Raw genomic sequence first — 57,122 nt, forward strand, 5'->3', positions numbered from 1 at the left:
GATGTTCTCGGGGCTGTAGATCGCCTGGCTCTGCGACCGCAGCACCATCTCGTTGACCATTGTCTCGAAGGGTTTTCCCTCGGCCTTGGCGAGAATGCCGTTGAAATGGTTCGAGCGCATGTTGCCGCCCTTGACGAGCGAGATGTCGAGCGTCGCCAGGAACTCGCGCAGGCTTTCCTGCTTGGCGAGCGACGGCTGGTCGTGCACGCGATAGATCAGCACTTGGCGCTTCTGCTCCAGCGTCTCGGCGGCCGCGACGTTTGCCTGGATCATCATCTCTTCGATCAGCTTGTGGGCGTCGAGGCGTTCCGGCACGAAAACGCGATCGACCGTGCCATCAGGCTTCAGGATGATCTTGCGCTCGGGCATGTTGAGTTCGAGCGGCTGGCGCCGGTCGCGCCCGCGCGTGAGGATCCGATAGGCTTCCCAGAGCGGCTTCAGGATCGCGTCGAGGATCGGCCCGGTCTTGTCATCCGGATTGCCGTCGATCGCCGCCTGTGCCTGCTGGTAGGAGAGCTTGGCAGCACTCTTCATCATGATGCGGTGGAAGGTGTGGCCGGCCTTGCGGCCTTCCTTGGAGAAGCGCATGCGCACGGCAAGCGCCGGACGATCGACGCCTTCCTTCAGCGAGCAGAGGTCGTTCGAAATCCGTTCGGGCAGCATCGGTACCACCCGGTCGGGGAAATAGACCGAGTTGCCGCGCTTCAGCGCTTCCAGGTCCAGCGCCGATTTCGGACGTACGTAATAGGAGACGTCGGCGATTGCGACCGTGACGATGACGCCGCCGGGATTGTCCTCGGACGGGTCGGGTTCGGCATAAACCGCATCGTCGTGATCCTTGGCATCGGCCGGGTCGATGGTGATCAGCGGCAGCGTGCGCCAATCCTCGCGATGCGCCATGGTGGCGGGACCGGCGGCGTTCGCCTCTTCGATCACACGCTCCGGGAAGATGTGGGGGATGCCATGCGCGTGAATGGCAATCATCGAGATTGCCTTCTCCGAGGCCACGGAGCCGATGACGTTTTGGACCTGGGCGCGCGGCAGACCATAGCGGCCGAGACGCGAGAGCTGCACTTCGACCAGATCGCCATCCTGCGCGTTGCCGGTGAACTCCGGATCGACCAGCACTTCTTCGCCGCGCTTTTCGATCGGCATCAGCCGGCCACCGCCACCAGGTGTGGCGCGGAAGACGCCGAGCACGGCGTCCTTGCGCTTGTCGAGAACCTTGATGATGCGCGCCGTATAGGCAGGTCCGCCACGCTCCTTTGCGGGGAAGATCTTGGCGAGCACCCGATCGCCGAGGCCGCCGACCGGTACCTTGCCCTTGGCCTTGCCGACTGCCGACTGCTTGATCAGCACCGCCGGCGCGACGCCGTCATCGTCCAGCCACTCGGCGGGCCGGCCGATCAGTTCGCCATCGACATCACGGATGGTGATGTCGAGCACGGTCACCGGGGGCAGGGCGCCGGGACGCACCAGCGACTTGCGCTTCTTTTCGACGAGGCCGTCCACTTCCAGCGACTTCAGCAGCGCCTTGAGCTCGACACGGGTATCGCCCTTGAGGCCGAAGGCCTTGGCGATCTCGCGCTTGGAGGCGCGGTCCGGGTTTTCGGCAATGAAACGCATCAGCACGTCACGCGGCGGAACCGCACCGTGGATGATGGGCTCACTTGCCGGGGCCGGTCCTCCCTTGGCCGCGCGAGCAGGCTTCTTGCCCATGGCTCTTCTGCCGGACTGTTCGGTCGGATCGCGCGGTATTCTGGTCAAGATCAGCCCTTCTTGGCCTTGGCGGCCGTCTTCGTTTTGCTCTTGGCAGGTGCCTTGGCCTTGGTCGGCTTGGCTGCGCCGTCCTCGGACTTTGCCGCCGTCTTGGTCGTCTTGGCCTTCACGGGCTTGCCCTTGGTCGTTCCACCCTTGGCGGCACGCTCCGAAATCAGCACGAGTGCCTCCTCGACCGTTACCGACTGCGGATCCTTGCCCTTGGGTAGGGTAGCGTTGACCTTGCCCCAGTTTACATAGGGACCGTAGCGTCCGTCACGAACGGTGATGGAGCCGCCGTCCGGGTGGTCGCCAAGTTCCTTGAGCGAGGCGGCGGCGGTACGGCCGCGGCCGGAACCGGCCTTCGATTGCTTGTCTGCAAGCACGGAGACGGCACGGTTGAGGCCGATCGAGAAGACGTCTTCGATCGATTCGAGATTGGCATAGGTTCCGTCGTGCAGCACGAACGGTCCATAGCGACCGAGGCCCGTAGAGATCATCTTGCCGCTTTCGGGATGGGCGCCAATATCGCGCGGCAGCGACAGCAGCGCGACCGCCTTCTCATGGTCGATCGTTGATGGCGTCCAGCCCTTCGGCAGGCTCGAGCGCTTCGCTTCCTTGCCGTCACCGCGCTGGACATAGGGTCCGAAACGGCCGCTGCGCAGGGTGATTTCCTCGCCGGTGTGCGGGTCCTTGCCAAGCGCCTGCGGTTCGTTGGAGACCGCCGCTTCCTGGTCGCCGTTGCTGTCGGAGGAAAGCTGGCGGGTGAAGTTGCACTCCGGATAGTTCGAGCAGCCGACGAAGGCGCCATATTTGCCAAGCTTCAGCGACAGCTTGCCGGTGCCGCAGACCTGGCAGATGCGTGGATCACCGCCGTCGTCGCGCTTCGGGAAGACCAGCGGCGCCAGTTCTTCGTTCAGCGCATCGAGCACGTTGGTAACGCGCAGCTCCTTTGTTTCCTCGATCTGTGCGAAGAAATCCTTCCAGAAGTCGCGAAGAACATCCTTCCAATTGACCTCGCCGGCCGAGACCTGGTCGAGCTTTTCTTCGAGCGACGCCGTGAAGTCGTAGCCGACATAGCGGGTGAAGAAGCTTTCCAGGAACGCCGTCACCAGACGGCCCTTGGCCTGGGGTATGAGCTTGCGCTTGTCGTTGGTGATGTAGTCGCGGTCAAGCAGGGTCGTGACCGTCGCGGCATAGGTCGACGGTCGGCCGATGCCGAGCTCTTCCATCTTCTTGATCAGGCTCGCTTCCGAATAGCGCGGTGGCGGCTCGGTAAAGTGCTGCGAGGCGTTGATCTTCTGCTTGGCGAGGTTCTCGCGCGCGTTGATCTCCGGCAGGCGGCCATCCTCCTCGCCATCATCCGTCTGCTCGCCGTCTTCCTTGGCGTCCGTATAGGCGGCGATGAAGCCGTCGAAGCGGATGACGGAGCCGGTGGCGCGCAGGCCCGCCTTCTGGCCGCCGTTGTCGGCAGTGATCTCCGCGGTCGTGCGTTCGATCTCCGCCGATGCCATCTGGCTGGCGATGCCGCGCTTCCAGACGAGATCGTAGAGGCGCAGCATGTCACCGTCGAGGAAGCGGCGTACCTGGTCCGGCGTCCGGTTGAAATCGGTCGGGCGGATGGCTTCGTGCGCTTCCTGGGCGTTCTTCGCCTTGGTCGAATAGAAACGCGGCTTTTCCGGCAGGTAGCGGTCGCCGAACTGGCTGGCGATCGCCTTGCGCGAGGCCTCGACCGCTTCCGGCGCCATCTGCACGCCGTCGGTACGCATATAGGTGATCAGACCGACTGTCTCTCCACCGATATCGACGCCTTCGTAGAGCTTCTGCGCGACCTGCATGGTGCGCGAAGCGGAGAAGCCGAGCTTGGAGGACGCAGCCTGCTGCAGCGTCGAGGTGGTGAAGGGCGGCGAGGGGTTACGCTTGACCGGCTTTGCCTCGATGCTGTCGACGACATAGGCGGCACCGTCGAGCAAGGTCTTCAGCCGGTTGGCCTCTTCGCCGTTGCCGACAGCCCTCGGCGCGAGGCGCTTGCCATCGGCCGAGACGAGGCGGGCCTCGAACTCGTCGCCGCGCGGGGTCTTCAGCAGCGCGGAGATGTTCCAGTATTCCTCGGAGATGAAGCGCTCGATCTCGGATTCGCGGTCGCAGACAAGGCGCAGCGTGACGGACTGCACACGGCCGGCCGAGCGGGCGCCCGGAAGCTTGCGCCAGAGGACCGGCGACAGGTTGAAGCCGACGAGATAGTCGAGCGCGCGGCGCGCCAGATAGGCGTCGACCAGCGAGATGTCGATGTCGCGCGGATGGGCGATCGCCTCGAGCACCGCCTTCTTGGTGATGGCGTTGAAGGCGACGCGCTTCACCGGCTTGTCGCCGAGCACCTTCTTTTTCTTCAAGAGGTCGAGCACGTGCCAGGAAATGGCTTCGCCTTCGCGATCCGGGTCGGTTGCGAGAATGAGGCCGTCAGCGGACTTTACCGCGTCGGCAATGTCCTTCATGCGCTTGGCCGAGGCGCCATCGACCTCCCAGGACATTTCGAAGTCTTCATCCGGACGGACCGAACCGTCCTTCGCCGGCAGATCGCGCACATGGCCAAACGAAGCCAGCACCTTGTAGTTAGGCCCGAGGTACTTGTTGATCGTCTTTGCCTTGGAAGGCGACTCCACCACTACAACATTCATCGTCATTTTCTGAGACAACCGGTTCTGGTTCGGGCGTCAGCGCTGTCAGCGCCGTGTGTCGCCTAGTATCGATGCCCCGAAATGGACAGGGATTCGTGCGGGGTCAAGAGGGTTCACCCAAAATAACGATGAGAGGAGGTGATGCAACTCATGCAAGATTGCATCGCATCTGCAATCTGGAATGGGTGCCTGCTCGCTTCCTCACGGCCGCGGGGTCGCCATCGCCGGTGCTCATTCGCTTGCCGTGAGAGACACGAGTCCTCCGGCGTGGCGATCGAGCCGCCCAGCGAGATCGAGCTCCAAGAGAAGAAGGTAGACCTGTGCCGGCGAAAGCCCGGTGTGCCTGACGATGTCGTCGGTTTCGACCGGCGTCGGACCAAGCGCATTGATGATGGCCGCACGGTCGCTGTCATTGGTCGCGGCAGGGGTGCTCGGTTGCGCATGCCCCTCCGGTTCCCTGACACTTGGCAAGCGTAGCTCGAACTGGCTGAGCGGCGCCAATGCTTCAAGGACATCGTCCGATGACGTCGTGACGATCGCGCCCTGCTTCAAAAGGTCGTTCGTGCCATGGCACCGGGGATCGAGTGGGGATCCCGGAACGGCAAAGACCAGCCGGCCGAAATCGGCGGCATAACGCGCGGTGATCAACGAGCCGGAGCGATTGGCCGCCTCGACGACGGTCACGCCGAGGCTGACGCCGGCAATCAGCCGGTTGCGCCGCGGGAAATCGCGTGCACGTGGCTCCCAGCCAAAGGGCATTTCGCTGATCGCCAGACCCCGGCCAGCGGTGATCTCATCCAGCAAGCCGATGTTTTCGGGTGGGTACGGCCGATCCAGGCCGCCGGCAAGCGCGGCGATCGTGCCGGTTTCGAGGCTTGCGCGATGGGCGGCGGTATCGATACCGCGCGCGAGACCCGACGTGACGACATAGCCTGCGCGACCGGCATCGCGGGCGATCATCGCCGCGAACTTGGCGCCGCTGACCGACGCGTTGCGCGAGCCGACAATGCCGAGCGACGGGCGGGTTGCTGCTTTGAGATCGCCCTTCATCGCGAGGAGAGGGGGAGCGCCGTCGATCTGCCGAAGCGCTGAGGGATAACCTGGCTCGCCGATGCCGACAAACACCGCGCCGCAGCGTCGCGCCGCTTCCAGCTCCCGTTCGGCCTCGCTTACCGTTGCCACACGATAGGCCTGTTTGGTCCCTCCGCGCCGGGATAGTTCTGGAAGCGCGTCGAGCGCGTTTTCCGCCGTGCCGAAGTGGTTGATCAGGTCCCTGAAGGCGATGGGGCCGACATTGTCGCTGCGGATCAGCCGCAGCCAGGATAATTTCTGTCGTTGGGTCAGCGCCACTCCGGTTCGTCCTGCGCTGCCTTCAGACATTATCCCTTGTCCCCGATCTTGCTTTCCGTGCCGGCGAGCAACCGCTGGATATTGGCGCGATGCTTCACCCAGCTAATGATGGTCATTGCCGCGAAGAGGAGAGCGACCTTTTCGTTCCCTACCGCGTAAAGTAGAACCGGGATGATAGCCGTTGCAACCAGTGCGGACAATGAGGAGTAACGGCTGATTTTCGCCATGGCGAGCCAGATCACCGCAAAGGCGAGCACCATCGGTGGGGCGAGGCCAAGGAGGACGCCGATATAGGTGGCGACACCCTTGCCGCCCTTGAAGCCGAGCCAGACGGGATAGAGATGGCCGATGAAGGCGGCGAAGCCTGCGGCGATCCCCGCTTCGACGCCCCAATGAGATGCAATGGCGGCTGCCGCGGTGCCCTTGAGCGCGTCGAGCAGCAGGGTCGCTGCGGCAAGCTTCTTGTTGCCGGTGCGCAGCACATTGGTCGCGCCGATATTGCCCGAGCCGATCTTTCTGACGTCGCCCAGCCCGGCCATGCGGGTCAGGATCAGTCCGAATGGGATCGAGCCGAGCAGATAGCCGAAGCCCAGGCTTAACAACGTCAAGGGCAGCCCAAGCTGCCAGGAAAATAGATCCACCGGTTCCCCTCCCGCGCGACCGCTTTGGGCTTATGCGGAATGCACAAGCTTGCCGGCAACATAGGTTTGCACAACCCGGCCGGTAAAGCGTGCATTTTCAAACGGCGTGTTCTTGGAGCGCGAGACGATCGCTTCCTTGTAGAGCACCCACGGCTCGTCGAGGTCGAGGACCGCGATATCGGCCTTGGCGCCCGGCTTCAGCGTGCCTGCGTCGAGACCGAAGATCGCCGCCGGGCGGGTCGACATGGCATCGATCAGGCGCATCAGTGGAACCTGGCCGCTGTGGTACAGCCGAAGAGCGGCCGCTGCCAGCGTTTCAAGGCCGATCGCACCGTCGGCAGCGTCGGCAAACGGCAGGCGTTTGGTGTCGACGTCCTGCGGGTCATGCGAGGAGACGATGATGTCGATCGTGCCGTCGGCCAGCGCCTCGGCCATGGCCACCCGGTCGTCTTCGCTGCGAAGGGGCGGCGAAAGCTTGAAGAAGGTGCGGTACTCGCCGATGTCGTTTTCGTTGAGCGCCAGATTGTTGATCGAGATGCCGCACGTGACGTTGGCGCCGCGCTGGCGTGCTGCACGAATGGCCTCAGCCGATTCGGGAACCGAGATTTGGGCGGCGTGGTAGGCGGCCTTCGTCAGGCCGGCGATGCGCAGGTCGCGCTCAAGCGGGATGATCTCGGATTCGCGCGGGATCCCGGCAAGGCCGAGCCAGCTTGCGAGCAGGCCCTCGTGCATGACGCCGTTGGCGCCGAGATACTTGTCGCGGGTCTCAAGAGAGATGACGGCGCCGAATTCGCGCGCGTAGGTCATGGCCCGGCGCAGAACCAGCGTGTCGTGGATCGACCGTCGGCCATTGGTGAAGCAGACGGCGCCGGCTTCGCGCAGCAGGCCGAATTCGGTCATCTCTTCCCCGGCCAGTCCCTTGGTCAGGGCCGCGGCAGGATGGACATTGACGAGGGCCTTGTCGCGCGCCGTCTTCTTTACGTACTCGACCAGCGCGATATCGTCGATCACAGGATCCGTGTCGGGCATCGCAATGAAGGTGGTGACGCCACCGACCGCTGCTGCGCGCGACGCGGATTCGAAGGTTTCGCGATGTTCGCTGCCCGGTTCGCCGACGAACACGCGGGCATCGACGAGGCCGGGAACGGCGGTCAGGCCATCGCAGTCCTTGACGAAGGCGCCATCGGGCGCGCCCTGGTTCTGTGCATCCGCGCCGGCGGCCAGGATGCGGCCGTCGTTTCCGACGATGACAGTGCCGACCTCGTCAAGGCTGCGCGAGGGATCGACGATGCGGAGGTTCTTCAGAACGAGTGGTCTGGTCATAGGCGCGGCCCCTGGTTCTGCGAGAGAAGCAGCGTTTCCATCACCGCCATGCGTACGGCAACGCCCATCTCGACCTGCTGTTCGATCACGCTCTGCGGGCCGTCGGCGATTTCCGAGGCGATCTCGACGCCGCGGTTCATCGGCCCGGGGTGCATGACGAGCGCATCGTCCTTGGCCGCCTTCAGCTTCTGCGCATCGAGCCCGTAGTAGTGGAAGTATTCGCGCACCGAAGGCACGAAAGAGCCGGCCATGCGCTCGCGCTGGAGGCGCAGCATCATGACGACATCCGCATCCTTCAGGCCCTCGGCCATCGAGTGATAGACCTCGACGCCCATTTCGGCGATCCCCGAGGGAAGCAACGTCGCCGGAGCGACGACGCGCACGCGGGCGCCCATCTGGTTCAGGAGCAGGATGTTGGAGCGCGCCACGCGCGAGTGCAGCACGTCGCCGCAGATCGCCACGATGATGCGCGAGAGCTTACCCTTGGCGCGGCGGATCGTCAGCGCGTCGAGCAGGGCCTGGGTTGGGTGCTCGTGCTGACCGTCGCCGGCATTGACGACGGAGCAGGAGACTTTCTGTGCCAGGAGAGCGGCGGCACCGGCCGAGGAATGGCGCACCACCAGCACATCCGGGTGCATGGCGTTCAGCGTCATCGCCGTATCGATCAGCGTTTCGCCCTTTTTCACCGAGGAATTGCCGACCGACATGTTCATGACGTCGGCGCCAAGCCGCTTGCCGGCGAGCTCAAACGAAGACTGAGTACGCGTCGAGGCTTCGAAGAAGAGGTTGATCTGCGTCAGCCCCCGCAGCGTCGAGGTCTTTTTCTCTCTTTGACGGGAGATTTGGACGGCTTCATCGGCGCGATCGAGCAGATAGGTGATATCCTGCTCCGTGAGCCCCTTGATGCCGAGCAGGTGGCGATGCGGGAAAGTGATCATGGGCCGCCCTTGCGCTCTGGAAATGTGGTCGCTCTATAAGACTTGGCCCCCGGTACGGCAAGGCTTGGGCGTCACCGTCCGCAGAAAACTTGCAACGGCCATCCTATCTTTTTCGCGCCCCGTTCCGTGGTCGAGAAACTTGCGCTAGAACCGGCCCATGAATCAGATGAACCGGACTGAACAGAAACTCGCCGAGCTGAACCAGCCCAAGCCCTGGTCCGGTGTCAACGCCTATCGCTCCGATCCGCTCGTGGTGGATATCACCTCGTCGATGAGCAAGACGCTGCGCGACGAATTCGATGTGCTCGGCCGTTACGTCACCTCGCCAGAAGCGCAGGAACTGGCGCGCATGGCGAATGAAGGTCCGCCGAAGCTGAAGACGCATGGTCCGCGCGGCGAGCGTCTCGATGTCGTCGAGTTCCACCCGGCCTGGCATGCGCTGATGCGCCGCTCAATGTCGTCGGGCCTCCATGCGTCGGCCTGGGAAAACCTGGCTGACGAGCGCAACCAGTCGCACAAGACACGCGCCATCCGCTTCTATCTGACGGCGCAGCTGGAATGCGGCCATCTCTGCCCGCTGACGATGACGAGCGCGTCGCTTGCCGCGATCACCGCGTCTCCGGCGGTGCAGAAGGAATGGGCGCCGAAGATCCTGTCGCGCAAATACGACTCGACGAACCGTCCCTGGATGCAGAAGTCGGCCGTCACCGTCGGTATGGGCATGACCGAGAAGCAGGGCGGTACCGATGTCCGCGCCAATACCTCGACGGCCGAGCGTGTAGGCGAGGGCATCTATCGGTTGAATGGCCACAAGTGGTTCATGTCGGCACCGATGAGCGACGCCTTCGTCATGCTGGCGCAGACCCGCGAGGGCCTTGCCTGTTTCCTCGTGCCGCGTCTTCTGGAAGACGGCAGCGCCAATGGCCTGCGCTTCCAGCGGTTGAAGGACAAGCTCGGAAACCGCTCCAACGCTTCGTCGGAGGTCGAGTTCTCCGACACGTTTGGCTTCATCCTCGGCGCGCCGGACGCCGGCATCCGGACGATCCTCGACATGGTAACGCTGACGCGCCTCGACTGCGCGTTGGCATCCGCAGGCATGATGCGGGCCTCGCTCGCCGAAGCCGTGCACCACACCCGCGGCCGCAAGGTCTTCGGCAAGCCGCTCGTGAGCCAGCCGATGATGACGCGCGTGCTTGCCGACATGGCGCTCGACGTCGCTGCGGCAAGCGCCCTTTCGTTCCGTCTGGCTGAGGCGTTCGACAAGGCCCGCAACAGCCCGGAAGACGCAGCCTATGCGCGGATCATGACGCCTGTTGCCAAGTACTGGGCCTGCAAGATCGCCCCGGCACTGATTTACGAGGCGATGGAGTGCCTGGGCGGCAATGGCTATGTGGAAGAGCGCGCGCTGGCGCGCCATTACCGCGAAGCACCTGTCAACGCCATCTGGGAAGGGTCCGGCAACGTCATGGCGCTGGACGTGCTGCGCGTACTCGCCAAGGGCAAGGATCTCTTCGAGCAGCTCTTCGTCGTTTTGGCTCGCGATCTCGGACCAGCCGGCCGCAAGACGATCGACGTGCTGCGCGCCGCCATGTCGCTCTGCGAACGGGACGAGGGTGCTGCGCGCATGCTGATCGAGCAATTGGCGCTCGCCGCCGCCGCCGCCGAACTCTACCGTCTCGGTGCCGGCCGCATTGCCGACGCTTTCCTCGAATCGCGACTGGCTGCCGGATGGCGCTCCACCTACGGCATGCTCGATTCACGCTTCGATTCCGCCTACATCCTCGATCTTCTCTATCCCCCTGCGGCGTAAGTAGTCAGCCCCCTGCGACGTAGGTCGTCAGGTAGAGGACGAGTGGTATCGTGAAGAACGAGACGACCGTCTGGACGGTTGCGACCGCCGCATAGAGTTCGGCGTCGCCATCCATTTGCTTGGCCAGCAGATAGCCGTTCATCGCCGTCGGCACGGCCGCGCCAAGCGCGATGACCAGCAGGGCGTCCCCCCGAATGCCGAGCAGATAGCTCGCACTCACCATGAAGACCGGCATCACGATCAGCTTGAGGAAGACCGCGAGCAGCGCCGTCGCGCTCGGCTTCAGCGCATCGGAAGCGCGCAGGCCCGCGCCGACCATCACCAGCCCAAGGCTGAGCGAGGCGCTTGCCAGCATCTCGATCGTGGTCATCACGGGGCCGTAGATCTTCAGTCCGACCAGGTTGACGAGAATGCCGAGCACGGAGGCGACAATCAGCGGATTGGTGGCGATCTTTGCGAAGAAGCGCCTGAAGTCACGATTGCCCCCGCCGAACCAGACCAGCACGCCGATATTGTAGAGATTGATGGGGATGATCACGAGTGTCATCACCAGCGCGGTCAACGTCAGGCCGATCGGGCCGTAAAGCTTCTGCGCAATTGCCAGCGCCACGAAGCCGTTCCAGCGCGTTGCCGTCTGGAAGACCGAGGTGAACGAGGCGCCGGACACGTGCCGGTCTCGCAGCACTGGCCAGAGGAGCAGCACGAAGGCCGACATCAGGCTGACGCTGCCGATCGTCGCGATGGCCGTCGCGTCGGCTTTCAACCCGGCAAAGTCTGCCTGGGCGAGCGTCGAGAACAGCAGGGCAGGGAACAGGATGAAGTAGCCAAATTGCTCGAGCCCGAGCCAGAGGCTCTGGTCCACGAATGTCGAGCGTTTGAGCCAGACGCCGAGCAGAACCAGCAGGAAGATCGGAAGGATGCTTTCAAAGACGACGGTCATGGAGGAGGACCTGCGAGGGGGAGGGATATCGCTACCCGAATTTTGCAGAGACCGGAATGGGCTTGCAGCTTTGTGGTGAATGATCGGGCGCAAGCGTGAGCGCAAGAAAACCTGGCCTGTGAAAATTAACCTTAACAAATGGTTTACGTTGCACGCCTTGCCTGTAGGCGCGAAATTGACCAGGAATTTCAACAGATCCGGAATGGAGCGGTTCGGTGAGAACTGGTCTTTTGATCATCATGATGGTGTTTTTCGCCGGACTGGCGCTGGATATTGCGGTCCCAACGATGGTCCTGCTTGCCTTGTTGCTGGCAGACCGCGCCATATATCCGCTAGTCTACCGCCGCATCTCGGAAAGGGGAGCCGCATGAAGTGGTTTCTGATCCTTTGGGCCTGCCCGGTCATGTTCCTCACGTCTTGGTATGGTCTCTCCTATTACGACATGAGCTTCGGCTTCTTCATGCTGACGCGGCAGACCCATGACCTCGTGTTCCAGGTCTACGGCAATGTCCTTGGCATCCCGCCAGAGACGATCCCGCCGCTCGTCGCCCGAGCGATCGTCTTCGATAGTTTTGTGGTCTTTGCCATTATCGGCTTTCGCAAGCGCCGTGAGATCGCGGCCTGGTATCGCCGTCGTTTCGGTGCCGGCGTAGCTCAGTCCGAAAGGCCGTCCCTCGCGAGCGAAGCCAGCCTGTCGAGCGCGCCCTGAAGAATGAAGGAGGCGGCGGCCGAATCGATGCGTTCGGCCCGCTTCCGTCGCGACACATCCATCTCGATCAGCACACGCTCGGCCGCAACGGTCGAAAGCCTTTCATCCCAGAAGATGAAAGGCAGTGGCGTCTTTTGCTCCATGTTGCGCACGAAGGCGCGGGTCGCCTGACAACGCGGTCCCTCGCTGCCGTCCATGTTGACGGGCAGGCCGATGACGAAGGCTGCGATCTTTTCTTTTCCTGCCACTGACAGCAGCGCTTCCGCGTCCACCCCGAACTTGATCCGGCGGATCACCTCTCGGGGTGTTGCGAACCTGCGGCCGAGATCGGAGACCGAAAGGCCGATCGTCTTGGTGCCGAGGTCGAGCCCGGCGATCGCCTGGTTCTGTTGAAGCTGGGATGCCAGCTCTTCGATGGTGAGAATTGCCATGTCGGTGTCGATTCGATCTTTGCGCGGAGGGCTGTCTGTTCCATATGCTGTTCCGACACGCAAATCATCAGGGAGATCGTCATGAAGATCAAATGGCTCGGTCATGCCGCCTTTCACATCGAAACGGCAAAGTCCAAAATCCTCATCGACCCCTTCTTCACCGGCAATCCCGCCTTCCGGGACGAGGATCGCAGGGACGCGACCGCCGGGCTCACCCACATCCTCCTGACCCATGGTCATGGCGACCATGTCGGCGATACGATTGCGATCGCCAAGGAGACCGGTGCGACCGTGGTCGCCAATGCCGATCTCGCCGCCTGGCTCGGGCGGCATGGCGTCAAGGCGCTCGAAATGGGAAATACCGGCGGCACCATCAACCTCGGCGCGTTTTCAACGACCTTCGTCAACGCGCTCCATTCCTCGGCGCAGCTCACCGAGGACGGCGTTTCCCATTCGCTCGGCAATGCCAATGGCCTGGTGCTGCATTTCGAGGACGAGCCGACGCTCTACCACATGGGTGACACGGACATCTTTTCCGACATGGCGCTGATCAACGAATTGCACCAGCCGGAAATCGGCATCGTGCCGATCGGCGACCGTTTCACCATGGGCGGCGCGGTGGCGGCACTCGCCTGCCAGCGCTTTTTCAAGTTCTCGACGGCGATCCCCTGCCATTACGGCTCGTTCCCGATCATCGACCAGACCCCCGCGACCTTCGTTGCCGGCATGGAAAGTGCATCCACCAAGGTGGAGACACCTTACGTCGGCGTCGTCGTCGAGGTCTGATGTTGCGCCGGGCCTTTTGACGAGAGGTCCGGTACTCCGGCAATTCCCCCGTTGCGTGGCTCGCCGTGCGCCATTATAGCGGGGGAAGTTCCAGTTACCGGAGACGATCATGTCCGTAGACCTTGCCACCGTGAAGCGCGTTGCGCGCCTTGCCCGTATCGCCGTCAGCGAAGAGGAAGCCGAGCGGATGATGGGCGAGCTCAATGGCATCCTCGGTTTTGTCGAACAGCTCTCCGAAGTTAATGTCGATGGCGTCGAGCCGATGACCTCGGTCACGCCGATGGAGATGAAGAAGCGGACGGACATCGTGTCGGACGGCAACAAGGCCGACGATATCGTTGCCAATGCGCCGAATTCCGATCGCAATTTCTTCCTCGTTCCGAAGGTGGTCGAGTAACCAGACCCCCTGCCGCCCCGACGTTCCCGATTGCGAAAGCCCGATTTCATCATGACCGACCTTATCAGCCTCACGATTGCCGAAGCCCGCGCGAAACTCGCCGCCAAGGAAATCACCGCCGTCGAACTGACGGATGCCTATATCGGCGCGATCGATGCCGCCAATGAGGCGATCAATGCCTACATCGCCGTAACGCCGGACAAGGCGCGCGAGATGGCGAAGGCCTCGGACGCGCGTATCGCCGCCGGCAAGGCCGGTGCGCTCGAAGGCATCCCGCTCGGCATCAAGGATCTCTTCGGCACCGAGGGCGTGCACACGCAGGCCTGCAGCCATATCCTCGACGGTTTTGCGCCGCGTTACGAATCGACCGTGACCCAGAACCTCTGGAACGACGGCGCCGTCATGCTCGGCAAGCTGAACATGGACGAATTCGCCATGGGCTCGTCGAACGAGACCTCCTACTACGGTGCCGTGAAGAACCCGTGGCGCGCCAAGGGCTCCAATCTCGACCTCGTTCCGGGCGGCTCGTCCGGCGGTTCGGCTGCAGCCGTCGCTGCGCATCTCTGCGCCGGTGCCACGGCGACCGATACTGGCGGTTCCATCCGCCAGCCGGCCGCCTTTACCGGCACCGTCGGCATCAAGCCGACCTATGGCCGCTGCTCGCGCTGGGGCGTCGTCGCCTTCGCCTCGTCGCTCGATCAGGCCGGCCCGATCGCCCGTGACGTGCGCGATGCCGCGATCCTCTTGAAGTCGATGGCAAGCGTCGACACCAAGGATACGACCTCGGTCGATCTGCCGGTGCCGGATTACGAAGCTTCCATCGGCAAGTCGGTCAAGGGCATGAAGATCGGCATTCCCCGGGAATACCGCGTCGACGGCATGCCGGAAGAGATCGAGGCGCTCTGGCAGCAGGGCATCGCCTGGCTGAAGGACGCCGGCGCCGAGATCGTCGACATCACCCTGCCGCACACGAAGTATGCGCTGCCGGCCTATTACATCGTCGCTCCGGCCGAGGCTTCCTCGAACCTCGCCCGCTATGACGGGGTGCGCTACGGCCTGCGCGTTGACGGCAAGGACATCGTCGACATGTACGAGAAGACGCGCGCTGCCGGTTTCGGCCAGGAGGTCAAGCGCCGTATCATGATCGGCACCTACGTGCTTTCTGCCGGCTATTACGACGCCTATTATCTGCAGGCGCAGAAGGTCCGCACGCTGATCAAGCGCGACTTCGAACTGGCCTTCCACGCCGGCGTCGATGCGATCCTGACGCCCGCCACGCCGTCCTCCGCCTTCGGTATCGCCGACGAGGACTTGGCGTCCGATCCGGTCAAGATGTACCTGAACGACATCTTCACGGTAACGGTCAACATGGCTGGTCTTCCGGGCATCGCTGTTCCCGGCGGCCTCGACCACAAGGGTCTGCCGCTTGGCCTGCAACTGATCGGCAAGCCGTTTGAGGAAGAGACGCTGTTCAAGACGGCGCATATCATCGAACAGGCCGCCGGTCGCTTCACGCCCACCAAGTGGTGGTAAGGCTTTGATGGCGGTGCCGGACCGGCACCGCCACTGTTTCTGAAGACGATCAGTCACTCTTGTCGCGGAAGGAGCCCGCGTCATGCCCGCCATCCGTCATGCCCGCGCCGGCGATGTCGATCGGCTGACGGCGATCGGTCTCGCCGCTTGGCAATCCGCGATTGCCGGTCTTGCCGATGGTGAGAGAATGCGGCGTGTGGCAGAAGCCTCGTTTTTCCGTTTTCTTTCCGATCACTGGTTGTCTGTTTTGCTGATCGAAGCCGAAGGCGGCATTCGCGGTTGGGTGGCGCGAGAGGACTTCGACAACGTGATATCCGACCTGTGGATCGAGCCGGCGGTCCAGGGCAGGGGCCTTGGCGCTTTGCTGCTCGGCGAGATCGAGCGTCGCATCGTTGCGGACGGGTTCGATGTCGCCACCACCAAGACCCATGCGCGCAACGACCGAGCCGTGACCTTCTTCCGCAACCGCGGCTACGGCGTGAGTTGGCTTTCCACCGCCTACGCCCCGCAACTCGACGGCGATGTCGAGTTCATCGGCCTGAGCAAAGTCCTCACCGAGCAAGACTAGGGCCGCCGACCCTGCGCATATCCGTGCATGGCTGCCACCCGGAAATGCGCAGCTTCCGGTATTGACGCAAGGTGAGGCTCCTCATCGCTTCACCTTGCGTGAAGTGCCAGCGATACCGGACATCATTCGATGCCCGGTATCGTCGGTTTCCGCCGCTCAGCGGTTGTTGAGTTCGGAGCGCACTAGCTGCAAACCGCGTTCCGTGATGCGATAGGGATTTCCGCCGGAAGACGATATCGCCTTCTTGCGCTTCAGCTTGCGGAAAAGGTCCAGGTCGAAGCCGGGGTAGACCCAGCCGTCACGGGTGAAGCAGCGGATCTCGGCGATCGCTTTGCTTTCGCGAATGATTTCGATGCGGCCGCCCTGGGCCAAATGATGAAGGATGCGCTGTTCAGCGCGCGAGATGTCCATTGTCTGAATGTTCCGGAAAAGCGTTCGGAAGAACGCAGGAAAACGTTCCGCAAATCACTGGGAAAGCGGGGTGACGTTTCCGGCCCGTGCGCGCAATCAAAGGAAGATTGCGAGGACGGGCCCTTACCGGGACTCAGGCGACGAAGTGAACATCAAAACTCCAGAAAGACGATGCTTTCCTAGAAGACGTTCGCGAGCGCGTCAAGATGCCCCTGCAACGCCAGGGTGCCGAACGCCGCGGCTGCCACCTGAAAGACGATGATGAGCGCCAGCCGGGTTCTGAATGGTTCCTTGCGTGTCTTGTGGCGAAATATGTGCCGGGCAGCCATCGCCCCCGGACTTCCGCCGAGAAAAGCAATCGTCAACAGCGTCTGTTCGCTGATGCGCCAACGGCCCGCGCGCGCCGCCCGTTTGTCAAACCAGAACAGCCCGAAGCTTAAGATGTTGATGTAGGCTGCGTACAAGGCGAGTGCGGTGGCGGTGGACATCGGCAAATCTTGGCGCAAGGGTGCTAAACGATGGTTAAGCGGCGCTCCCAACGCGCGGCTGTCCGGAGATGCGGCCGCATGCTGCCGAACAACTTGCACCGGCGGACCAATTGTTCTACCGAGAAACCAAGAATTCAGGCTTCAAAGAAGAGCATGATATGAGCATTGTCGACGTCCGCACCCCCGATCCGAAACGCTTCATCCCCGGCGCCACCGGCGACTGGGAAGTCATCATCGGCATGGAAGTCCATGCCCAGGTGCTTTCCAATTCGAAGCTGTTCTCGGGTGCCTCGACGGAGTTCGGCAATGCGCCGAATGCCAACGTTTCGCTGGTCGACGCCGCCATGCCCGGCATGCTGCCCGTCATCAACGAGGAATGCGTGAAGCAGGCGGTGCGCACCGGTCTCGGCCTCAAGGCCGCAATCAACAAGCGCTCGATCTTCGACCGCAAGAACTATTTCTATCCGGACCTGCCGCAGGGCTATCAGATCTCCCAGTTCAAGGATCCGATCGTCGGCGAGGGCAAGATCATGATTTCGATCGGCCCTGATCGCCAGGGCCAGTTCGAGGACGTCGAGGTTGGCATCGAGCGGCTGCATCTCGAGCAGGATGCCGGCAAGTCGATGCACGACCAGCATCCGTCCATGTCCTATGTCGACCTCAACCGTTCGGGCGTGGCGCTGATGGAGATCGTCTCCAAGCCGGACATGCGTTCGTCGGATGAGGCCAAAGCCTATATGACGAAGCTGCGCTCGATCGTGCGCTACCTCGGCACCTGCGACGGCAACATGGACGAAGGTTCCATGCGCGCCGACGTCAACGTTTCCGTGCGCCGTCCGGGCGAGGGCTTCGGCACCCGTTGCGAGATCAAGAACGTCAACTCAATCCGCTTCATCGGCCAGGCAATCGAGTACGAGGCGCGCCGCCAGATCGGCATCCTCGAAGATGGTGGCTCTATCGATCAGGAAACCCGCCTGTTCGATCCGAACAAGGGCGAGACCCGTTCGATGCGCTCCAAGGAAGACGCGCACGACTACCGTTACTTCCCGGACCCGGACCTGTTGCCGCTGGAGTTCGACGATGCTTTCGTTGAAGCGTTGAAGGCCGATCTGCCGGAATTGCCCGACGACAAGAAGGACCGGTTCGTTCGAGACCTCGGCCTTTCGGTCTACGATGCCTCGGTGCTCGTTTCCGAAAAGTCGATCGCGGACTACTTCGAGGCTGTAGCCGAAGGACGCGATGGCAAGATCGCCGCGAACTGGGTCATCAACGACCTGCTCGGCGCCTTGAACAAAGCCGGCAAAGCCATTGAAGAGACTCCCGTTTCCCCGGCTCAGCTCGGCGGCATCATCGATCTCATCAAGGCCGAGACCATCTCGGGCAAGATCGCGAAGGACCTCTTCGAGATCATCTGGAACGAAGGTGGCGACCCGGCCGAGATCGTCGAAGCCCGCGGCATGAAGCAGGTGACGGACACCGGCGCCATCGAAAAGGCAGTGGACGAGATCATCGCCGCCAACCCGGACCAGGTCGCCAAGGTCCAGGCCAAGCCCTCGCTTGCCGGCTGGTTCGTCGGTCAGGTGATGAAGGCGACTGGCGGCAAGGCCAACCCGCAGGCCGTGCAGGCCCTCGTGAAGGCCAAGCTCGGCATCGAGGAATAAGCGATGTTCTTTGTACGGACGGCCAGCGAGCGTGATCTCGAAAAGGTTCGCGCCCTGCTGGTCGAGACGTGGCATGCGACCTACGACACCTTCTACGGCGTCGAGAAGGTCAACGAACTGACGGAGCGCTGGCATTCGCTGCCGGCGCTGAAAGCGCGGGTCGCGCGCAAGAACGCCGAGTTCCTGGTCGCAGATGACGGTCGCCAGATCGGCGGCATGGGGTTTGCGGCCATGTCCGACACGCAAGCCAAGACTGCCGTGCTGCATCAACTCTATGTGCTGCCGAAGTTCCAGCGGCAGGGCATCGGCCGCGACATCTTCGCCGAGCTCGAAACCTGTTTCCCGGATGCCGAGCGCATGCGCGTCGAAGTGGAGCCACAGAACCTGCACGCGCTTGCCTTCTATCGAACGCATGGCTTCGCCGAGGTCGGCGAGACGGCCAACCACGGTCACGAGCAATCCGGTCCGCCGGCGATCATCCTGGAAAAGCGGCTTCTCGGCTAAGTGCCAGTCCTGCCAGCTCCCTGTGGATAACTTCATCGGGGACGGCTCTGTCATGAAACCTTTGCGCTGCAGTGCTTGGTCCGCCGTCGATGAACGAAGCGAGCCGAGGAAACCATGGACGCGATAGCCGAACTCTTGATCCGCAAGGCCGAGCGCGAAGACCTGCCGGCAATCGTGGCACTCTTTGCCGATGATCAGCTCGGTGGTCATGGCGATACGACCGCTCCGGAAGCCTTCGGAGACTATGTCGCCGCCTTCGAACAAATCGAAGCCTCGTCGCTGCAGACACTCTTTGTCGCGGTTCTTGCCCGGGAGATCGTCGGTACCTTTCAGACGGCGCTGCATACGTCGCTTTCCGGTCGCGGCAGCTCGAGCCTGATCGTCGAAGCGGTTCAGACGCGCGAGGATATGCGTGGCCGTGGGATCGGCGAACGCATGATGCGCCACGCGATCGCCGAGGCTCGCGACCGAGGAGCGAAGAAGGTCCGGCTGACGTCCAATGCGGTACGCGGCGACGCGCACCGTTTCTACGAGCGGCTCGGCTTCACGCGCAGTCACTTCGGCTTCCTCATGCCGTTGAATTGACGGCCTTTGCCTCGGAATCACTGGACAAGCCATGAGCGGCGGGGCATAAGCGGGAACATAGTTTTGGTATCTGGCCGCCTTCCCAACGGCCGGTCAAGGACGGCATCCATGAAGCTCCTGCTGCAGATTTTCACCTGGTGGAACGAACAGACGATCGGAACGCGCTTTCACACCTGGCGCCATGGTCAACGGGTCGGTCAAGACGAACTCGGCAATGTCTACTATCAGGGCGGCAAGGACTCAGAAGGGCGCACGCGCCGCTGGGTGATCTACAATGGCTATGCCGAAGCCTCCGCCATTCCGGCGGGCTGGCACGGCTGGATGCATCACCGGACCGACGTTTCGCCGGCCGATGAGAAGTACACGCCGCGCGAATGGCAGAAGCCGCACCGCGCAAATCCGACCGGCACGGCCAATGCCTACCGCCCGCAGGGCTCGATCGCAGCCACCGGCAAGCGTCCGCGCGTCACCGGCGACTACGACGCCTGGACGCCGGGCTCCTGAATAATCTGTTCTCAGAGACGACGACGGGCCGCGGAATAGGTTCCTCGATCACGGCGCGGCCACAATTGATGGTTAGCGCCTGAAATCCATCGATGATGAACAGGGCACGCGGGAGACAGGCGACAATGGCAGGTTCTGATCTGCGCAAAGCAATCGGCCAAGGAGCACGGCGGTTGGGCTTGTCCCTGCTTGCCGGTTTGCCGCTGATCACCTCGGCGGGAGCCGTTGACGCGGCGCGCCTCTCCAATGCCGTTGCTGTCTTCTCCGGCATCGACAAGATCACCGGCCGCATCACCACCTTCGACGTCTATATCGGCGAGACGGTCCAGTTCGGCGCCCTCCAGGTGACACCGCGCGTCTGCTACAGCCGCGATGATACCGAAGCGCAAAAGATCACGACCTTTGTCGAGGTCGAGGAAATCACGCTCGACCGCAAGATCCGCCGCATCTTCACCGGATGGATGTTTGCCGACAGCCCGGGCCTGAACGCCGTCGAGCACCCGGTCTATGATGTCTGGCTGCAGTCCTGCAAGGCGACGTCCGATCTGCCGCCGCCGGATACCGCGGCGAAGCAGTAGGTCGCTGAGGCTGCCGGACATAAAAGCGGCAGCCTACCCGTAATCCAGCTACCCTCATCACCTTGGCGCTATGCGCTTGGCGGTTCCTTGCGGCCGAACAGGCCCTTGAAGAAACGCATGGCCGCAGCGCCTGCAATTACGATCAGCACGCCGCCCTTTTTCAAGAAGGCTAGCGCAACGGCAAGCAAGCCGGCCTTGGCGGCAACCTTGGCGCCGGCGCCGGCTGCAATAAGGCCCGCCATGCCATAGGCCGCGACGGCATCGCCCTCCTTAAAGTCTGCGTAAGCCTGCCCGGCGTCGAACTGCACCATGCCTGTAACACCCGGCAGTCCCGACTTGATTTCGTCGAGCTGCTCCAGCCCCGAAACAAAGTTCATCTGCAGCACGCCTTCGCGGCTGAGGATGCGAACAGAATAGTTCAGGGTATGGGGCGCGTTTGGATCCTTGCCGAAGATCAGGTCGCGTGCCCAATGCATCGTGTGCGTTGCCAGATCGTAATGGGGAGGGGAGGCCCAGCCGACCAGCGTGATCGGATCGTAGCCCTGCTTCTCGCGCTCGATGTTGTTTTCGGCAGACGCTTCCTTCAGCTGTGCCAGCAGTTCGGTAAAATCGGTGGTCAGCGCATCCGCATCCGAGACGTAACCGTCCTTCAGGTAATCGATGACCGATCCCCAGGCTTTGTCGGCGTCAGGCGCATACTTGGCGGGAAACACCATGCCGAGATGACCCTCGGCAGAGCCCGGAGGATTGCCCCACAGGTCGACAAGGACCTTCTTTGTGTCGGCAGGATCGAGGAAATAGAACTCCGCTGGAATATCGAGCTGCGCCTGGGCGGCGGGCAGTGAGACCTTGCCCTGCTTGAAATCAAGCGACCCGACGATGGCCGAGTACTCAGGCGACAGGTTCGGCTCGCTGCCGAACATCTCGCGATATGTCTTTGCTTCCGCAGCCGTGCTGGAAGCCATGAAAACCGACAATGCCAATATAAACTTGTTCATCCAAGTGCCCTCGAAAACGTTCGAACTGTGGATGAACATATGAACGAAGTACATCTCCAGGTGGAGATATCCAACGAAGAGTATCTAGAGCATCCCGCTCTCTCAAGTGGAGCCACTGGAAGCGGGAAGATGCTCTACATTCAAAGTGCCAGAGCGTCCTTTGTGCGTTCACTTGAACGCACGGCGCTCTAGAACGAAAGGTCTGGCGAGTTCATCGCGTTGCCGAGCATGATCTCGTACTCGGCTTTCGGCACGTCGACCGCACCGAAGGATTTCAGATGCTCGGTCGTGAACTGGGTGTCCAGCAGCTCAAAGCCTCGGGCACGCAGGCGCTGCACCAGATGCACAAGGCAGATCTTTGAGGCGTCGGTGCGCCTTGAAAACATGCTTTCGCCGAAAAATGCCGAGCCGAGCGAGACACCGTAGAGGCCGCCGACCAACAGGTCGTCCTCCCAGGCCTCGACGCTGTGGGCGTAACCCATCGTGTGCAGCGTTGCGTAGAGGGTGCGGATCTTGTTGTTGATCCAGGTCGTCGGGCGGTCAGGGGCCGGGGCGGCGCAGCCTTCCATCACCGCCTCGAAGGCGGTGTTGAAGCGGATGTCGAAGGGTTTTCGGCGGATCGTCTTGGCGAGGCTGCGGGAGACGTGAAAGTCCGTGAGCGGGATAACGCCGCGAATTTCGGGCTCGACCCAGAAAAGCTCGGGGTCATCGGCCGAATCGGCCATAGGGAACAGGCCGATCGAATAGGCGCGCAGCAGCATGTCCGGTGTAATGTCGGGCTGCTTGCTGCGCGTCCCTTTCAATGTACGGTCCTTACTCGGACGTGGCGGCCAGATGCTTTTCCAGCCAATGGATATCGTAGTCGCCGTTGGCAATATCCTGATTATTGATCAGGTCCTGGAACAACGGAAGCGTGGTCTTGATGCCATCGATGACAAATTCATCAAGCACACGGCGCAGACGCATCATGCATTCGACGCGGGTACGCCCGTGCACGATCAGCTTGCCGATCAAGCTGTCGTAGTACGGCGGGATGCGGTAGCCCTGATAGGCGCCCGAATCGACACGTACACCAAGACCGCCCGGAGCATGGAAATGCGTGATCGTGCCAGGGGAGGGGACGAAGGTGCGCGGATCCTCGGCGTTGATGCGGCATTCGATGGCGTGTCCGGAGAACACGATATCTTCCTGCTTGACCGAGAGGCCGCCGCCGGAGGCAACGCGGATCTGCTCATGCACGAGGTCGATACCGGTGATCGCTTCGGTGATCGGATGCTCGACCTGAAGACGGGTATTCATTTCGATGAAATAGAACTCGCCGTTTTCGTAGAGGAACTCGATCGTGCCGGCGCCGCGGTACTTCAGCTTCTTCATCGCGTCGGCGCAGACCTGGCCGATCTTCATGCGCTGGTCGACGTTGAGGGCTGGGGAGTTTGCTTCTTCCCAAACCTTCTGGTGACGACGCTGCAGCGAGCAATCGCGTTCGCCGAGGTGCACCGCGTTGCCGGCGCCATCGCCAACGATCTGGATCTCGATGTGACGCGGCTTGCCGAGGTACTTTTCCATATAGACGGCGTCGTTGCCGAAGGCAGCAAGCGCCTCGGCGCGGGCAGTCGAGACGGCTTCTTCGAGGTCAGCCTCGGAGCGAGCGACCTTCATGCCGCGGCCACCGCCGCCGGCTGTTGCCTTGATCAGCACCGGGAAGCCGATCTTGCGGGCGACTTCAAGCGCGTTTTCCGGCTTCACTTCGCCATCGGAACCCGGAACGACCGGGATGCCAAGCTCCTGCGCCGTCTTCTTGGCGGTGATCTTGTCGCCCATGATGCGGATGTGCTCCGCCGTCGGGCCGATGAAGGTGATGTCGTGCGCTTCCAGGATTTCGGCGAACTTGGCGTTTTCCGACAGGAAGCCGTAGCCCGGGTGCACGGCATCGGCGCCGGTGATTTCGCAGGCAGCGACGATCTGGTGAATGTTCAGATAGCTATCGCGCGAAGGCGGCGGGCCGATGCAGACGCTCTCGTCGGCGAGGCGCACATGCATGGCGTCAGCGTCGGCCGTGGAATGAACGGCAACCGTAGCAATGCCGAGCTCCTTGCAGGCTCTGAGCACGCGAAGGGCGATTTCGCCGCGATTGGCAATGAGAATTTTCGAGATCATCGCCACGCCGCCTTATTCGATTACGATCAGCGGTTCGCCATATTCGACGGGGGCTGCGTCCTGGACGAAGATCTCGGTGACCTTGCCCGAGCGCGGAGCCGGGATCTGGTTCATCGTCTTCATGGCTTCGATGATCAGGATCGTCTGGCCTTCCTTGACGGTGGCGCCGACTTCAACGAAGGGGCGGGCGCCCGGTGCCGGAGACAGATAGGCGGTGCCGACCATCGGTGCGGTCACGGCGTTCTTCGATGCGCGGGCGCTCTCGGCGGCGGGAGCGGCGACAGCGTTTGCAGGGGCAACCGCTGCGGCTGCGGCAGGGAACTGGTAGGCCGGCATCTGCGGCATGGCCATCGGCATTGCAACCGGCGTGCCGTTGCGCGAGACGCGAATGCGCAAGTCGTCCTGCTCGACTTCGATCTCGGTCAGATCGGTGTCCTTGAGAATGTTGGCGAGATCGCGGATCAGCGCCTGGTCGATACCTGGTTTCTTGTCAGCCATGGAATATGAGCCTCTTGTGTTCTTTTTATTTCGACGGATGTGTCAGGTTCTTTAGCGCATGCAGCGCAAGAATGTAACTCTGGGCACCGAAGCCGCAGATGACGCCTTTGACAGCCGGCGCGATCATCGACTTGTGACGGAATTCCTCGCGCGCATGGATGTTCGAGAGGTGGAGTTCGACGACTGGAATGCCGATGGCGCGGATGGCGTCGTGAAGTGCGATCGACGTATGGCCGTATGCCGCCGGATTGATCGCCACGCCGGCGGCGACGCTGCCGGCTTCATGCAGCCAGTCGACCAGCGTGCCCTCATGGTTCGATTGGCGGAAATCGACCTCGAAACCGAGCGTCTTGCCCTCCGCCTTGCACATGGCCTCGATATCGGCGAGCGTCTGGCCGCCATAAATACCCGGTTCGCGCTTGCCCAGCGCATTCAGGTTGGGGCCGTTCAGCACGAAAATGGTCGATGGCATAAGGGATTCCGGTCCGGTGATGGAGGGTTACCTATAGACTGATGGTCCCGCGAGGAAAAGCCCTTTGGGCCCCCGCGGGATTTGTCCACAGTCATGGGAAGGTTTGTCAGCAGGCCGTCTTGCCGCATTCGCGCATATTGGAGACCTTGCCCTCGATCTCTTCGGCGCCGACGGCACCAAAGACCGCTTCGTTACCGATGACATAGGACGGTGTGCCGGTGATGCCGAGGTCGTTGGCAAGCCCATAGGCCTCGCGCACGGCCGCATCATGCGGCTCCTTTTCCATCTTGGCGCGCAGGTCCTTCTCCGAGACGCCAAGCTTTGCGGCAACTGCAATTGCGGTCTCTTCCGTGGCACGATCTTCGCCGCCGAGCAGCGCACGATGGAAGTCGCCGTACTTTTCCGGAGCGACCAGGCGGAAGGCGGCGCTCACCTTGTGGGCGGCAAGCGAATCCGGACCGAGGATCGGCAGTTCCTTCAGCACGAAACGGACGTTCTTGTCCTTGGCGAGGATGTCATCCATGTCGGAGAGGGCGCGTTTGCAATAGCCGCAATTGTAGTCATAGAACTCGACGATGGTGACGTCGCCCTTGGGATTGCCAAGGACCATGTCATAGTCGGAGTTGAAGATTGCCTTCTTGTTCTCGGTGATCGCGCTCTCGGCAGCTTCCTGCTGTTTGGCGCGCTGCTTCGTCGTCAACGCCTCCTGGACTTCAAGCATGATCTCCGGATTGGCGATCAGGTACTCCTTGATGAAGGCGCCGATCTCTTCCTTCTGCTTCGCGTCGAGCGCAAACGCGCTTTGCGGCAGGCTGACCCCGGCCACGAGCGCTGCGAGCGTCCCGGCGGCAATCATCTTGGTGCTGAAATTCATTTCTACCTCGTTGTCCTTGCGTGTCCTGTGTGTCGTTCATCCCCCGTCGTCACGTCAACCGGCAGTTCTGAAAGACAACAGGAATCCTCGTATCCGCAATATGCTGGCAGCATAGGGTGGGTGCCGCGGAAACGAAACGGCAAAATCGGCGGAAATACGGCACTCGCGGACTTGTGAAGGTCAATTTCATCGGGCAAAGGGGCTGGAGAACAGCCGCTTATCGAGGATTTTCCGTTGGTAGACTTGTCAAAACGCAGCGCCGTCGAACCTTTTCACGCGATGGATGTGCTGGCGGAGGCGACCCGCCGCCGTGATGCCGGCCACCCGGTGATCTCGATGGCCGTCGGGCAGCCTGCCCACCCGGCGCCGCAGGCGGCTCTCGAAGCTGCGCGCAACGCACTTCAACATGGGCGCCTTGGCTATACCGACGCACTCGGCACCCTGTCGCTGCGAACCGCGATCGCCCGCCACTACGAGAAGCGCCACGGTATCGCGCTCGATCCGCAGCGGGTGGCAGTCACCACGGGATCGTCCGCCGGCTTCAATCTCGCCTTCCTTGCGCTGTTTGATCCTGGTGATTGCGTCGCCATCGCGCGGCCCGGCTATCCGGCCTACCGCAACATCCTCGCCGCTCTCGGCCTGACGGTGGTCGAGGTCGAGGCGAATGCCGAGACCGGCTTCACACTGACGCCGGAAAGCCTGAAGCGGGCCGCTGCAAAGGTCGGCCGACCGCTGAAGGGTGTGTTGCTGGCAAGCCCGGCGAACCCGACCGGCACCGTGACGGGGAGGGCCGGCCTCAAGGCGCTGGCCGACTGTTGCCGCGCGGAAAAGATCGCGTTCATCTCCGACGAGATCTATCACGGGCTGACTTTTGCCGGCGAAGAGGCGAGCGCGCTGGAGGTTACCGACGAAGTGATCGTCATCAACTCCTTCTCGAAATATTACTGCATGACCGGCTGGCGCATCGGTTGGATGGTGTTGCCCGCCGATAAGGTGCGGGGCTTCGAGCGCATCGCCCAGAGCCTTTACATTTCGCCGCCGGAACTGTCGCAGATCGCCGCTGAAGCGGCGCTTGACGCGCATGAGGAACTCGACCGCTACAAGGCCGCCTATGCCGTCAATCGGGACATGCTGCTGAAGCGCCTGCCGGAGATCGGCTTCTCGATCGCCTCGCCGATGGACGGTGCCTTCTATGCCTATGCGGATGTCAGCCGCTTTACCAATGACAGCATGGCCTTTGCCCGGCGGATGCTCGCCGAGATCAATGTCGCGGCAACGCCGGGTTTCGACTTCGATCCGTTGGAAGGGCATCGCACGATGCGCTTTTCCTATGCCGGCGCGGAGGCTGACATGGTCGAGGCAATGGACCGGATCGCGCGCTGGCTTGCCTGATTGCCCGACTGGACGGGCAGGGGAGCGAAGACGCCCCGTCTGCTGTGGCCATCACCCGTAAAAGAAAAGGCCCGGAGCGATCCGGGCCTTTCTATTTGTGCTCTTTCGCGTCCAACGCTTCGGCGTCAGGATCCCGGTTCGGCTTCGAGCCGGGACCAGAGGCGACTTCTTAGAAGAAGCCGCGGCGCTGCCACCAGCCGCCCTTCTTGGGCTTGGTCGGGTCTTCTTCTTCGCCTTCGGCCTTCGGAGAGCTCGAGGTCACGACAGGCTCCGAGGCGATCTTCGAAAGGTCGCGGTTCGCGCGCGCCGGCTTGGTTTCCGCGAGGTCGGCCGCAGCCTCTTCCACCGCCTCGGCGGCGACATCGACGCCTGCCGGCTGGTCTTCGATAACCGCCTGAGCGACTTCATCGACGGTTGCGACCGGTTCTTCGGCTTTTACAGCCTTCTTGCGGGTCCGCTTCGGCTTGGCCGGCTTGGCCTCGACGGCCTCGGCTTCCGCGACGACTGCCGCGGTTTCCTCGACGGCGACGGCTACTTCGATCTCTGCGGCGACGGCCGGCGTGTCAACGGCTTCCGGCTCGTCGGCGTCATCACCTTCGGCATCGGCCTCGATCTGGCCTTCGCCTTCACCTTCGCCCTCCGGACGATTGCGGCGGCCACCGCGCTTGCCGCGGCGGCGGCGCTTGCGCTTCTGCTCGCCGTCAGCGGTTGTGGCCTCGGCATCGACGCCCTCGTCGTCCGCATCACCTTCGTCGGCGTCGTCATCGACATCGCCTGCCGCTTCGGACGCCTGGCCGACGGCACCTTCGGCCTGCTGGCCACCCTTGCCGCGACGGCGGCGACGGCGCTTGCGCTTGCGTCCACTCTGGTCGTCGGAGGACTGGGCAGCCTTCGGCTGCTCCTGGCGCGGCTCGCTGACGACTTCTTCGGCTTCTTCTTCGTCGAGATCCTCTTCGATCACGACGTCATCTTCTTCCGGCTCCGGCTGGAAGTGCAGGAGCTGCTCGATCTTGACCGGGTTTTCGACCGGTTCGCCGCGATCGATTGCGAAGTGCTGTGCGCCGACATGAGCGTCCGCCTCGATGATGATCGAAACGCCGAAGCGGGCCTCGTAATCCATGATCGTGCCGCGCTTCTGGTTCAGCAGATAGAGCGCGATATCCGGGATGGTGCGCACGGTGATGTCGTGCGTGGTGTTCTTGAGCAGATGTTCTTCGACGCCGCGCAGCACGTGCAGGGCGACGGAGGACTGCGAGCGAACGTGGCCCGTGCCGTTGCAGTGCGGGCAGGTCTGCATCGTCGATTCGAGCACCGAGGCGCGAATGCGCTGACGCGACATTTCGAGTAGGCCGAAATGCGAGATGCGGCCGACCTGGATGCGGGCGCGATCGTTCTTCAGGCAGTCCTTCAGCTTCTTCTCGACGGCGCGGTTGTTGCGCTTTTCTTCCATGTCGATGAAGTCGATGACGACGAGGCCGGCAAGGTCGCGCAGGCGCAGCTGGCGCGCCACTTCTTCGGCAGCCTCCAGGTTCGTCTGCAGCGCCGTGTCTTCGATCGAGTGCTCGCGCGTCGAACGGCCGGAGTTGACGTCGATCGAAACCAGCGCTTCGGTCTGATTGATGATGATGTAGCCACCGGACTTCAACGTCACCTGCGGCTGCAGCATGCGGTCGAGCTGCGCTTCGATACCGGAGCGCGAGAAGATCGGATGTACGTCGCGATAGGGCTGAACCACCTTGGCGTGGCTCGGCATCAGCATCTTCATGAAGCCCTTGGCTTCCTTGTAACCTTCCTCGCCGGAAACGATGATCTCGCCGATATCCTTGTTGTAGAGATCGCGGATCGAGCGCTTGATCAGGCTGCCTTCCTCATAGACGAGGCAGGGGGCCGTGGAGTTCAGCGTCAGCGTGCGGACGTTTTCCCACAGGCGCATCAGGTATTCGAAGTCGCGCTTGATCTCGACCTTGGTTCGGTTCGCACCCGCGGTGCGCAGGATGACGCCCATGCCCTGCGGCACTTCGAGGCCGCGCGCGATTTCCTTCAGGCGCTTGCGGTCCTGCAGGTTGGTGATCTTGCGGGAGATGCCGCCGCCGCGTGCCGTGTTCGGCATCAGGACAGAGTAGCGGCCGGCCAGCGACAGGTAGGTCGTCAGCGCCGCGCCCTTATTGCCGCGCTCTTCCTTGGCAACCTGGACGAGCAGGATCTGGCGCCGCTTGATGACTTCCTGGATGCGGTACTGCTTGCGCGGCTTGCGGACCTGGCGATCCGGAACCTCTTCCATGGCATCTTCGGCGCCGACGGATTCGATGATTTCCTTTTCGCCATCGTGGCTGTCGTCATCATCATCGTCGTCGTCATGGCGACGACGGCTGTCGACGTCTTCGGAGATCGCGTCGGTATCGACCATCGCGGCCATTTCGCCGCCGTTGCTTTCGTCGCCATCGACGGAAGCGGCAGCCGCTTCTTCCGCAGCCTTGGCCTTGGTTTTGCGGGTGCGCTTCGGCTTTGCCTTGGGCTTTTCGACCGGCACTTCCTCTTCGACCACCGGTTCGGCGGTGACGGCTTCTGCCGGCTGCGCGTCGACTTCGGTCTCCGCTACGACCTCGAGGTCGACGGGAACGGAAAGTTCGCTTGCCGGCGCCGCGGCGGTTTCGACATGTTCGATGTCGTCGTCGCGTCGCGCTTCTTCGGCTTCGGCCTTCAGCAGTGCCTGACGGTCGGCAAGTGGGATCTGGTAGTAGTCGGGGTGAATTTCGGCAAAGGCCAGAAATCCGTGGCGGTTACCGCCGTAGTCGACGAAGGCGGCCTGCAGCGAAGGCTCCACTCTGGTGACCTTCGCCAGATAGATATTGCCGCGGATTTGCTTCTTATGTTCCGACTCGAAGTCGAACTCTTCTATGCGGTTTCCGCGTACGACAACGACGCGCGTCTCCTCGGAGTGAGACGCATCGATAAGCATTTTCTCTGCCATCTAAGCTGTGCTCCTCGGCGCACCAGCGGAACGGGAGACAGACCTGCTTCCTTGGGAAGACTGCCAAACACGTCGGAAGGTGCGCCGGATATGAAAGTTCCTGTTTGGTGCAGGCGATGGTGCAGCAGCCAGACGACAGCCGGAACACCTGTGTCCCGGGGCCGCTCTACTTCTGACCGATACTGCTGAGTCAACATCAATGACCAAACAAGAATGCCAATGTCCAAGGTCTCATGAAGACCCAATGAATTCGCCCGCTTGCGGGCGTTGGTGAAAAATCACCATCAAGAACTCCGGCCACCGCCGGAAATTTGCGATCCAGTGTACGAGGAGGAAATGCAGCGACGGCGGATGAACACCTTGCGACCGCGGAAGTGCGATGCGTTTAACCGGTTGATCCGGTTCGACCACTCCCTGGCGCCAAGCTTTGGAGAAGCTCCGGCTGCCCGGTCGACTGTTCTATCCCGTCAACACTTTCTCCTTGTGACGCTTTTATGTTTTCTATGTCACATTGGCAAGGGAAAAGCCCGTGCCGCCACAATAATGATCGATTCGCTTGTCCACGTGGAGTAGGCCGGCAAATGATGAATCGATGGCGCCGGTGCGAGGCGGAAGATGACCTTTGTCAAGCTTTGGTTAACCATAAGGGTTCATTGATCAAGGTATGCGTTTGGTGGCCGCATCGGCCGCCCTCTGGTTTTGAGAAAGTGGCGGGGAGCCCAAGGTGAAGCCTTTGGCGGTTTGTATGCGCGGTTCGCTGTTGTCGTTGATGTCGCGGATGGGTTGGCGTTTGCTCGGTGCTTCGGTGCTCGTCGGCGGTCTCCTCCTGAGCGTGCCGGCCGCTCGTGCTGCCGAGCCGGGCCCGTTGCTCGCCTTTGGCGCGCGGATCGCCGGCGACGACGCGCGCACCCGGGTCGTCGTCGAGTTCGACCGCAAGCCGGATTTTTCCGTTCATTACGTGGCCGACCCCGTTCGCGTAGTCGTCGACCTGCCGGAAACAGCCTTCGGCCTGAAGGCGGATAGCCTCCAACCGCGCGGCCTGTTCGACGCGATCCGCTACGGCGGCATGGGCGCGGGTAATTCCCGTATCGTTCTTTCCGCGAAGGGGCCTGTTGCGGTAACCCATGCGGAGGTGATCGCGGAGGAGGGGGGCAAGGGCTACCGCCTGGTTATCGACGCCGAACGGGTCGACCAGACGCGCTTCGATGCACTTCTCGGCGAACAGCAATGGACCGGTTCCGTCGCTGCGACGAAAACCGACAGACCTGTGGCCGTTGCGCCCACGAAAGACGGCGGCCCCTTCATCATCGCGATCGATGCCGGCCACGGCGGCATCGACACCGGTGCGCTTGCCGCCGAGACGAAGACGGAAGAGAAACACGTCACGCTGGCCTTTGCCAAGGATCTCGTCGAGGCCCTGAACAAGGGTGCCGGGATCGAGGCTTTTCTCACCCGCGACAAGGATGTTTTTCTCTCGCTGCCGCAGCGCGTGCAGATTGCCCGGAACAAGGGCGCCAATCTTTTCATCTCGCTCCATGCCGATGCGCTCCGCCAGAAGGACATCCGCGGCGCTACGGTCTATACTATCTCCGACAAGGCGTCGGACCATCTGGCCGCAAGCCTTGCCGCTCGCGAAAACCTTTCGGACGAAATCGCCGGCGTACCGCTTCAGAGCGAGCCCGCGGAGGTCGCCGATATCCTGATCGATTTGACCCGCCGCGAGACGCAGGCCTTTTCCGTCAACATGGCGCGCGCGGTGGTTTCTTCCTTCGAGGGCCAGATCAATCTCATCAACAACCCGCACCGCTTCGCCGGGTTCCGCGTGTTGCAGGCACCCGACGTGCCGTCGATCCTGCTGGAACTGGGCTTCCTGTCGAACAAGGAGGATGAGAAATTGCTGCTGGATCCGGAATGGCGCAAGAAGGTTTCGGAGCGTCTTGCCGTCGCGGTTCGGCGTTATCGCGAGCAGGCGGTTGCCAGCGGCGGCTGACGTTTGAAGGCATGCCCAGGAACGAAGTGATTTGTGTCGCCTTGGTAACAGCGTTATGCTTTTCAACTGGATGCGCACGCGATAATCGGAAACAGCCCTATTTTACGCACATTCCGGGACCTAACCGGAATTGCGCCCGGATTTGTTGAGAAACGAGTTGAAGCCCGGGGTTCCTCGCCATATGAGGAGCCGGGCTTAGCGGGTTGCTGCGAAGCCAGACGATTTCTGACGGAAGAGTTTGGTCGGACTGACGCAATTAAGCCGGCGGGACAGAGCATGGACTGTCGCTCGGCGGTCCGGCAATTGAACGATAATTAAGGTACCGGTATCTGACTGATGATCAGGCTGATTGGATATTTCTTCGGGATTGGTGCGTTTCTGCTGCTTGGCGTGGCTGGAGCCGTGGCGCTTTATCTGGGCGTCGTCACCAAGGATCTACCGGACTACGAGGTGCTGGCGAAATACTCGCCGCCTGTAACGACGCGCTTTCATGCCGGCAATGGCGCGCTGATGGCGGAATATGCCCGTGAGCGGCGTCTCTATCTGCCGATCCAGGCGATTCCTGATCGCGTCAAGGCAGCCTTCATCTCCGCCGAAGACAAAAACTTCTACCAGCATCCGGGTGTCGATATCACAGGTCTCGCCCGCGCTATCGCGGTGAACCTGCAGAACTTCGGTTCCGGCCGTCGCCCGGTTGGCGCATCGACGATCACGCAGCAGGTGGCAAAGAACTTCCTGCTGAGCTCGGACCAGACGATCGACCGCAAGGTCAAGGAAGCGATCCTTTCGTTCCGCATCGAGCAGGCCTACAGCAAGGACCGGATCCTTGAACTCTATCTCAACGAGATCTTCTTCGGCCTGAATTCCTACGGTATTGCCGGTGCGGCGCTGACCTATTTCGACAAGTCGGTAACCGAGCTTACCATTGCCGAGACCGCCTATCTCGCAGCGCTCCCGAAGGGACCGGCCAACTACCATCCGTTCCGCAAGACCGAAGCCGCCATCGAACGCCGCAACTGGGTGATCGACCGCATGGTCGAGAACGGCTACGTCACCAAGGCCGACGGCGAAGAAGCCAAGAAGCAGCCGCTCGGTGTCAACCCGCGCCGCGGCGGCGCGCATCTCTTCGCCTCCGATTTCTTCGCCGAGGAAGTCCGCCGGCAGATCATTCAGAAATACGGCGACAACGCGCTCTATGAGGGCGGCCTGTCGGTTCGCACCTCGCTCGATCCGCGTCTGCAGATCGCGGCCCGCAAGGCGCTGCAGGCGGGTCTGCTGACCTACGACGAGCGCCGCGGCTTCCATGGTCCGGTGAAGTCGATCGAGATCGGTGGCGATTGGGGTGAGCCGCTTGGTGCCGTCGTCGCCTTCAGCGACGTGCCGGAGTGGAAGCTCGCCGTTGTTCTCTCAGTCGACGCACAGGGCGCCGAGATCGGCATCCAGCCGGAGAAGGAAGCATCGGGCAAAATCGTGGCCGAGCGCGTCACCGGACACATCTCCGCCAAGAACATGCAGTGGGCCTACCGTTCGGCGACTGGCGACCGCAAGTCGGCGAAATCCCCCGAAGGCGTCTTCGGCGCCGGCGACGTTGTCTACGTTGAGCCGCTCGCCGAAAAGGGCGAATATCGCCTGCGCCAGCCGCCGAAGGTGCAGGGTGGTCTCGTCGCGATGGATCCGAAGACCGGCCGCGTCCTGGCGATGGTCGGTGGCTTCTCCTATGGCCAGTCGGAATTCAACCGCGCGACGCAGGCGATGCGTCAGCCGGGTTCGTCCTTCAAGCCCTTCGTCTACGCCGCAGCACTCGACAACGGCTACACGCCGGCATCGGTCATTCTCGATGCCCCGATCGAAATCGTCGCGGGCGGTCAGGTCTGGCGTCCTGAAAACTATGGCGGCGGCTCCGCCGGTCCGTCGACGCTGCGCCTCGGCATCGAGAAATCGCGCAACCTGATGACGGTTCGCCTCGCCAACGACATGGGCATGAATCTGGTCGCCGAATATGCCGAACGCTTCGGCATTTACGACAAGATGCCGCCGCTGCTCGCGATGTCGCTGGGCTCCGGCGAAACGACGGTTCTGCGTATGGTCTCGGCCTATTCGGTGCTCGCCAACGGCGGCAAGCAGATCAAGCCGTCGCTGATCGACCGTATTCAGGACCGCTATGGCAAGACGATTTTCCGGCATGAGGACCGCACCTGCGACAACTGCAACGCGGGCGACTGGCAGAGCCAGGAAGAACCCGTCCTGACCGACAATCGCGAGCAGGTGCTCGACCCCATGACCTCCTACCAGATCACGTCGATGATGGAGGGCGTGGTGCTGCGCGGCACGGCCGCCGGCAAGATCAAGCTCGATCGTCCGGTTGCCGGCAAGACCGGCACGACAAATGACGAAAAGGACGCCTGGTTCGTCGGCTACACGCCCGACATGGTTGCCGGCCTCTACCTCGGCTTCGACAATCCGGCCCCGCTCGGCCGCGGTGCCACCGGCGGCAGCCTCGCGGTGCCGATCTTCAACGACTTCATGCAGGAAGCCGTCAAGGACACCCGCCCGAGCAAGTTCGTTGTGCCCGAGGGCATGAGCATGGTCGCCGTCAACCGCAAGACCGGCATGGCCGCCCAAGAGGGTGAGCCGGACACGATCATCGAGGCCTTCAAGCCCGGCACCGGCCCGGCTGACACCTTCTCGGTCATCGGCGGGCTCGATCAATACGTGCCGCCAGAGGAAATCCTGAAGAACTCGCCGCAGGCGAACCAGGCGGTGACCTCGGGCTCCAACGGTCTGTTCTAAGCCTTTCCCCTCTCGCGATGCCCGCCGCCTTTACATCAGCGGCGGGCATCGCTATTTGACGCTCAATTTCATATCGGGTTCACAAGAAGCAGGATTATGCGCAGCGAAATCGAGAACATTGTCGACGAAATCAAGCAGGCCATAAGCCTGCTGAGGAGGCATCTTTGACTGGGATCAAGCGGTAAGACGACTGGACTGGTTGAACAACAAGGCGGAAGATCCGACCTTGTGGAACGATGCTTCGGAAGCACAGAAGCTGATGCGCGAGCGCCAGCAACTCGACGACGGCATCAATGGCCTGCGCCGCTTCGAGCAGCAGCTCAACGACAACATCGAACTCATCGAGCTCGGCGAGGAAGAGGGCGACGCGGCGATCATCGCGGATGCCGAACAGGCGCTGCGTGAACTGCGCAACGAAGCGGCCAAGAAGCAGGTCGAGGCCATGCTTTCTGGCGAGGCCGATCAGAACGACACCTATCTCGAAGTGCATTCCGGCGCCGGCGGCACCGAAAGCCAGGACTGGGCCAACATGCTTCTGCGCATGTACACCCGTTGGTCCGAGCGCCAGGGATATAAGGTCGAGCTTCTTGAAATCCAGGACGGTGAAGAAGCCGGCATCAAGTCTGCGACGCTGCTCGTCAAGGGCCACAATGCCTATGGTTGGCTGAAGACCGAATCGGGCGTGCATCGCCTCGTTCGCATTTCGCCCTATGACAGCAATGCGCGCCGCCACACCTCGTTCTCGTCGATCTGGGTCTACCCGGTGGTCGACGATTCGATCCAGATCGACATCAACGAGAGTGACTGCCGCATCGACACCTACCGGTCGTCTGGTGCCGGTGGCCAGCACGTCAACACGACCGACTCGGCTGTGCGTATTACGCATATGCCGTCCGGTATCGTCGTGCAGTGCCAGCAGGAGCGCTCACAGCACAAGAACCGGGCCAAGGCCTGGGACATGCTGCGTGCGCGTCTCTACGAGTCGGAGTTGAAGAAGCGCGAAGAGGCGGCAAACGCCGAGGCTGCGTCAAAGACGGATATCGGCTGGGGCCACCAGATCCGCTCCTACGTTCTGCAGCCTTACCAGCTGGTCAAGGACATGCGCACCGGGGTCGAGAGCACCGCACCGGGCGATGTGCTCGACGGCGAGCTCAACGAGTTCATGGAGGCGGCGCTTGCGCACCGTGTCAGCGGTGGCGCGGATGCAGTCGTCGACGATTTGAACTAAGCGTCGCTGCGAGAGTTCTTGAATTGAAGAAGGCCGGGTGGTTCGCACCCGGCCTTTTCTTTTGCTCAGTTCGAAGCGCGCTCGACCTTGATGTCGCCGAGATCATCGATGAGCACGGTCCAGGTCTCCGGTTCGCGGGCGGTCGGATCTGTCTTCAGATAGACGGTCGCGAACATGCCCGGCTGCGCGGTGACGCCGGTTGAGGTCTCCGGGCGAATGTCGGTGACATAGGCCTTGAGCGCCGAGAACTCTTCGAGCTCCGCCGAGGAAACCACCACCGGTCCGGCTGGCGTCGCTTCGATCTGCTGCAGATGGACCTGTGCGGTGCCATCCGTCTGGCGAAGCGCGATCAGCTTGTAGTAACCGCGGCGGGCGTCGCTTTGCTTCTCGGCGGCGGCATTGGGGTCGAGTGATGAAAGCGGCGCTCCGCTTTCCTCCCAGTAGCCGGTGCTCGTGACAAAGGTAGCCTGCGGCGGCACGACGTTGGCGTCCTCGGCCTTGGCGCCGGCGGTGCTCACGAACAGGAGGAGCGCGAGGAGGGCGGATCTTTGCATTGGGGATTGTCGTCCTTTCAAACCGCAGCTCCGCTGCCGCCTCGCTCCTACAGCGCCGCGCGTCTTTTCAGACGCGCAAAGGTCGCTGTAGCACTTTGAATTGCTGCATGTTTTTGTCCTTTAATCGGGTACGATTAAAGGAAACATGCATTAGCCGTCGGAAAACGAGCCATGGAGGATCATAACATACCGCGCGGAGAACGTGCGTTCAGTTCGAAAATTGCTCGGCTAGGATGCGGTCCGACCAGGAATGATCGGGATCCGAGAGGATGCGCGCCGTCATGTTCTCCGATTCGGCGATCCGCACCTTGACCACCGACTTTACTTCCTGATGGTCCGCCACGGCGTTCACCGGCCGCTTGTCGGCTTCCAGGATTTCGATCTCGACCGTGACATGGTTCGGCAAGAGCGCGCCGCGCCAGCGGCGTGGACGGAAGGCGCTGACCGGCGTCATGGCCAGAAGCGGTGCTTCGAGTGGCAGGATCGGGCCGTGAGCGGAGAGGTTGTAGGCGGTGGAACCTGCTGGTGTCGCCACCAGCAGGCCGTCGCAGGTCAGCTCCTGGAGCCTTGTCTTTCCGTCGATGAGGACGCGAAGCTTTGCAGCCTGATAGGACTGGCGGAAGAGGTAGACTTCGTTGATCGCAAGCGCCGTGAAGCTCTCGCCGTAGACGTCGGTCGTCTGCATCTCCAGCGGATGGAACGCGTTCTCGACTGCCTGGCAGATGCGGTCCGTCAGGTTCTCGGTGCTGTAGCGGTTCATCAGGAAGCCGACGGAGCCGCGGTTCATGCCGTAGACCAGTTTGCCGCTGTTCATGGTCTGGTGCAGCGTCTGCAGCATGAAGCCGTCACCGCCGAGCGCCACGATCACGTCGGCCTTCGCCGGATCGTTGTCACCATAGATCGCCTTGAGATCAGCCGCAGCCTTTTGCGCCTCCTCCGCAGAAGAGGCGAGGAAGGCGAAGGAATTGAACGTTCGGGCCATCAACTCTAGTCCGTTCGATGCGTTGCATGCCGCTTGCGGCGATCTCTGTCTATCGTTTCTGGCATGGCCCGAAGCCGAACGCATCTGAAAAATTGGGAGAATTCGCAATTTTGCTTTACACCGGATGAGATTATGGTAACTCCCACCGCAGCAAGTGCCCTTATAGCTCAGTTGGTAGAGCGGCTGATTTGTAATCAGTAGGTCGGGAGTTCGAGTCTCTCTGGGGGCACCACATCTGCCTTTTTCTGCTGAAATCGCGCATTTTTTGAAGCTTTAACCGCATTCGGATTTGAGACGCGGGGCGAAGCTGCGAATTGAGCAGTCAATCACGTTCAGCAAGGATCGCCATAAAAACGGGCGAGCCGATCCAGGTCGACGAACCGGAAACCGTGCACGGCCACCTCGCGGTCTTTCCAAAGGGTAGCGGCGCACGATTGATTCTCGATGCGGAAATATTCGCTCTCGGGAGGCCGCAGGATGCGCCGCTCTTTCATTTCGATACCGAAGATGTGGCTGCAGCACATCATCACGCGGTCGCCCTCGGTGTCGAGATCGTCACGCCGGTGCAATTCGAGCAATGGTTCACGATCCGCGACCCCGACGGCAATGTCTTGATGATTTGCCGGTGCTGAGCGGGACTGCCTCGCGATGTCAGATGTCGAACGAGGGGGCCATGCGCATCGGAACCTCCCGGCATTTCTGCAGGGCGTTGAGAAGGTTTTCGGCGAGATAGTCGATCAGTGCCCGGGTCGCTGGCAGCATGCCCTGGCGAGACGGGAAGACGAGGTGCACCACGACGTCGTTCGAGGTCCATTCCGGAAGCACTGGCACGAGCACGCCGGCGCGGAAGGCACGCTCGCAGATATGGTCCGGCAACAGCGCCACGCCCATGCCTTCGATCGCGGCGCGTTCGAGGATCAGGAAGTCGCTGCAGCCGATGATCGGACGATGGGAGATCTCCGTCGTGTTTCCGTCGGATGAGACGAGCCGCCAGACGTCGGTCGGGTGTTGTTCGTTCATCGACAGCGTCGCCTGCTGGCTGAGGTTGTCGATTGTGATGTCGCCCGAGCGGGCAAGGAACGTCGGGCTGGCGGCGAGCCGCTCGCGAACCTCGCCGAACTTGCGGATGATCAGCTGATTGTCGGTATCGAGCTGGCCGCGGGCGCGGAGCGCCACGTCGATCCGTTCTTCTATCAGGTCGATGCGCCGGTTCGTGGCGGTGATCAGGAGCCGCACGCCGGGATAACGCCGGTGAAACGCCGGCAGGATATCCGCGAGCATCGGGGTGAAGCCGAGTGGGCAGGCGAGCCTGACGGTGCCCGAAGGTTCAGCCCGCACCGCCGCAATTTCGGCTTCGGCGGCCGCGACGCCGTCGAGCAGCCCCTGGCAATGTTCATAGAAAACCCGGCCGATGTCGGTGACACGCAGCTTGCGGGTCGAACGTTCAAGCAACCGCACGCCGAGCTGTTCCTCGAGGCGGGCCACATGTTTGCTGAGTTTGGATTTGGGTATATTGAGATCGCGTGCGGCAGCGCTGAAGCCGTTGTTGCGCACGACGGCGGCAAAGAGCCCGAGATCGTTCAGATCCTGCATTGTCCTGTCTCCGAGGTCCGGATGCTTTGCCCGATTGTTTCCGTCTGGAAACAGTATGTCAAATATCCACTGGCTTATCGGTCGATTGTTTTCCCCTCATATGTGGAGCACCGCAACGCAAACACAAAGGTGTTCCCATGAACGTTCTTCATATCGACTCTGGTATCCTCGGCGATCACTCGGTTTCCCGTCGCCTGACGGCGGCACTCGCCGCTCAGATCAAGGCTGACCGCCCGGATGCCACCGTAACCTATCGTGACCTCGCCGCCAGCTCGCTCCCGCATTTGACCGGCGCCCAGATCATGGCTCCCACCGATCTCGCAGGCGTGGATGCCGACCTTGCCGCCGACGTCAAGCTTGGCCGCGACATGCTCGAAGAATTCCTGGCGGCCGACACGGTCGTCATCGGTGCCCCGATGTACAACTTTGGCATCCCGAGCCAGCTGAAAGCCTGGATCGACCGCATCGCCGTCTCCGGCAAGACGTTCCGCTACACCGAAAATGGTCCGGAAGGCCTCGCCAAGGGCAAGAAGATCATCGTCGCCTCGACCCGCGGCGGTCACTACTCCGCCGGCCCGGCCGCCGTCATGGACCACCAGGAATCCTACCTGAAGACGGTCTTCGGCTTCCTGGGCGTCACAGATGTGGAATTTGTCCGTGCCGAAGGTCTCAACCTCAGCGCCGATTCCAAGCAGTTTGCGATCGCTGAGGCTGAAAAGACCATCGCGGAAGGCAACGTCCTTCGCCTGGCGAGCTAACATATAGGTTCAGCGGGTCACTGACGTGATCCGGTGGAGGGGCCCAGGCCCTGCGTGCGGACGGTGCCGGTTGCAAACGCAGCCGGCATTGTCCGTTTTGGGATTTCACAATCTGCTTTATAATGCATCGATGGTGGACCGGCGGACAATTCTGTTGGGCATGACCGCTGCGGTGGCTGCACTGCTCGCCGCCGACGCGGCGCGCGCACACAATTGCACGTGCCGCAACCGCGACGGTTCGAAATATGAGCTCGGACAGATCGCCTGCCTAAGGGTCGACGGCAACGTCTATATGGCGCGCTGCGAAATGAACCTCAACGTCTCCACCTGGAAGAAGCTGCGCGACGGCTGCCCGACGGCGGCCGGCATGAGCGCGCCGCTGAGCCCTACGGGGCAATTGGTCAGTTTCTGACGAGGAGCAGCGGCTTGCCGCCCTCATTACGGTCTTTTTCGAAGCCGGAAGGTGTGGCGGTGAACGCGAGCGAGCTGCCGTCTTCGCCGAGCAGGGTTATGCCAAGGCCGTTCGCCGTCCAGCTCTTCAGTTTCAATTTTCTGACGGCGCTATCGCATGGCTCTTCGACGGACAGTGCAAAATTGCCGTCACTGTCGGCAGCCTCCTTAAAGCGCACATGGCAGATGGCGGTTCCGCCCGGCCGTTTCATCTGCCACGCGCCTTTCATGTTTGCCGGCGCCGGCAGATGCGAGATGCCGTCCACCGCGGTTACGAGGGCCAGTCGAGGCCCGTCCTCGCCGTTCGTCAGGAGCGGGGATCCCTCGCTCTCTTCAAAGCGGGCATGGACTTTTCGCAGGACGTCGATCAGCAGCAGGCCGCCGTTCCCGTCGAAATTCCAGGCGGCGACGTCGGCAAGGGTTGGCACACTCTTGGCGCAACCCTCGGCTCCGGTAACTGCGTAGCCGCCGATCGCCTCATCGGCGGTGAGGGTGAGCTTGCATCCTTCGGCGCCATCGAGCGGCGCGACCAGATAGTCGCCCGCCTGCGCCGCGATGATCCCGGGATCGATGTCGCCGGCGGCGAAGGCGGTGTGTGAACCGAGGCAGACTGCACCCAGAACGAGCAGCCGAAACATAGGAACGCGTGACGCAACTGCGACAACCATGGAGCTCTCCGATCCCAACGCGCGGAGATTTCCACAGTCACATTTTCGCGTCAATGCGCCAGCCCTTGCAGCAGTGTGGGATGACGCCGTCGCCCGCTTGGTCGTCGCCATGGGCGGCCGGCTGCGCGTGGATGTCAGCGGTTCAGGAACTGGCGCGCGGCATACATGGCGATTGCTGCCGCGTTCGACACGTTCAGCGACTTGATCGCGCCCGGCATGTCGAGGCGGGCAAGGTCGGTCACGATCGAACGGGTCTTCTGCCGCAGTCCCTTGCCCTCGGAGCCGAGAACGAGCGCGATCTTCTCACCGCTGAATGTTCCTTCAAGCGGCTGCGGTCCTTCCGAATCGAGGCCGATCGTCTGGAAGCCCAGCCGATGGAGTTCTTCGATGGCATCCGCAAGATTGGTGATCTGGATATAGGGAATCATTTCCAGCGCGCCCGAGGCGGATTTGGCGAGAACGCCCGATTCGGTCGGGCTGTGGCGCATGGTGGTGATCAACGCACCGGCATCGAAGGCGACGGCGGAACGCATGATGGCGCCGACATTGTGCGGATCCGTCACTTGGTCGAGCACCAGAATCAGCGGGCAGTCGCGAAGCGCTTCGAGCTTGCGATGCGGCAAGGGGCGCGTCTCGAGCATCACGCCCTGGTGGATCGCATCGGGGCCGAGGATCTTGTCGAGATCCTGCGGCGTCACGGTTTCGACCGGGAAGGGCAGGGCCGAAAGCTCGTCGAGCTCCAATCTTGCAGCGGCGTTCGGCGTCACGCTGAGGCGAACGAACTGGCGCGCCGGATTGTCGAGGGCGGCGCGAACCGTATGCAGGCCGTAGAGCAGAACCTGCTCGGGCGCGAGCTGCGGTGGCTTCCAGTCGGCCGGCGCCTTGCGGCGCTTCTCGTGTTTTGGCGTTGGGATTTCGCCGCGTTCCCGCTTGGCGTCGCGGTGGGCGCGCCTGAGGTTGGCGTAATGGGTGTCCTTGGCGCTCTTGTCGCCGGTGTGATCTTTGCTCATGGGCGTCTTATAGAGGGGTTGCAGGCGTGGCGAAATGGTTTTCGATGAGCGGTCCGGAATTGTCGCTGTGGAGAAATTCGGAAATTTTCCACTGACCCGTGTTGACAGGAGGAAAGAGGGCGGTCATATACCCGGCCACAGATCGAGAGGCGGCAACGACGCGTCGCTGGTTGTCTCACGATCTCAAATGCTTGGTCGAAAGATCCCGACAGAATAATGGAGGGATGCCCGAGTGGTTAAAGGGGACGGACTGTAAATCCGTTGGCTCAGCCTACGTTGGTTCAAATCCAACTCCCTCCACCATTCTGCTTCTGGATCGAAGGCCCGCGGGTATAGCTCAATGGTAGAGCAGCAGCCTTCCAAGCTGAATACGCGGGTTCGATTCCCGCTACCCGCTCCAGCAGCGAACAGCCTCCTTATCCGAATTAATCCGATGCTCCAACGCTTCGCGGTAAGTCATTGTTTGTCTTGCTTGCGGAGCGATCCGTGATTCGCGCATGCCTGCCCTTGTGTCGGCGCTTCAGCGTTCTTACATATCGGCAGGAAAAGGCCGTCGGCGACCGGTCCGGGCGTACGCAATTAAGTCTTGCGCAAATCCCCTGAAACCCTTAAACGGCTCCACAAACCGGCCCTGCCGGCTGATCATTCATACTTGACCACAGGAAACGTACCCATGGCAAAGAGCAAATTTGAGCGCAACAAGCCGCACGTTAACATTGGCACGATTGGCCACGTTGACCATGGCAAGACGTCGCTGACCGCAGCGATCACGAAGTACTTCGGCGAGTTCAAGGCGTATGACCAGATCGACGCTGCGCCGGAAGAAAAGGCCCGTGGTATCACCATTTCGACGGCCCACGTTGAGTACGAGACGCCGAACCGTCACTACGCTCACGTTGACTGCCCCGGCCACGCCGACTACGTCAAGAACATGATCACCGGTGCGGCTCAGATGGACGGCGCGATCCTGGTTTGCTCGGCTGCTGACGGCCCGATGCCGCAGACCCGCGAGCACATCCTGCTCGCCCGCCAGGTTGGCGTTCCGGCAATCGTCGTGTTCCTCAACAAGGTCGACCAGGTTGACGACGCCGAGCTTCTCGAGCTCGTCGAACTCGAAGTTCGCGAACTTCTGTCGTCCTACGAATTCCCGGGCGACGACATTCCGATCATCAAGGGCTCGGCGCTTGCTGCTCTGGAAGATTCGGACAAGAAGATCGGCGAAGATGCGATCCGCGAGCTGATGGCCGCTGTTGACGCCTACATCCCGACGCCGGAGCGTCCGATCGACCAGCCGTTCCTGATGCCGATCGAAGACGTGTTCTCGATTTCGGGCCGTGGTACGGTTGTGACCGGTCGCGTTGAGCGCGGTATCGTCAAGGTCGGCGAAGAAGTTGAAATCGTCGGCATCCGCGACACGTCGAAGACGACGGTTACGGGCGTTGAAATGTTCCGCAAGCTGCTCGACCAGGGCCAGGCCGGCGACAACATCGGCGCGCTGATCCGTGGTGTTAACCGTGACGGTGTCGAGCGTGGCCAGATCCTGTGCAAGCCGGGTTCGGTCAAGCCGCACAAGAAGTTCATGGCCGAAGCCTACATCCTGACGAAGGAAGAAGGCGGCCGTCATACGCCGTTCTTCACGAACTACCGTCCGCAGTTCTACTTCCGCACGACGGACGTGACGGGCATCGTGACGCTGCCGGAAGGCACGGAAATGGTCATGCCGGGCGACAACGTCACCGTTGCCGTCGAGCTGATCGTTCCGATCGCGATGGAAGAAAAGCTGCGCTTCGCGATCCGCGAAGGCGGCCGTACCGTCGGCGCAGGCATCGTAGCCTCGATCGTCGAGTAATCTGCTGGTTTCAGATCAGTAGAGAGGCCCCGCTGGCAACGGCGGGGCCTTTTTCGTTGCAGGAGCTGCCAGGACTTCATCGATAAAGTCGCGCTTGCCGTGGGTGTAGATATCCCAATCGCCATTGGCGTCTGTGGCAAGCCGCTTTTTCAGCGTCTCGTATCGCTCGGCATAGTCCAGCCGTTCACGCAACTGGTCGCGGAAGAGGAGGCGTGCCGCATGAGCGGCGTTGTCGCCAGAGCAAAGATAGAGGCGCGTGCCGTAGGGGCGCGTATCGGTGGTGAAGGTCCAGAGGCCGCTTGCGTGCGGATCGCGGTGAAAGGTGTAGCCGATGCTGCGAAGGCGCGCAGTCAGCTCCGGCAGCCTTCTCAGATCCGCGATGACCGCATCGATATCGATCTTCGGCTTCGCCGGCAATCCGGGCACTGCGGTGCTGCCGATGTGATGGACCTCGCGGACGAAGGGTGAAGCAGCGTCGCGATCTCTGAGGCTCGCTCTTCAAACAACAAAGCCAGCAGGGACCGTATTCGGCCAGCGTGATGCGCGACGTATGATTCGGCTCCCGGCAATTGCCGGCAGGATAGCGGATTCCCGACTTCGCGCGCCGCGGGAATTACGGCAGGCTCGACAATGACTTGCGCCCGTTCGTGACGCCGGAGGCGGCAGGGCAGGGGGTTGTTGCAATTCGATGAGGATTTTTTCGCTTCTTCGGTGAAAGGTGCTTGTCATCCTCCGGCAAACTGAATATTAAGCCGCTGACTTGAGGCGGCGACGCGTCGTTAGACGAAGGCGCAGCTGAATAGGGGTATAGCTCAGTTGGTAGAGCGGCGGTCTCCAAAACCGCAGGTCGGGGGTTCGAGCCCCTCTGCCCCTGCCATTTCTCTCGCGCTTGCATAAAGGCTGAGGGGACGGCAAACTAAAGCTTAAGGACCGGTGACCCGGTCGACGAAATTCACAAAAAAGACTGATTGGCTCTTGTGGTTTTCAGAATCGGTCTTTATGTAGGGTCCAAACAGACACGCGGTGCGTGGGGCTGAATCATCGGCTTTACGCGCCGTAATGGCGTGAGCATTACATGGCATCCAAAACGAATCCGGTAACGTTTCTGCAGCAGGTTCGCTCGGAGACGTCGAAAGTGACTTGGCCTTCTCGGCGCGAGACGATGATCTCGACGCTGATGGTCTTTGTCATGGTCTTTTTTGCCGCTGCCTTCTTCTTTGCTGCGGACCAGTTGATGGGTTGGGCGATCGGCCTCATCCTCAACGTTGGCGCTTGATTGGGTGGAGGGTAGTATGGCTGCGCGCTGGTATATTGTTCACGCCTATTCGAACTTCGAAAAGAAGGTCGCTGAATCGATCGAAGAAAAGGCCAAGCAGAAGGGTCTCGAGCATTTGTTCGAGAAGATTCTCGTGCCGACCGAGAAGGTTGTCGAAGTGCGTCGTGGCCGCAAGGTCGACGCCGAGCGCAAGTTCTTCCCGGGCTACGTTCTGGTTCGCGCCAATCTGACGGATGAGGCTTTCCATCTCATCAAGAATACGCCGAAAGTAACGGGTTTCCTCGGTACCGACAGCAAGCCGGTTCCGATTCCGGACCATGAGGCTGAGCGCATCCTTGGTCAGGTCCAGGATGGCGTCGAGCGTCCGAAGCCGTCGGTCTCGTTCGAGATCGGCGAGCAGGTCCGCGTTTCGGATGGTCCGTTTGCCTCGTTCAACGGCGTCGTTCAGGACGTCGACGAAGAGCGTTCGCGCCTCAAGGTCGAGGTTTCGATCTTCGGTCGCGCGACGCCGGTCGAACTGGAATACGGTCAGGTCGAGAAGGTCTGAGAAGATCTCAAGAGATAGGGCGGGTTACGACCCGTTCTGGCGGAGAAATCCGCATGCGCGTGGAAGGGGAGCGACCTTAGCCGGGTCGGATCGTCCGTACCACGCAACCGCAGCCGCCGATCCCCGTGATCGGCAACAAGCCGGGCAACCGGCGTAACAGATCCCGGTGCGATCCGTCGCAAGGGATTTCAGAAAGGCAGAGAGAAATGGCTAAGAAAGTTGCAGGCCAGCTCAAGCTGCAGGTGAAGGCTGGGTCGGCCAATCCGTCCCCGCCGATCGGTCCTGCGCTCGGTCAGCGTGGCATTAACATCATGGAATTCTGCAAGGCGTTCAATGCCGCCACGCAGGAAATGGAAAAGGGTATGCCGATCCCGGTCGTCATCACCTATTACCAGGACAAGTCCTTCACTTTCGTCATGAAGCAGCCGCCGGTCAGCTACTTCCTGAAGAAGGAAGCAAAGATCCAGTCCGGTTCGAAGACCCCCGGCAAGGGCGGCTCGGCCGGCAAGCTCACCAAGGCTCAGATCAAGTCGATCGCCGAAGCCAAGATGAAGGATCTCAATGCTGCCGATATCGAAGGCGCAATGGCCATGATCGAGGGCTCTGCCCGCGCTATGGGCCTGGAAGTGGTAGGCTAAGACCATGGCGAAGATTGCAAAGCGTGTACAGAAGTCCCGCGAGGGCGTCGATCCGACGAAGATCTACGGTCTCACCGAGGCCGTTTCGATGGTCAAGGAACGTGCAACTGCCAAGTTCGACGAGACCATCGAAGTTGCGATGAACCTCGGCGTTGACCCGCGCCACGCCGACCAGATGGTCCGCGGCGTCGTCAACCTGCCGAACGGCACCGGCCGCTCGGTTCGCGTCGCCGTTTTCGCACGTGGCGCCAAGGCTGACGAAGCCAAGGCTGCCGGTGCTGACGTCGTTGGCGCGGAAGAACTCGTCGAAATCGTTCAGGGCGGCAAGATCGATTTCGATCGCTGCATCGCAACCCCGGACATGATGCCGCTCGTCGGTCGCCTCGGTAAGGTTCTCGGCCCGCGTGGCATGATGCCGAACCCGAAGGTCGGCACCGTCACGATGGACGTCGCTGGTGCCGTCAAGGCATCCAAGGGCGGCGCCGTCGAGTTCCGCGTCGAAAAGGCCGGTATTGTTCACGCCGGCATCGGCAAGGCATCCTTCGATGCCAAGGCACTGGAAGAAAACATCCGTGCCTTCGCAGACGCAGTGATCAAGGCAAAGCCGACCGGCGCCAAGGGCAACTACGTCAAGCGCGTCGCTATTTCGTCGACCATGGGCCCAGGCCTCAAGATCGACCCGGCCACGCTCAGCGTCGCTTAATCGTTTTCGGGCTTCGGCCCGGTACCAAATTCCCGGCCTTTCGGGGCCGGGAATTCCGGACGTCAAGTCCGGAACTCCTGTCCGAGATTGCGGGTGGTTTTACCTTAATCACTTCGGCCTGCATGAGACGGGTAAGATCTGAATTTCGCTATGGCGCCGGAGGCGTCGAAATTCGGTTCGAACCTCGCTTGCCTTGTGTCAGACCCGGCTCTTCCGGGAACGCCAAGGGACAGGATCCTTAAGCGTTACGTGGGATCGAGCTCGATCTCGGGTGACAAAGGCAAACCCGGCGGGGCTGCAGTATTGCAACCCTGCCTACTGGAGACAGACAGTGGAAAGAGCGGAAAAACGCGAATTCGTCACGGAGCTGAACGAAGTCTTCAAGGCTTCCGGTTCGGTTGTCGTGGCCCACTATGCTGGTGTCACAGTTGCGCAGATGAACGACTTCCGTTCGAAGATGCGCGCTGCTGGCGGCACCGTCAAAGTCGCGAAAAACCGCCTGGCCAAGATCGCTCTTCAGGGCACCGAGTCGGAAGGGATGAGCAATCTCTTCAAGGGTCAGACGCTGATCGCATACAGCGAAGACCCGATCACGGCTCCTAAGGTCGTCATGGATTTCGCCAAGACCAACGACAAGCTCGTTGTTCTCGGTGGCGCCATGGGCACAACCACGCTCAACGCCGAAGCAGTCAAGTCGCTCGCGACCCTGCCTTCGCTCGACGAGCTGCGCGCAAAGCTGCTGGGCCTTCTCAATGCCCCGGCAACCCGCGTCGCAACGGTTGTTGCAGCACCGGCAAGCCAGCTTGCTCGCGTGTTCTCGGCCTATGCCAAGAAGGACGAAGCCGCCTAAGGCGGATTTTCGCTGTTGTATTTAAAACCAGTTCGAACCGAACAAAAGGAAAAGTAAAATGGCTGATCTCGCAAAGATCGTTGAAGACCTCTCCTCGCTGACCGTTCTGGAAGCTGCTGAGCTTTCCAAGCTGCTCGAAGAGAAGTGGGGCGTTTCGGCTGCTGCTCCGGTAGCTGTTGCTGTTGCTGGCGGCGCTGCCGGCGGTGCTGCTGCTGCTGCTGAAGAAGAAAAGACCGAATTTGACGTTATCCTCGTTGACGCTGGTGCCAACAAGATCAACGTCATCAAGGAAGTCCGCGCCATCACCGGTCTCGGCCTCAAGGAAGCCAAGGACCTCGTCGAAGGCGCTCCTAAGCCGGTTAAGGAAGCAGTTTCCAAGGCTGAAGCTGCTGACCTCAAGAAGAAGCTCGAAGACGCTGGCGCCAAGGTTGACGTCAAGTAATTCGGCTACATGCAAGGGGAGGTGGCCTTTTCAGGCCGCCTCTCTTTGACCGTTTTTGGAACATATTACCCAAAAGCCTGTCGAAAAACGGCTTTTGGGTAATGGGTTCTTCAAGAGGATGGTCTCGAACGGAAGGCAGCACAGCAATCCGCGCTGAGCGTTTTCCGTTAGCTGGACGAGATTGGACTACTCATTGATTGACGGGGTCGACTGGCCATCGGTTCCCGTCCGTTGCAGGCCCGGATGCAAGATTGACAAGGAGCGACGATGGCTCAGACCCTTTCGTTTAACGGTCGCAGGCGCGTACGCAAGTTTTTTGGTAAAATTCCAGAAGTCGCAGAAATGCCGAACCTCATCGAGGTTCAGAAGGCATCTTACGACCAGTTTCTGATGGTTGAAGAGCCCAAGGGCGGTCGCCCTGACGAGGGGCTCCAAGCTGTTTTCAAGTCCGTTTTCCCGATCAAGGATTTCTCGGGCGCATCGATGCTTGAGTTCGTGTCCTACGAATTCGAGCCGCCGAAGTTCGACGTCGAGGAATGCCGTCAGCGCGATCTGACCTACGCAGCGCCGCTCAAGGTGACGCTGCGCCTCATCGTATTCGATATCGACGAGGATACCGGCGCGAAGTCGATCAAGGACATCAAGGAACAGAACGTCTACATGGGCGACATGCCGCTCATGACCGACAACGGTACCTTCATCGTCAATGGTACCGAGCGCGTTATCGTTTCGCAGATGCACCGGTCGCCGGGCGTGTTCTTCGACCACGACAAGGGCAAGAGCCATTCGTCGGGCAAGCTGCTCTTCGCAGCACGCGTCATTCCTTACCGCGGTTCCTGGCTCGACATCGAGTTCGACGCCAAGGACATCGTGCATGCCCGTATCGACCGCCGCCGCAAGATTCCGGTGTCGTCGCTGCTGATGGCGCTCGGCATGGACGGCGAGGAAATCCTCGACACCTTCTACACGAAGTCGCTTTACCAGCGCGACGGCGAAGGCTGGCGCGTGCCGTTCCAGCCGGATGCCCTGAAGGGTCAGAAGGCCATCACCGAGATGGTCGACGCCGACACCGGTGAAGTCGTTGTCGAGGCTGGCAAGAAGCTGACCCCGCGCCTGCTTCGTCAGTTGCAGGACAAGGGTCTGAAGGCGCTCAAGGCGACCAATGATGACCTCTACGGCAACTATCTTGCCGAAGACGTCGTCAACTTCGCAACCGGTGAAATCTACCTCGAAGCAGGCGACGAGATCGACGAGAAGACGCTTCCCGTCATTCTGTCGGCCGGCTTCGACGAAATCCCGGTTCTCGACATCGACCATATCAATGTCGGCGCCTACATCCGCAATACGCTGACCGTAGACAAGAACGAGAACCGTCAGGACGCTCTGTTCGATATCTACCGCGTCATGCGTCCGGGCGAGCCGCCGACCATGGATTCTGCGGAAGCCATGTTCAACACGCTGTTCTTCGACGCCGAGCGCTACGACCTCTCGGCCGTCGGCCGCGTCAAGATGAACATGCGCCTCGACCTTGAAGTTGCGGATACCGTCCGTACCCTGCGCAAGGAAGACATCCTGGCTGTCGTCAAGATGCTCGTCGAACTGCGCGACGGTAAGGGCGAAATCGACGACATCGACAACCTCGGCAACCGCCGTGTTCGTTCGGTCGGCGAGTTGATGGAAAACCAGTACCGCCTGGGTCTGTTGCGCATGGAGCGCGCGATCAAGGAACGCATGTCGTCGATCGAGATCGACACCGTCATGCCGCAGGACCTGATCAACGCCAAGCCGGCTGCCGCAGCCGTCCGCGAATTCTTCGGCTCCTCGCAGCTGTCGCAGTTCATGGACCAGGTGAACCCGCTTTCGGAAATCACCCACAAGCGCCGCCTTTCGGCACTTGGCCCGGGTGGTCTGACCCGCGAGCGCGCCGGCTTCGAAGTCCGCGACGTTCACCCGACGCACTACGGCCGTATTTGCCCGATCGAAACGCCGGAAGGCCCGAACATCGGTCTGATCAACTCGCTCGCAACCTTCGCCCGCGTCAACAAGTACGGCTTCATCGAAAGCCCGTACCGCAAGATCGTTGACGGCAAGGTGACGAACGACGTCGTCTATCTCTCGGCGATGGAAGAAGCGAAGTATCACGTCGCCCAGGCCAACTCGGTTCTCGAGAGCGATGGTTCGTTCTCGGAAGAATTCGTCGTTTGCCGTCATGCCGGCGAAGTTATGCTGGCACCGCGCGACAACATCAACCTGATGGACGTTTCGCCGAAGCAGCTCGTTTCGGTCGCGGCCGCGCTCATCCCGTTCCTTGAGAACGACGACGCGAACCGCGCACTGATGGGCTCGAACATGCAGCGTCAGGCCGTGCCGCTGCTGCGCGCCGAAGCGCCGTTCGTCGGTACCGGCATGGAGCCGGTCGTTGCCCGCGACTCCGGCGCAGCAATCGCTGCCCGTCGTGGCGGTGTCGTCGACCAGGTTGACGCGACCCGTATCGTTATCCGCGCCACCGAAGACCTCGATCCGTCGAAGTCGGGCGTCGATATCTATCGTCTGCAGAAGTTCCAGCGTTCGAACCAGAACACCTGCGTCAACCAGCGTCCGCTGGTTACCGTCGGTGACGTTCTGAACAAGGGCGACATCATCGCCGACGGTCCGTCGACCGACCTCGGTGACCTGGCGCTCGGCCGCAACGCGCTCGTCGCGTTCATGCCGTGGAACGGCTACAACTACGAAGACTCGATCCTGCTCTCCGAGCGGATCGTGCGCGACGACGTGTTCACCTCCATCCACATCGAAGAATTCGAAGTGATGGCGCGTGACACGAAGCTGGGTCCGGAAGAAATCACCCGCGACATTCCGAACGTTTCGGAAGAAGCGCTGCGTAACCTCGACGAAGCCGGTATCGTTTATATCGGTGCTGAGGTTCAGCCGGGTGACATCCTCGTCGGCAAGATCACGCCGAAGGGCGAAAGCCCGATGACGCCGGAAGAAAAGCTTCTGCGCGCCATCTTCGGTGAAAAGGCTTCCGACGTTCGCGACACCTCGATGCGCATGCCCCCGGGCACCTTCGGTACCGTCGTCGAAGTTCGCGTCTTCAACCGCCACGGCGTTGAGAAGGACGAACGCGCGATGGCGATCGAGCGCGAGGAAATCGAACGCCTCGCCAAGGACCGCGACGACGAACAGGCGATCCTCGATCGTAACGTCTACGCACGTCTCGTCGACATGCTGCGAGGCCACACGGCCGTTGCCGGCCCGAAGGGCTTCAAGAAGGGCACCGAGCTTTCGAACCTCGTCGTCAGCGAATACCCCCGCTCGCAGTGGTGGATGTTCGCCGTCGAAGACGAAAAGGCTCAGGGCGAGATCGAAGCTCTGCGCGCCCAGTACGACGAATCCAAGTCGCGCCTTGAACAGCGCTTCATGGACAAGGTCGAGAAGGTCCAGCGCGGCGACGAAATGCCTCCGGGCGTCATGAAGATGGTCAAGGTCTTCGTCGCTGTGAAGCGCAAGATCCAGCCGGGCGACAAGATGGCCGGCCGTCACGGCAACAAGGGTGTCGTGTCGCGTATCGTGCCGATCGAAGACATGCCGTTCCTGGAAGACGGCACGCATGTCGACGTCGTTCTGAACCCGCTCGGCGTGCCTTCGCGCATGAACGTCGGCCAGATCCTCGAAACCCATCTCGGCTGGGCTTGCGCCGGCATGGGCAAGAAGATCGGCGCGATGCTCGATGCCTACAAGGCAGGCGCCGACATCCAGCCGCTGCGCGACACCATCGACAGCGTCATCGGGTCGGGCCCGAAGGGCGAGCCGATCAAGCAGTACGACGACGAGTCGATCGTGCGCCTGGCCGAGCAGACCCGTCGCGGCGTTTCGATCGCGACGCCGGTCTTCGACGGTGCTGTCGAAGCCGACGTCAACGAGATGCTGGAGCAGGCGGGCCTGAAGGTAACCGGTCAGTCGACGCTTTACGATGGCCGTACCGGCGATCAGTTCGACCGTCAGGTGACCGTGGGCTACATCTACATGCTCAAGCTCAACCACTTGGTCGACGACAAGATCCACGCCCGTTCGATCGGTCCGTACTCGCTCGTCACCCAGCAGCCGCTGGGCGGTAAGGCGCAGTTCGGCGGTCAGCGCTTCGGGGAAATGGAGGTCTGGGCGCTGGAAGCTTACGGCGCGGCCTACACCCTGCAGGAAATGCTGACGGTCAAGTCGGACGACGTTGCCGGTCGTACCAAGGTCTACGAAGCGATCGTCCGTGGCGACGATACCTTCGAAGCGGGCATTCCGGAGAGCTTCAACGTTCTCGTCAAGGAAATGCGCTCGCTGGGCCTTTCGGTCGAGCTCGAAAACTCGAAGGTCGACGAGGCTGGCGGTGCACAGTTGCCGGACGCAGCCGAGTAAAGAGACCCAAGGTGCGTGCCGCGATGCGGCGCGCACCGTTTCCGCCTGAAGACGCTGACGTTTTCGGCAGGAACAGAGCCGCAGCCAATGCGGTTTTAGCTGTTTAAGGGGCAGGGGCCGGCGCCCGGGATTTGTCGGCACCCTCGCCAAGCTCAGGGCGTAAAGCCCGTAAAGGAGACAGGCATGAACCAAGAGGTCATGAATCTTTTCAATCCGCAGGTGCCTGCACAGACCTTCGATTCCATCCGGATTTCGATCGCCTCGCCGGAGAAGATTCTTTCCTGGTCTTACGGTGAGATCAAGAAGCCGGAGACGATCAACTACCGTACGTTCAAGCCGGAACGCGACGGTCTGTTCTGCGCGCGCATCTTTGGCCCGATCAAGGACTACGAGTGCCTGTGCGGCAAGTACAAGCGCATGAAGTACAAGGGCATCATCTGCGAAAAGTGCGGCGTCGAAGTCACGCTGTCGCGCGTTCGCCGTGAGCGCATGGGCCACATCGAGCTCGCCGCTCCCGTCGCCCACATCTGGTTCCTGAAGTCGTTGCCTTCACGCATTTCGACGCTGCTCGACATGACGCTGAAGGATGTCGAACGCGTTCTGTACTTCGAAAACTACATCGTGACCGAGCCGGGTCTGACGTCGCTGAAGGAAAACCAGCTCCTCAGCGAAGAAGACTACATGCTCGCCGTCGATGAGTTCGGCGAAGATCAGTTCACCGCCATGATCGGCGCTGAAGCGATCTATGAAATGCTCGCTTCGATGAATCTGGAGAAGATCGCTGGTGACCTGCGCGCCGAGCTCGCTGAGACGACCTCGGATCTGAAGCAGAAGAAGCTGATGAAGCGCCTGAAGATCGTCGAGAACTTCATGGATTCCGGCAATCGTCCGGAATGGATGATCATGAAGGTCGTTCCGGTGATCCCGCCGGATCTGCGCCCGCTCGTGCCGCTCGACGGTGGCCGTTTCGCGACGTCGGATCTGAACGATCTCTACCGCCGCGTGATCAACCGTAACAACCGTCTGAAGCGCCTGATCGAACTGCGTGCTCCGGGCATCATCATCCGTAACGAAAAGCGCATGCTGCAGGAATCTGTGGACGCGCTGTTCGATAACGGCCGTCGTGGCCGCGTCATCACCGGTGCCAACAAGCGTCCGCTGAAGTCGTTGTCCGACATGCTGAAGGGCAAGCAGGGCCGCTTCCGTCAGAACCTGCTCGGCAAGCGCGTCGACTATTCCGGCCGCTCGGTTATCGTGACCGGTCCGGAACTGAAGCTGCACCAGTGCGGTCTTCCGAAGAAGATGGCGCTTGAGTTGTTCAAGCCGTTCATCTACGCCCGCCTCGACGCCAAGGGTTACTCCTCGACCGTCAAGCAGGCCAAGAAGCTCGTTGAAAAGGAAAAGCCGGAAGTCTGGGATATCCTCGACGAGGTCATCCGCGAGCATCCGGTTCTCCTGAACCGCGCGCCGACGCTGCACCGCCTGGGCATCCAGGCCTTCGAACCGACCCTGGTCGAAGGCAAGGCGATCCAGCTGCATCCGCTCGTCTGCACGGCCTTCAACGCCGACTTCGACGGTGACCAGATGGCCGTTCACGTGCCGCTGTCGCTCGAAGCCCAGCTCGAAGCACGCGTGCTGATGATGTCGACGAACAACATTCTGCACCCGGCAAACGGCGCGCCGATCATCGTTCCGTCGCAGGACATGGTTCTCGGTCTCTACTACTTGTCGATCCTGAACCAGAACGAGCCGGGCGAAGGCATGGCGTTCTCGGACATGGGCGAACTGCATCACGCGCTCGAAACCAAGGCCGTGACCCTGCATGCCAAGATCCGTGGCCGCTTCAAGACCGTCGATGCCGAGGGCAACCCGGTTTCGAAGATCTACGAAACCACGCCTGGCCGCATGATCATCGGCGAGCTGCTGCCGCGCAACGTCAACGTGCCGTTCGACATCTGCAACCAGGAAATGACCAAGAAGAACATCTCCAAGATGATCGACGCGGTCTACCGTCACTGCGGCCAGAAGGACACGGTCATCTTCTGCGACCGCATCATGCAGCTCGGCTTTGCCCATGCCTGCCGCGCCGGCATTTCGTTCGGCAAGGACGACATGGTCATCCCGGACACCAAGGTGAAGATCGTCGGCGACACTGAAGCGCTCGTGAAGGAATACGAGCAGCAGTACAACGACGGCCTCATCACCCAGGGCGAAAAGTACAACAAGGTTGTCGACGCCTGGGGCAAGGCGACCGAAAAGGTCGCCGACGAAATGATGGCCCGCATTAAGGCGGTGGAGTTCGACGAAAACGGTCGTCAGAAGCCGATGAACTCGATCTACATGATGTCGCACTCCGGCGCCCGTGGTTCTCCGAACCAGATGCGTCAGCTGGGCGGCATGCGCGGCCTGATGGCCAAGCCGTCGGGCGAAATCATCGAGACGCCGATCATCTCGAACTTCAAGGAAGGCCTCACCGTTAACGAGTACTTCAACTCGACCCACGGTGCCCGTAAGGGTCTGGCCGACACCGCCTTGAAGACCGCGAACTCCGGTTACCTGACCCGTCGTCTCGTCGACGTCGCGCAGGATTGCATCGTCAACTCCGTCGATTGCGGCACCGAAAACGGTCTCACAATGACGGCGATCGTCGACGCCGGTCAGGTTGTGGCCTCGCTTGGCGCTCGTATTCTTGGCCGTACGGCTCTGGACGACATCGATCACCCGGTCACGGGCGCTCGCATCGTCGATGCCGGCCGGATGATCCTGGAACCCGACGTCATCGAGATCGAGAAGGCTGGTATCCAGTCGATCCGCATCCGTTCTGCACTGACCTGCGAAATCCAGACGGGCGTTTGCGGCGTCTGCTACGGCCGCGACCTGGCTCGTGGTACGCCGGTCAACATGGGCGAAGCGGTTGGCGTTATCGCTGCACAGTCGATCGGTGAACCGGGCACCCAGCTCACCATGCGTACCTTCCACCTGGGTGGTACGGCGACCGTGGTCGACCAGTCGTTCCTGGAAGCGTCCTACGAAGGTACGGTCCAGATCAAGAACCGCAACATGCTGCGCAACTCGGACGGCGTTCTCGTCGCGATGGGCCGTAACATGGCGGTCCAGATCCTGGACGAGCGTGGCGTCGAGCGTTCGTCGCAGCGTGTTGCCTATGGTTCGAAGATCCTCGTCGACGATGGCGACAAGGTGAAGCGCGGCCAGCGTCTCGCCGAGTGGGACCCCTACACCCGTCCGATGATGACGGAAGTAGAAGGTACCGTTCACTTCGAAGACGTCGTCGACGGCATCTCGGTGCTCGAAGCGACCGACGAGTCGACCGGTATCACCAAGCGCCAGGTTATCGACTGGCGTTCGACCCCGCGTGGTACGGACCTCAAGCCGGCGATCGTCATCAAGGACAAGAACGGCGCAGTTGCCAAGCTGTCGCGCGGCGGCGAAGCCCGCTTCTTGCTCTCGGTCGACGCGATCCTCTCGGTCGAACCCGGCCAGAAGGTCAGCCAGGGTGACGTTCTCGCTCGTTCGCCGCTCGAAAGCGCCAAGACCAAGGACATCACCGGTGGTCTGCCGCGTGTTGCCGAACTGTTCGAAGCCCGTCGTCCGAAGGATCACGCCATCATCGCTGAGATCGATGGCACCGTTCGCTTCGGCCGCGACTACAAGAACAAGCGTCGCGTTCTGATCGAGCCGGCGGAAGACGGTGTCGAGCCGGTCGAGTACCTGATCCCGAAGGGCAAGCCCTTCCATCTTCAGGATGGCGACTACATCGAAAAGGGCGATTACATCCTCGACGGCAACCCGGCGCCGCACGACATCCTGGCGATCAAGGGCGTGGAAGCGCTTGCTTCCTACCTGGTCAACGAAATCCAGGAAGTCTACCGACTGCAGGGCGTTGTCATCAACGACAAGCACATCGAAGTCATCGTTCGCCAGATGCTGCAGAAGGTGGAAATCACCGATGCCGGCGACTCGACCTACATCGTCGGTGACAATGTCGACCGGATCGAGCTCGAAGACGTCAACGACGGCCTGATCGAACAGGGCAAGAAGCCGGCATACGGCGATCCGGTCCTGCTCGGCATCACCAAGGCGTCGCTGCAGACACCGTCCTTCATCTCGGCGGCTTCGTTCCAGGAAACCACCAAGGTCCTGACCGAAGCGGCGATCGCTGGTAAGACGGACGGCCTGCAGGGCCTGAAGGAAAACGTCATCGTCGGCCGTCTGATCCCGGCCGGTACCGGTGGCACGATGACCCAGATCCGCCGCATCGCAACCGCGCGCGACGAAATGATCCTGGAAGAACGTCGTCGTGGCACGGGCGCCGAGGCAGCAACGCCAATGCTTGCCGATCTCGCCAACGAGAACGCTGCAGCCGAATAAGCGGGGAGGGCGGGTTATTCCGCCCTCTGACCCACACAAAGAA

At 61.5% G+C, this 57,122-nt stretch carries 51 protein-coding genes and 4 tRNA genes (1 of these 55 running past the window's edge); 32 read left to right on the plus strand and 23 right to left on the minus strand.

Annotated features, from left to right (window positions below; all coding sequences use genetic code 11):
• From rnr to IB265_RS06555, 6 genes are all read right to left on the minus strand, one after another.
• On the minus strand, positions 1–1,767 hold the 5' portion of the coding sequence (gene rnr / locus IB265_RS06530; protein WP_192494671.1) for a ribonuclease R. It extends 606 nt beyond the left edge of the window; only the first 1,767 of its 2,373 coding nucleotides appear in the window; it begins with the start codon at positions 1,765–1,767; the stop codon falls past the left edge of the window.
• Between the two features lie 2 nt (positions 1,768–1,769).
• Positions 1,770–4,436, minus strand: coding sequence for a type I DNA topoisomerase (topA, locus tag IB265_RS06535; RefSeq protein WP_192494672.1), 2,667 nt, complete (start codon positions 4,434–4,436; stop codon positions 1,770–1,772).
• A 231-nt stretch (positions 4,437–4,667) separates the two neighbouring features.
• On the minus strand, positions 4,668–5,816 hold the full coding sequence (gene dprA / locus IB265_RS06540; protein WP_192494673.1) for a DNA-processing protein DprA: 1,149 nt from the start codon (positions 5,814–5,816) through the stop codon (positions 4,668–4,670).
• Positions 5,816–6,427: a glycerol-3-phosphate 1-O-acyltransferase PlsY gene (gene plsY / locus IB265_RS06545; RefSeq protein ID WP_058321478.1), complete on the minus strand. Its 612-nt coding sequence runs from the start codon at positions 6,425–6,427 to the stop codon at positions 5,816–5,818. Before plsY ends, dprA begins: the two co-directional genes overlap by 1 nt.
• A gap of 30 nt (positions 6,428–6,457) precedes the next feature.
• Entirely contained in the window at positions 6,458–7,750 is a 1,293-nt protein-coding gene (locus IB265_RS06550; RefSeq protein ID WP_058329337.1) for a dihydroorotase, read from the minus strand.
• A complete protein-coding gene (locus IB265_RS06555; protein ID WP_057252282.1) occupies positions 7,747–8,688 on the minus strand; it encodes an aspartate carbamoyltransferase catalytic subunit in 942 nt (313 codons plus the stop codon). The genes IB265_RS06550 and IB265_RS06555 overlap by 4 nt, the downstream gene beginning before the upstream one ends.
• A 157-nt stretch (positions 8,689–8,845) precedes the next feature.
• Between IB265_RS06555 and IB265_RS06560 the strand changes: the two genes are divergently transcribed.
• Positions 8,846–10,498, plus strand: a complete 1,653-nt coding sequence (locus IB265_RS06560; RefSeq protein ID WP_192494674.1) for an acyl-CoA dehydrogenase family protein — start codon at positions 8,846–8,848, stop codon at positions 10,496–10,498.
• Between the two features lie 4 nt (positions 10,499–10,502).
• Here the strand turns inward: IB265_RS06560 and IB265_RS06565 are convergent, their stop codons facing one another.
• Positions 10,503–11,438 (minus strand): AEC family transporter, encoded by a 936-nt coding sequence (locus IB265_RS06565; RefSeq protein WP_192494675.1) that lies wholly within the window; start codon positions 11,436–11,438, stop codon positions 10,503–10,505.
• Between the two features lie 215 nt (positions 11,439–11,653).
• On the opposite strand from IB265_RS06565, the gene IB265_RS06570 reads away from it, so the two are divergent.
• Together IB265_RS06570 and IB265_RS06575 are read left to right on the plus strand one after the other, a co-directional pair.
• Complete coding sequence (locus IB265_RS06570; protein ID WP_192494684.1) at positions 11,654–11,809, plus strand: hypothetical protein; 156 nt, start codon at positions 11,654–11,656, stop codon at positions 11,807–11,809.
• Complete coding sequence (locus tag IB265_RS06575) at positions 11,806–12,147, plus strand: DUF6105 family protein (protein WP_058321475.1); 342 nt, start codon at positions 11,806–11,808, stop codon at positions 12,145–12,147. The genes IB265_RS06570 and IB265_RS06575 overlap by 4 nt, the downstream gene beginning before the upstream one ends.
• Here IB265_RS06575 and ruvX read toward each other — a convergent pair.
• Positions 12,093–12,578 (minus strand): Holliday junction resolvase RuvX, encoded by a 486-nt coding sequence (ruvX, locus tag IB265_RS06580; RefSeq protein ID WP_057252278.1) that lies wholly within the window; start codon positions 12,576–12,578, stop codon positions 12,093–12,095. The two genes, IB265_RS06575 and ruvX, sit on opposite strands and share 55 nt — an antisense overlap.
• 81 nt (positions 12,579–12,659) lie before the next feature.
• Here ruvX and IB265_RS06585 point away from each other — a divergent pair, with 81 nt between their 5' ends.
• From IB265_RS06585 to IB265_RS06600, 4 genes are all read left to right on the plus strand, one after another.
• Positions 12,660–13,364, plus strand: a complete 705-nt coding sequence (locus tag IB265_RS06585) for a metal-dependent hydrolase (RefSeq protein ID WP_057252277.1) — start codon at positions 12,660–12,662, stop codon at positions 13,362–13,364.
• Between the two features lie 109 nt (positions 13,365–13,473).
• Positions 13,474–13,761, plus strand: a complete 288-nt coding sequence (gatC, locus tag IB265_RS06590) for an Asp-tRNA(Asn)/Glu-tRNA(Gln) amidotransferase subunit GatC (protein WP_057252276.1) — start codon at positions 13,474–13,476, stop codon at positions 13,759–13,761.
• Positions 13,762–13,812: 51 nt separating this feature from the next.
• Positions 13,813–15,294: an Asp-tRNA(Asn)/Glu-tRNA(Gln) amidotransferase subunit GatA gene (gatA, locus tag IB265_RS06595; RefSeq protein ID WP_057252275.1), complete on the plus strand. Its 1,482-nt coding sequence runs from the start codon at positions 13,813–13,815 to the stop codon at positions 15,292–15,294.
• Between the two features lie 82 nt (positions 15,295–15,376).
• On the plus strand, positions 15,377–15,862 hold the full coding sequence (locus IB265_RS06600) for a GNAT family N-acetyltransferase (protein ID WP_093232277.1): 486 nt from the start codon (positions 15,377–15,379) through the stop codon (positions 15,860–15,862).
• Between the two features lie 156 nt (positions 15,863–16,018).
• On the opposite strand, the gene IB265_RS06605 is transcribed toward IB265_RS06600, so the two are convergent.
• On the minus strand, positions 16,019–16,273 hold the full coding sequence (locus IB265_RS06605) for a YjhX family toxin (protein ID WP_093232278.1): 255 nt from the start codon (positions 16,271–16,273) through the stop codon (positions 16,019–16,021).
• 179 nt (positions 16,274–16,452) lie between these two features.
• Positions 16,453–16,761 carry a DUF1294 domain-containing protein gene (locus tag IB265_RS06610; protein ID WP_112995485.1) on the minus strand — a complete coding sequence of 103 codons (309 nt, stop codon included), beginning with the start codon at positions 16,759–16,761 and terminating at the stop codon, positions 16,453–16,455.
• A 158-nt stretch (positions 16,762–16,919) separates the two neighbouring features.
• Here IB265_RS06610 and gatB point away from each other — a divergent pair, with 158 nt between their 5' ends.
• The 5 genes from gatB (at position 16,920) to IB265_RS06635 (ending at position 20,593) form a co-directional block, all read left to right on the plus strand.
• Positions 16,920–18,422, plus strand: a complete 1,503-nt coding sequence (gatB, locus tag IB265_RS06615) for an Asp-tRNA(Asn)/Glu-tRNA(Gln) amidotransferase subunit GatB (RefSeq protein WP_057252865.1) — start codon at positions 16,920–16,922, stop codon at positions 18,420–18,422.
• Positions 18,423–18,425: 3 nt separating this feature from the next.
• Positions 18,426–18,926, plus strand: a complete 501-nt coding sequence (locus IB265_RS06620) for a GNAT family N-acetyltransferase (RefSeq protein ID WP_192494676.1) — start codon at positions 18,426–18,428, stop codon at positions 18,924–18,926.
• A 114-nt stretch (positions 18,927–19,040) separates the two neighbouring features.
• Positions 19,041–19,511, plus strand: coding sequence for a GNAT family N-acetyltransferase (locus IB265_RS06625; RefSeq protein WP_192494677.1), 471 nt, complete (start codon positions 19,041–19,043; stop codon positions 19,509–19,511).
• A 108-nt stretch (positions 19,512–19,619) separates the two neighbouring features.
• Positions 19,620–20,015 carry an NADH:ubiquinone oxidoreductase subunit NDUFA12 gene (locus IB265_RS06630; protein ID WP_104665671.1) on the plus strand — a complete coding sequence of 132 codons (396 nt, stop codon included), beginning with the start codon at positions 19,620–19,622 and terminating at the stop codon, positions 20,013–20,015.
• Between the two features lie 125 nt (positions 20,016–20,140).
• A complete protein-coding gene (locus IB265_RS06635) occupies positions 20,141–20,593 on the plus strand; it encodes a DUF2155 domain-containing protein (protein WP_192494678.1) in 453 nt (150 codons plus the stop codon).
• Positions 20,594–20,661: 68 nt separating this feature from the next.
• Here the strand turns inward: IB265_RS06635 and IB265_RS06640 are convergent, their stop codons facing one another.
• From IB265_RS06640 to IB265_RS06665, 6 genes are all read right to left on the minus strand, one after another.
• Positions 20,662–21,591: a DUF2167 domain-containing protein gene (locus IB265_RS06640; protein WP_058321532.1), complete on the minus strand. Its 930-nt coding sequence runs from the start codon at positions 21,589–21,591 to the stop codon at positions 20,662–20,664.
• Positions 21,592–21,779: 188 nt separating this feature from the next.
• On the minus strand, positions 21,780–22,394 hold the full coding sequence (aat, locus tag IB265_RS06645) for a leucyl/phenylalanyl-tRNA--protein transferase (RefSeq protein ID WP_057252268.1): 615 nt from the start codon (positions 22,392–22,394) through the stop codon (positions 21,780–21,782).
• Positions 22,395–22,404: 10 nt separating this feature from the next.
• On the minus strand, positions 22,405–23,748 hold the full coding sequence (gene accC, locus IB265_RS06650; protein WP_057252267.1) for an acetyl-CoA carboxylase biotin carboxylase subunit: 1,344 nt from the start codon (positions 23,746–23,748) through the stop codon (positions 22,405–22,407).
• Between the two features lie 12 nt (positions 23,749–23,760).
• Positions 23,761–24,246, minus strand: coding sequence for an acetyl-CoA carboxylase biotin carboxyl carrier protein (gene accB, locus IB265_RS06655; RefSeq protein ID WP_057252266.1), 486 nt, complete (start codon positions 24,244–24,246; stop codon positions 23,761–23,763).
• A gap of 25 nt (positions 24,247–24,271) precedes the next feature.
• Positions 24,272–24,718, minus strand: coding sequence for a type II 3-dehydroquinate dehydratase (aroQ, locus tag IB265_RS06660; protein ID WP_058321467.1), 447 nt, complete (start codon positions 24,716–24,718; stop codon positions 24,272–24,274).
• Between the two features lie 106 nt (positions 24,719–24,824).
• A complete protein-coding gene (locus tag IB265_RS06665; protein ID WP_057252264.1) occupies positions 24,825–25,592 on the minus strand; it encodes a DsbA family protein in 768 nt (255 codons plus the stop codon).
• A gap of 234 nt (positions 25,593–25,826) precedes the next feature.
• Between IB265_RS06665 and IB265_RS06670 the strand changes: the two genes are divergently transcribed.
• Positions 25,827–26,984 (plus strand): pyridoxal phosphate-dependent aminotransferase, encoded by a 1,158-nt coding sequence (locus IB265_RS06670; protein WP_192494679.1) that lies wholly within the window; start codon positions 25,827–25,829, stop codon positions 26,982–26,984.
• A gap of 169 nt (positions 26,985–27,153) precedes the next feature.
• On the opposite strand, the gene IB265_RS06675 is transcribed toward IB265_RS06670, so the two are convergent.
• The gene (locus IB265_RS06675) at positions 27,154–29,955 is read right to left on the minus strand and encodes a ribonuclease E/G (protein ID WP_113479284.1); all 2,802 of its coding nucleotides are present in this window, start codon (positions 29,953–29,955) and stop codon (positions 27,154–27,156) included.
• Between the two features lie 778 nt (positions 29,956–30,733).
• Here IB265_RS06675 and IB265_RS06680 point away from each other — a divergent pair.
• From IB265_RS06680 to prfB, 3 genes are all read left to right on the plus strand, one after another.
• Complete coding sequence (locus IB265_RS06680) at positions 30,734–31,945, plus strand: N-acetylmuramoyl-L-alanine amidase (RefSeq protein ID WP_246805868.1); 1,212 nt, start codon at positions 30,734–30,736, stop codon at positions 31,943–31,945.
• A 336-nt stretch (positions 31,946–32,281) separates the two neighbouring features.
• The gene (locus tag IB265_RS06685) at positions 32,282–34,735 is read left to right on the plus strand and encodes a penicillin-binding protein 1A (protein WP_057252260.1); all 2,454 of its coding nucleotides are present in this window, start codon (positions 32,282–32,284) and stop codon (positions 34,733–34,735) included.
• Positions 34,736–34,831: 96 nt separating this feature from the next.
• A protein-coding gene (prfB, locus tag IB265_RS06690) for a peptide chain release factor 2 (protein ID WP_112995481.1) occupies positions 34,832–35,963 on the plus strand; the annotation gives its coding sequence in 2 pieces (ribosomal slippage) (positions 34,832–34,900 and positions 34,902–35,963; 1,131 coding nt in all).
• A 65-nt stretch (positions 35,964–36,028) separates the two neighbouring features.
• On the opposite strand, the gene IB265_RS06695 is transcribed toward prfB, so the two are convergent.
• Together IB265_RS06695 and IB265_RS06700 are read right to left on the minus strand one after the other, a co-directional pair.
• Complete coding sequence (locus tag IB265_RS06695; RefSeq protein WP_110878289.1) at positions 36,029–36,517, minus strand: hypothetical protein; 489 nt, start codon at positions 36,515–36,517, stop codon at positions 36,029–36,031.
• A gap of 208 nt (positions 36,518–36,725) precedes the next feature.
• A complete protein-coding gene (locus IB265_RS06700; protein WP_057252257.1) occupies positions 36,726–37,499 on the minus strand; it encodes an NAD kinase in 774 nt (257 codons plus the stop codon).
• Positions 37,500–37,655: 156 nt separating this feature from the next.
• Between IB265_RS06700 and IB265_RS06705 the strand changes: the two genes are divergently transcribed.
• Together IB265_RS06705 and IB265_RS37715 are read left to right on the plus strand one after the other, a co-directional pair.
• Positions 37,656–37,731: transfer RNA gene (locus tag IB265_RS06705), tRNA-Thr, on the plus strand.
• Between the two features lie 157 nt (positions 37,732–37,888).
• Positions 37,889–38,131 carry a VOC family protein gene (locus tag IB265_RS37715; protein WP_375293051.1) on the plus strand — a complete coding sequence of 81 codons (243 nt, stop codon included), beginning with the start codon at positions 37,889–37,891 and terminating at the stop codon, positions 38,129–38,131.
• Positions 38,132–38,150: 19 nt separating this feature from the next.
• Here the strand turns inward: IB265_RS37715 and IB265_RS06715 are convergent, their stop codons facing one another.
• On the minus strand, positions 38,151–39,092 hold the full coding sequence (locus tag IB265_RS06715; RefSeq protein ID WP_057252255.1) for a LysR family transcriptional regulator: 942 nt from the start codon (positions 39,090–39,092) through the stop codon (positions 38,151–38,153).
• A 137-nt stretch (positions 39,093–39,229) separates the two neighbouring features.
• On the opposite strand from IB265_RS06715, the gene IB265_RS06720 reads away from it, so the two are divergent.
• Together IB265_RS06720 and IB265_RS06725 are read left to right on the plus strand one after the other, a co-directional pair.
• Positions 39,230–39,850 (plus strand): FMN-dependent NADH-azoreductase, encoded by a 621-nt coding sequence (locus tag IB265_RS06720; RefSeq protein ID WP_192494680.1) that lies wholly within the window; start codon positions 39,230–39,232, stop codon positions 39,848–39,850.
• A 160-nt stretch (positions 39,851–40,010) separates the two neighbouring features.
• Positions 40,011–40,262 (plus strand): hypothetical protein, encoded by a 252-nt coding sequence (locus tag IB265_RS06725; protein ID WP_192494681.1) that lies wholly within the window; start codon positions 40,011–40,013, stop codon positions 40,260–40,262.
• Here IB265_RS06725 and IB265_RS06730 read toward each other — a convergent pair.
• Both IB265_RS06730 and IB265_RS06735 read right to left on the minus strand, forming a co-directional pair.
• Complete coding sequence (locus IB265_RS06730; protein WP_082615946.1) at positions 40,252–40,968, minus strand: AprI/Inh family metalloprotease inhibitor; 717 nt, start codon at positions 40,966–40,968, stop codon at positions 40,252–40,254. The two genes, IB265_RS06725 and IB265_RS06730, sit on opposite strands and share 11 nt — an antisense overlap.
• A gap of 134 nt (positions 40,969–41,102) precedes the next feature.
• Positions 41,103–41,978: an RNA methyltransferase gene (locus IB265_RS06735; RefSeq protein ID WP_113479280.1), complete on the minus strand. Its 876-nt coding sequence runs from the start codon at positions 41,976–41,978 to the stop codon at positions 41,103–41,105.
• Between the two features lie 218 nt (positions 41,979–42,196).
• Here IB265_RS06735 and IB265_RS06740 point away from each other — a divergent pair.
• From IB265_RS06740 to tuf, 3 genes are all read left to right on the plus strand, one after another.
• Positions 42,197–42,281, plus strand: a tRNA-Tyr gene (locus IB265_RS06740).
• 23 nt (positions 42,282–42,304) lie between these two features.
• Positions 42,305–42,378 (plus strand) — tRNA-Gly (locus IB265_RS06745).
• Between the two features lie 273 nt (positions 42,379–42,651).
• The gene (gene tuf, locus IB265_RS06750) at positions 42,652–43,827 is read left to right on the plus strand and encodes an elongation factor Tu (RefSeq protein ID WP_034795467.1); all 1,176 of its coding nucleotides are present in this window, start codon (positions 42,652–42,654) and stop codon (positions 43,825–43,827) included.
• Positions 43,828–43,842: 15 nt separating this feature from the next.
• On the opposite strand, the gene IB265_RS06755 is transcribed toward tuf, so the two are convergent.
• Entirely contained in the window at positions 43,843–44,253 is a 411-nt protein-coding gene (locus tag IB265_RS06755; RefSeq protein WP_309140259.1) for a GrpB family protein, read from the minus strand.
• Between the two features lie 375 nt (positions 44,254–44,628).
• On the opposite strand from IB265_RS06755, the gene IB265_RS06760 reads away from it, so the two are divergent.
• The 9 genes from IB265_RS06760 (at position 44,629) to rpoC (ending at position 57,079) form a co-directional block, all read left to right on the plus strand.
• A tRNA-Trp gene (locus IB265_RS06760) sits at positions 44,629–44,704 on the plus strand.
• A gap of 198 nt (positions 44,705–44,902) precedes the next feature.
• Entirely contained in the window at positions 44,903–45,103 is a 201-nt protein-coding gene (secE, locus tag IB265_RS06765) for a preprotein translocase subunit SecE (RefSeq protein ID WP_034795473.1), read from the plus strand.
• Between the two features lie 16 nt (positions 45,104–45,119).
• Positions 45,120–45,650 carry a transcription termination/antitermination protein NusG gene (gene nusG / locus IB265_RS06770; protein WP_034795476.1) on the plus strand — a complete coding sequence of 177 codons (531 nt, stop codon included), beginning with the start codon at positions 45,120–45,122 and terminating at the stop codon, positions 45,648–45,650.
• A gap of 206 nt (positions 45,651–45,856) precedes the next feature.
• Positions 45,857–46,288, plus strand: coding sequence for a 50S ribosomal protein L11 (gene rplK, locus IB265_RS06775; RefSeq protein ID WP_043626293.1), 432 nt, complete (start codon positions 45,857–45,859; stop codon positions 46,286–46,288).
• Positions 46,289–46,292: 4 nt separating this feature from the next.
• Positions 46,293–46,991 carry a 50S ribosomal protein L1 gene (rplA, locus tag IB265_RS06780; protein WP_057252169.1) on the plus strand — a complete coding sequence of 233 codons (699 nt, stop codon included), beginning with the start codon at positions 46,293–46,295 and terminating at the stop codon, positions 46,989–46,991.
• A 331-nt stretch (positions 46,992–47,322) separates the two neighbouring features.
• Positions 47,323–47,841, plus strand: a complete 519-nt coding sequence (gene rplJ / locus IB265_RS06785) for a 50S ribosomal protein L10 (protein WP_057252170.1) — start codon at positions 47,323–47,325, stop codon at positions 47,839–47,841.
• A gap of 58 nt (positions 47,842–47,899) precedes the next feature.
• On the plus strand, positions 47,900–48,283 hold the full coding sequence (rplL, locus tag IB265_RS06790; RefSeq protein ID WP_057252171.1) for a 50S ribosomal protein L7/L12: 384 nt from the start codon (positions 47,900–47,902) through the stop codon (positions 48,281–48,283).
• Between the two features lie 267 nt (positions 48,284–48,550).
• Complete coding sequence (gene rpoB / locus IB265_RS06795) at positions 48,551–52,690, plus strand: DNA-directed RNA polymerase subunit beta (protein WP_113737420.1); 4,140 nt, start codon at positions 48,551–48,553, stop codon at positions 52,688–52,690.
• Positions 52,691–52,873: 183 nt separating this feature from the next.
• Positions 52,874–57,079, plus strand: a complete 4,206-nt coding sequence (gene rpoC, locus IB265_RS06800; RefSeq protein WP_065376943.1) for a DNA-directed RNA polymerase subunit beta' — start codon at positions 52,874–52,876, stop codon at positions 57,077–57,079.
• The last annotated feature ends 43 nt before the right edge of the window (positions 57,080–57,122 follow it).

The sequence above is a fragment of the Ensifer sp. ENS10 genome (assembly GCF_014852025.1).
Taxonomy (GTDB): Bacteria; Pseudomonadota; Alphaproteobacteria; order Rhizobiales; family Rhizobiaceae; genus Ensifer.

Bases quoted from the DNA above. Each gene is read 5' to 3' on its own strand.
- topA (WP_192494672.1), bottom strand. From the start codon at position 4,436: ATGAATGTTGTAGTGGTGGAGTCGCCTTCCAAGGCAAAGACGATCAAC.
- dprA (WP_192494673.1), bottom strand. From the start codon at position 5,816: ATGTCTGAAGGCAGCGCAGGACGAACCGGAGTGGCGCTGACCCAACGA.
- IB265_RS06550 (WP_058329337.1), bottom strand. From the start codon at position 7,750: ATGACCAGACCACTCGTTCTGAAGAACCTCCGCATCGTCGATCCCTCG.
- IB265_RS06555 (WP_057252282.1), bottom strand. From the start codon at position 8,688: ATGATCACTTTCCCGCATCGCCACCTGCTCGGCATCAAGGGGCTCACG.
- IB265_RS06560 (WP_192494674.1), top strand. From the start codon at position 8,846: ATGAATCAGATGAACCGGACTGAACAGAAACTCGCCGAGCTGAACCAG.
- IB265_RS06565 (WP_192494675.1), bottom strand. From the start codon at position 11,438: ATGACCGTCGTCTTTGAAAGCATCCTTCCGATCTTCCTGCTGGTTCTG.
- IB265_RS06575 (WP_058321475.1), top strand. From the start codon at position 11,806: ATGAAGTGGTTTCTGATCCTTTGGGCCTGCCCGGTCATGTTCCTCACG.
- ruvX (WP_057252278.1), bottom strand. From the start codon at position 12,578: ATGGCAATTCTCACCATCGAAGAGCTGGCATCCCAGCTTCAACAGAAC.
- IB265_RS06585 (WP_057252277.1), top strand. From the start codon at position 12,660: ATGAAGATCAAATGGCTCGGTCATGCCGCCTTTCACATCGAAACGGCA.
- gatC (WP_057252276.1), top strand. From the start codon at position 13,474: ATGTCCGTAGACCTTGCCACCGTGAAGCGCGTTGCGCGCCTTGCCCGT.
- gatA (WP_057252275.1), top strand. From the start codon at position 13,813: ATGACCGACCTTATCAGCCTCACGATTGCCGAAGCCCGCGCGAAACTC.
- IB265_RS06600 (WP_093232277.1), top strand. From the start codon at position 15,377: ATGCCCGCCATCCGTCATGCCCGCGCCGGCGATGTCGATCGGCTGACG.
- IB265_RS06605 (WP_093232278.1), bottom strand. From the start codon at position 16,273: ATGGACATCTCGCGCGCTGAACAGCGCATCCTTCATCATTTGGCCCAG.
- IB265_RS06610 (WP_112995485.1), bottom strand. From the start codon at position 16,761: ATGTCCACCGCCACCGCACTCGCCTTGTACGCAGCCTACATCAACATC.
- gatB (WP_057252865.1), top strand. From the start codon at position 16,920: ATGAGCATTGTCGACGTCCGCACCCCCGATCCGAAACGCTTCATCCCC.
- IB265_RS06620 (WP_192494676.1), top strand. From the start codon at position 18,426: ATGTTCTTTGTACGGACGGCCAGCGAGCGTGATCTCGAAAAGGTTCGC.
- IB265_RS06625 (WP_192494677.1), top strand. From the start codon at position 19,041: ATGGACGCGATAGCCGAACTCTTGATCCGCAAGGCCGAGCGCGAAGAC.
- IB265_RS06630 (WP_104665671.1), top strand. From the start codon at position 19,620: ATGAAGCTCCTGCTGCAGATTTTCACCTGGTGGAACGAACAGACGATC.
- IB265_RS06635 (WP_192494678.1), top strand. From the start codon at position 20,141: ATGGCAGGTTCTGATCTGCGCAAAGCAATCGGCCAAGGAGCACGGCGG.
- IB265_RS06640 (WP_058321532.1), bottom strand. From the start codon at position 21,591: ATGAACAAGTTTATATTGGCATTGTCGGTTTTCATGGCTTCCAGCACG.
- accC (WP_057252267.1), bottom strand. From the start codon at position 23,748: ATGATCTCGAAAATTCTCATTGCCAATCGCGGCGAAATCGCCCTTCGC.
- accB (WP_057252266.1), bottom strand. From the start codon at position 24,246: ATGGCTGACAAGAAACCAGGTATCGACCAGGCGCTGATCCGCGATCTC.
- aroQ (WP_058321467.1), bottom strand. From the start codon at position 24,718: ATGCCATCGACCATTTTCGTGCTGAACGGCCCCAACCTGAATGCGCTG.
- IB265_RS06665 (WP_057252264.1), bottom strand. From the start codon at position 25,592: ATGAATTTCAGCACCAAGATGATTGCCGCCGGGACGCTCGCAGCGCTC.
- IB265_RS06675 (WP_113479284.1), bottom strand. From the start codon at position 29,955: ATGGCAGAGAAAATGCTTATCGATGCGTCTCACTCCGAGGAGACGCGC.
- IB265_RS06680 (WP_246805868.1), top strand. From the start codon at position 30,734: ATGGGTTGGCGTTTGCTCGGTGCTTCGGTGCTCGTCGGCGGTCTCCTC.
- IB265_RS06685 (WP_057252260.1), top strand. From the start codon at position 32,282: ATGATCAGGCTGATTGGATATTTCTTCGGGATTGGTGCGTTTCTGCTG.
- IB265_RS06695 (WP_110878289.1), bottom strand. From the start codon at position 36,517: ATGCAAAGATCCGCCCTCCTCGCGCTCCTCCTGTTCGTGAGCACCGCC.
- IB265_RS06700 (WP_057252257.1), bottom strand. From the start codon at position 37,499: ATGGCCCGAACGTTCAATTCCTTCGCCTTCCTCGCCTCTTCTGCGGAG.
- IB265_RS06715 (WP_057252255.1), bottom strand. From the start codon at position 39,092: ATGCAGGATCTGAACGATCTCGGGCTCTTTGCCGCCGTCGTGCGCAAC.
- IB265_RS06720 (WP_192494680.1), top strand. From the start codon at position 39,230: ATGAACGTTCTTCATATCGACTCTGGTATCCTCGGCGATCACTCGGTT.
- IB265_RS06725 (WP_192494681.1), top strand. From the start codon at position 40,011: ATGACCGCTGCGGTGGCTGCACTGCTCGCCGCCGACGCGGCGCGCGCA.
- IB265_RS06730 (WP_082615946.1), bottom strand. From the start codon at position 40,968: ATGGTTGTCGCAGTTGCGTCACGCGTTCCTATGTTTCGGCTGCTCGTT.
- IB265_RS06735 (WP_113479280.1), bottom strand. From the start codon at position 41,978: ATGAGCAAAGATCACACCGGCGACAAGAGCGCCAAGGACACCCATTAC.
- tuf (WP_034795467.1), top strand. From the start codon at position 42,652: ATGGCAAAGAGCAAATTTGAGCGCAACAAGCCGCACGTTAACATTGGC.
- secE (WP_034795473.1), top strand. From the start codon at position 44,903: ATGGCATCCAAAACGAATCCGGTAACGTTTCTGCAGCAGGTTCGCTCG.
- nusG (WP_034795476.1), top strand. From the start codon at position 45,120: ATGGCTGCGCGCTGGTATATTGTTCACGCCTATTCGAACTTCGAAAAG.
- rplK (WP_043626293.1), top strand. From the start codon at position 45,857: ATGGCTAAGAAAGTTGCAGGCCAGCTCAAGCTGCAGGTGAAGGCTGGG.
- rplA (WP_057252169.1), top strand. From the start codon at position 46,293: ATGGCGAAGATTGCAAAGCGTGTACAGAAGTCCCGCGAGGGCGTCGAT.
- rplL (WP_057252171.1), top strand. From the start codon at position 47,900: ATGGCTGATCTCGCAAAGATCGTTGAAGACCTCTCCTCGCTGACCGTT.
- rpoB (WP_113737420.1), top strand. From the start codon at position 48,551: ATGGCTCAGACCCTTTCGTTTAACGGTCGCAGGCGCGTACGCAAGTTT.
- rpoC (WP_065376943.1), top strand. From the start codon at position 52,874: ATGAACCAAGAGGTCATGAATCTTTTCAATCCGCAGGTGCCTGCACAG.